Source organism: Corynebacterium aurimucosum ATCC 700975, assembly GCF_000022905.1.
Classification (GTDB): domain Bacteria; phylum Actinomycetota; class Actinomycetes; order Mycobacteriales; family Mycobacteriaceae; genus Corynebacterium; species Corynebacterium aurimucosum_F.
In genome coordinates this window covers 1-57,671 of the sequence record NC_012590.1, presented here as the reverse complement: position 1 = coordinate 57,671, position 57,671 = coordinate 1, and the positions used below count along the sequence as shown (strand labels likewise).

Annotated in this window: 49 protein-coding genes, 4 tRNA genes and 6 pseudogenes (1 of these 59 running past the window's edge); 32 read left to right on the top strand and 27 right to left on the bottom strand. The window is 58.5% G+C overall.

Annotated elements, in window-relative coordinates; translation table 11 throughout:
- Positions 1-262, top strand: partial view of a hypothetical protein gene (locus CAURI_RS00430; protein WP_029158892.1) — the 3' end only. It extends 308 nt beyond the left edge of the window; only the last 262 of its 570 coding nucleotides appear in the window; its start codon lies off the left edge, out of view; its stop codon occupies positions 260-262.
- 28 nt (positions 263-290) lie between these two features.
- Positions 291-908 carry an AbiTii domain-containing protein gene (locus CAURI_RS00425; protein WP_157860599.1) on the top strand — a complete coding sequence of 206 codons (618 nt, stop codon included), beginning with the start codon at positions 291-293 and terminating at the stop codon, positions 906-908.
- A 16-nt stretch (positions 909-924) separates the two neighbouring features.
- On the opposite strand, the gene CAURI_RS00420 is transcribed toward CAURI_RS00425, so the two are convergent.
- Positions 925-2,141, bottom strand: a protein-coding gene (locus CAURI_RS00420) for an IS3 family transposase (protein WP_157860598.1) whose coding sequence is annotated in 2 segments (ribosomal slippage) — positions 925-1,880 and positions 1,880-2,141 — 1,218 coding nt in all. Because the reading frame shifts where the segments join, the coding sequence is not laid out codon by codon here.
- Positions 2,142-2,910: 769 nt separating this feature from the next.
- Between CAURI_RS00420 and CAURI_RS00405 the strand changes: the two are divergent.
- Positions 2,911-4,104 (top strand): annotated as a pseudogene (locus tag CAURI_RS00405) (IS3 family transposase).
- 42 nt (positions 4,105-4,146) lie between these two features.
- Here CAURI_RS00405 and CAURI_RS13470 read toward each other — a convergent pair.
- The 3 genes and pseudogenes from CAURI_RS13470 to CAURI_RS00395 form a co-directional block, all read right to left on the bottom strand.
- Positions 4,147-4,425, bottom strand: a pseudogene (locus CAURI_RS13470) (transposase family protein); the annotation flags it as partial.
- A gap of 214 nt (positions 4,426-4,639) precedes the next feature.
- Positions 4,640-5,998: a heparan-alpha-glucosaminide N-acetyltransferase domain-containing protein gene (locus CAURI_RS00400; RefSeq protein ID WP_012714727.1), complete on the bottom strand. Its 1,359-nt coding sequence runs from the start codon at positions 5,996-5,998 to the stop codon at positions 4,640-4,642.
- Between the two features lie 59 nt (positions 5,999-6,057).
- Positions 6,058-6,609: pseudogene (locus CAURI_RS00395) on the bottom strand (amino acid adenylation protein); the annotation flags it as partial.
- 73 nt (positions 6,610-6,682) lie between these two features.
- Here CAURI_RS00395 and CAURI_RS00385 point away from each other — a divergent pair.
- A protein-coding gene (locus CAURI_RS00385) for an IS3 family transposase (RefSeq protein ID WP_420805220.1) occupies positions 6,683-7,875 on the top strand; the annotation gives its coding sequence in 2 pieces (ribosomal slippage) (positions 6,683-6,965 and positions 6,965-7,875; 1,194 coding nt in all).
- A gap of 16 nt (positions 7,876-7,891) precedes the next feature.
- On the opposite strand, the gene CAURI_RS00380 is transcribed toward CAURI_RS00385, so the two are convergent.
- From CAURI_RS00380 to CAURI_RS13465, 3 genes and pseudogenes are all read right to left on the bottom strand, one after another.
- Complete coding sequence (locus tag CAURI_RS00380; protein ID WP_012714723.1) at positions 7,892-11,347, bottom strand: non-ribosomal peptide synthetase; 3,456 nt, start codon at positions 11,345-11,347, stop codon at positions 7,892-7,894.
- A gap of 134 nt (positions 11,348-11,481) precedes the next feature.
- Positions 11,482-12,709, bottom strand: a pseudogene (locus CAURI_RS13720) (IS3 family transposase).
- Between the two features lie 49 nt (positions 12,710-12,758).
- A pseudogene (locus tag CAURI_RS13465) lies at positions 12,759-13,082 on the bottom strand (transposase); the annotation flags it as partial.
- An 86-nt stretch (positions 13,083-13,168) separates the two neighbouring features.
- Between CAURI_RS13465 and CAURI_RS00365 the strand changes: the two are divergent.
- From CAURI_RS00365 to CAURI_RS00350, 3 genes are all read left to right on the top strand, one after another.
- Positions 13,169-13,477 carry an IS3 family transposase gene (locus CAURI_RS00365; RefSeq protein WP_010188437.1) on the top strand — a complete coding sequence of 103 codons (309 nt, stop codon included), beginning with the start codon at positions 13,169-13,171 and terminating at the stop codon, positions 13,475-13,477.
- On the top strand, positions 13,477-13,797 hold the full coding sequence (locus tag CAURI_RS00360) for an IS3 family transposase (RefSeq protein WP_012714719.1): 321 nt from the start codon (positions 13,477-13,479) through the stop codon (positions 13,795-13,797). The genes CAURI_RS00365 and CAURI_RS00360 overlap by 1 nt, the downstream gene beginning before the upstream one ends.
- A 64-nt stretch (positions 13,798-13,861) precedes the next feature.
- Positions 13,862-15,054 (top strand): IS3 family transposase gene (locus CAURI_RS00350; RefSeq protein ID WP_420805224.1). Its coding sequence is split into 2 segments (ribosomal slippage): positions 13,862-14,144 and positions 14,144-15,054, totalling 1,194 coding nucleotides; the frame shifts between segments, so codons are not numbered across the junction.
- 16 nt (positions 15,055-15,070) lie between these two features.
- On the opposite strand, the gene CAURI_RS14045 is transcribed toward CAURI_RS00350, so the two are convergent.
- The 5 genes and pseudogenes from CAURI_RS14045 to CAURI_RS00335 form a co-directional block, all read right to left on the bottom strand.
- Complete coding sequence (locus CAURI_RS14045) at positions 15,071-15,640, bottom strand: hypothetical protein (protein WP_236660881.1); 570 nt, start codon at positions 15,638-15,640, stop codon at positions 15,071-15,073.
- Between the two features lie 61 nt (positions 15,641-15,701).
- Positions 15,702-15,830 (bottom strand): annotated as a pseudogene (locus tag CAURI_RS14040) (alpha/beta hydrolase); the annotation flags it as partial.
- A gap of 810 nt (positions 15,831-16,640) precedes the next feature.
- On the bottom strand, positions 16,641-17,951 hold the full coding sequence (locus tag CAURI_RS00340) for an alpha/beta hydrolase (protein WP_010188194.1): 1,311 nt from the start codon (positions 17,949-17,951) through the stop codon (positions 16,641-16,643).
- Between the two features lie 113 nt (positions 17,952-18,064).
- Complete coding sequence (locus tag CAURI_RS14035; protein ID WP_239274673.1) at positions 18,065-18,208, bottom strand: hypothetical protein; 144 nt, start codon at positions 18,206-18,208, stop codon at positions 18,065-18,067.
- Positions 18,209-18,875: 667 nt separating this feature from the next.
- Positions 18,876-18,960: transfer RNA gene (locus tag CAURI_RS00335), tRNA-Leu, on the bottom strand.
- 190 nt (positions 18,961-19,150) lie between these two features.
- On the opposite strand from CAURI_RS00335, the gene CAURI_RS00330 reads away from it, so the two are divergent.
- From CAURI_RS00330 to CAURI_RS13450, 12 genes are all read left to right on the top strand, one after another.
- A complete protein-coding gene (locus CAURI_RS00330; RefSeq protein ID WP_010188192.1) occupies positions 19,151-19,975 on the top strand; it encodes a DUF3662 and FHA domain-containing protein in 825 nt (274 codons plus the stop codon).
- Positions 19,976-20,019: 44 nt separating this feature from the next.
- Complete coding sequence (locus CAURI_RS00325; RefSeq protein WP_010188187.1) at positions 20,020-20,472, top strand: FHA domain-containing protein FhaB/FipA; 453 nt, start codon at positions 20,020-20,022, stop codon at positions 20,470-20,472.
- Positions 20,469-21,794, top strand: coding sequence for a protein phosphatase 2C domain-containing protein (locus CAURI_RS00320; RefSeq protein ID WP_010188181.1), 1,326 nt, complete (start codon positions 20,469-20,471; stop codon positions 21,792-21,794). The genes CAURI_RS00325 and CAURI_RS00320 overlap by 4 nt, the downstream gene beginning before the upstream one ends.
- On the top strand, positions 21,795-23,147 hold the full coding sequence (locus CAURI_RS00315; RefSeq protein ID WP_010188179.1) for an FtsW/RodA/SpoVE family cell cycle protein: 1,353 nt from the start codon (positions 21,795-21,797) through the stop codon (positions 23,145-23,147).
- A complete protein-coding gene (locus CAURI_RS00310; protein ID WP_010188177.1) occupies positions 23,144-24,574 on the top strand; it encodes a penicillin-binding transpeptidase domain-containing protein in 1,431 nt (476 codons plus the stop codon). The genes CAURI_RS00315 and CAURI_RS00310 overlap by 4 nt, the downstream gene beginning before the upstream one ends.
- Positions 24,574-25,986: a serine/threonine-protein kinase gene (locus CAURI_RS00305; protein ID WP_010188175.1), complete on the top strand. Its 1,413-nt coding sequence runs from the start codon at positions 24,574-24,576 to the stop codon at positions 25,984-25,986. The genes CAURI_RS00310 and CAURI_RS00305 overlap by 1 nt, the downstream gene beginning before the upstream one ends.
- Positions 25,987-25,992: 6 nt before the next feature.
- Entirely contained in the window at positions 25,993-27,933 is a 1,941-nt protein-coding gene (gene pknB, locus CAURI_RS00300) for a Stk1 family PASTA domain-containing Ser/Thr kinase (RefSeq protein ID WP_010188173.1), read from the top strand.
- A gap of 68 nt (positions 27,934-28,001) precedes the next feature.
- Positions 28,002-28,277, top strand: coding sequence for a cell division protein CrgA (gene crgA / locus CAURI_RS00295; RefSeq protein WP_010188168.1), 276 nt, complete (start codon positions 28,002-28,004; stop codon positions 28,275-28,277).
- Between the two features lie 15 nt (positions 28,278-28,292).
- Positions 28,293-29,369, top strand: a complete 1,077-nt coding sequence (locus tag CAURI_RS00290; RefSeq protein ID WP_010188160.1) for a sensor histidine kinase — start codon at positions 28,293-28,295, stop codon at positions 29,367-29,369.
- Positions 29,370-29,420: 51 nt separating this feature from the next.
- Positions 29,421-29,633, top strand: coding sequence for a hypothetical protein (locus CAURI_RS00285; RefSeq protein WP_010188158.1), 213 nt, complete (start codon positions 29,421-29,423; stop codon positions 29,631-29,633).
- Between the two features lie 9 nt (positions 29,634-29,642).
- Complete coding sequence (locus CAURI_RS00280; RefSeq protein WP_010188156.1) at positions 29,643-30,296, top strand: response regulator transcription factor; 654 nt, start codon at positions 29,643-29,645, stop codon at positions 30,294-30,296.
- A gap of 51 nt (positions 30,297-30,347) precedes the next feature.
- A complete protein-coding gene (locus tag CAURI_RS13450; RefSeq protein WP_010188154.1) occupies positions 30,348-30,593 on the top strand; it encodes a ribbon-helix-helix domain-containing protein in 246 nt (81 codons plus the stop codon).
- Between the two features lie 920 nt (positions 30,594-31,513).
- Here the strand turns inward: CAURI_RS13450 and CAURI_RS00270 are convergent.
- Together CAURI_RS00270 and CAURI_RS00265 are read right to left on the bottom strand one after the other, a co-directional pair.
- Positions 31,514-32,158 carry a rhomboid family intramembrane serine protease gene (locus CAURI_RS00270; RefSeq protein ID WP_010188152.1) on the bottom strand — a complete coding sequence of 215 codons (645 nt, stop codon included), beginning with the start codon at positions 32,156-32,158 and terminating at the stop codon, positions 31,514-31,516.
- Between the two features lie 71 nt (positions 32,159-32,229).
- A complete protein-coding gene (locus CAURI_RS00265) occupies positions 32,230-32,760 on the bottom strand; it encodes a peptidylprolyl isomerase (RefSeq protein WP_010188146.1) in 531 nt (176 codons plus the stop codon).
- 69 nt (positions 32,761-32,829) lie between these two features.
- Between CAURI_RS00265 and CAURI_RS00260 the strand changes: the two genes are divergently transcribed.
- Positions 32,830-33,498, top strand: coding sequence for an HAD family hydrolase (locus CAURI_RS00260; RefSeq protein ID WP_010188145.1), 669 nt, complete (start codon positions 32,830-32,832; stop codon positions 33,496-33,498).
- Here CAURI_RS00260 and metE read toward each other — a convergent pair.
- Positions 33,495-35,759, bottom strand: coding sequence for a 5-methyltetrahydropteroyltriglutamate--homocysteine S-methyltransferase (gene metE, locus CAURI_RS00255; protein ID WP_010188144.1), 2,265 nt, complete (start codon positions 35,757-35,759; stop codon positions 33,495-33,497). The two genes, CAURI_RS00260 and metE, sit on opposite strands and share 4 nt — an antisense overlap.
- Entirely contained in the window at positions 35,756-36,679 is a 924-nt protein-coding gene (locus tag CAURI_RS00250; protein WP_010188142.1) for a methylenetetrahydrofolate reductase, read from the bottom strand. The genes metE and CAURI_RS00250 overlap by 4 nt, the downstream gene beginning before the upstream one ends.
- A gap of 339 nt (positions 36,680-37,018) precedes the next feature.
- Between CAURI_RS00250 and CAURI_RS00245 the strand changes: the two genes are divergently transcribed.
- The 5 genes from CAURI_RS00245 to CAURI_RS00225 all read left to right on the top strand — a co-directional run bounded on the left by CAURI_RS00245 (position 37,019) and on the right by CAURI_RS00225 (position 42,216).
- Positions 37,019-37,894: a hypothetical protein gene (locus CAURI_RS00245; RefSeq protein WP_010188141.1), complete on the top strand. Its 876-nt coding sequence runs from the start codon at positions 37,019-37,021 to the stop codon at positions 37,892-37,894.
- A 166-nt stretch (positions 37,895-38,060) separates the two neighbouring features.
- A complete protein-coding gene (locus tag CAURI_RS00240; RefSeq protein WP_010188140.1) occupies positions 38,061-38,264 on the top strand; it encodes a hypothetical protein in 204 nt (67 codons plus the stop codon).
- A 72-nt stretch (positions 38,265-38,336) separates the two neighbouring features.
- Positions 38,337-39,911, top strand: a complete 1,575-nt coding sequence (locus CAURI_RS00235) for an ABC transporter transmembrane domain-containing protein (RefSeq protein WP_010188139.1) — start codon at positions 38,337-38,339, stop codon at positions 39,909-39,911.
- Positions 39,908-41,701 (top strand): ABC transporter ATP-binding protein, encoded by a 1,794-nt coding sequence (locus CAURI_RS00230; RefSeq protein ID WP_010188138.1) that lies wholly within the window; start codon positions 39,908-39,910, stop codon positions 41,699-41,701. The genes CAURI_RS00235 and CAURI_RS00230 overlap by 4 nt, the downstream gene beginning before the upstream one ends.
- Before the next feature lie 23 nt (positions 41,702-41,724).
- A complete protein-coding gene (locus tag CAURI_RS00225; RefSeq protein WP_010188137.1) occupies positions 41,725-42,216 on the top strand; it encodes a GNAT family N-acetyltransferase in 492 nt (163 codons plus the stop codon).
- A gap of 44 nt (positions 42,217-42,260) precedes the next feature.
- On the opposite strand, the gene CAURI_RS00220 is transcribed toward CAURI_RS00225, so the two are convergent.
- Positions 42,261-42,333 (bottom strand) — tRNA-Ala (locus CAURI_RS00220).
- A gap of 171 nt (positions 42,334-42,504) precedes the next feature.
- Here CAURI_RS00220 and CAURI_RS00215 point away from each other — a divergent pair.
- Positions 42,505-43,383, top strand: a complete 879-nt coding sequence (locus CAURI_RS00215; RefSeq protein ID WP_010188128.1) for a polysaccharide deacetylase family protein — start codon at positions 42,505-42,507, stop codon at positions 43,381-43,383.
- Between the two features lie 296 nt (positions 43,384-43,679).
- Positions 43,680-44,261, top strand: coding sequence for a hypothetical protein (locus tag CAURI_RS00210; protein WP_012715381.1), 582 nt, complete (start codon positions 43,680-43,682; stop codon positions 44,259-44,261).
- A gap of 676 nt (positions 44,262-44,937) precedes the next feature.
- Here CAURI_RS00210 and CAURI_RS00205 read toward each other — a convergent pair.
- Positions 44,938-45,165 (bottom strand): hypothetical protein, encoded by a 228-nt coding sequence (locus CAURI_RS00205; RefSeq protein WP_010188127.1) that lies wholly within the window; start codon positions 45,163-45,165, stop codon positions 44,938-44,940.
- Positions 45,166-45,250: 85 nt separating this feature from the next.
- On the opposite strand from CAURI_RS00205, the gene CAURI_RS13705 reads away from it, so the two are divergent.
- On the top strand, positions 45,251-45,517 hold the full coding sequence (locus CAURI_RS13705) for a hypothetical protein (RefSeq protein WP_012714713.1): 267 nt from the start codon (positions 45,251-45,253) through the stop codon (positions 45,515-45,517).
- Between the two features lie 90 nt (positions 45,518-45,607).
- Here CAURI_RS13705 and CAURI_RS00200 read toward each other — a convergent pair.
- The 4 genes from CAURI_RS00200 to gyrA all read right to left on the bottom strand — a co-directional run bounded on the left by CAURI_RS00200 (position 45,608) and on the right by gyrA (position 48,793).
- Positions 45,608-45,680: transfer RNA gene (locus tag CAURI_RS00200), tRNA-Ala, on the bottom strand.
- Positions 45,681-45,689: 9 nt separating this feature from the next.
- Positions 45,690-45,766: transfer RNA gene (locus CAURI_RS00195), tRNA-Ile, on the bottom strand.
- Between the two features lie 87 nt (positions 45,767-45,853).
- On the bottom strand, positions 45,854-46,201 hold the full coding sequence (locus CAURI_RS00190; protein ID WP_010188126.1) for a DUF3566 domain-containing protein: 348 nt from the start codon (positions 46,199-46,201) through the stop codon (positions 45,854-45,856).
- Between the two features lie 3 nt (positions 46,202-46,204).
- Positions 46,205-48,793, bottom strand: a complete 2,589-nt coding sequence (gene gyrA, locus CAURI_RS00185; RefSeq protein ID WP_010188125.1) for a DNA gyrase subunit A — start codon at positions 48,791-48,793, stop codon at positions 46,205-46,207.
- A 79-nt stretch (positions 48,794-48,872) separates the two neighbouring features.
- Between gyrA and CAURI_RS00180 the strand changes: the two genes are divergently transcribed.
- The 4 genes from CAURI_RS00180 to CAURI_RS00165 are packed head-to-tail and all read left to right on the top strand — an operon-like array spanning position 48,873 to position 50,305.
- A complete protein-coding gene (locus CAURI_RS00180) occupies positions 48,873-49,094 on the top strand; it encodes a hypothetical protein (RefSeq protein WP_029158890.1) in 222 nt (73 codons plus the stop codon).
- On the top strand, positions 49,091-49,351 hold the full coding sequence (locus tag CAURI_RS00175; protein ID WP_010188112.1) for a hypothetical protein: 261 nt from the start codon (positions 49,091-49,093) through the stop codon (positions 49,349-49,351). The genes CAURI_RS00180 and CAURI_RS00175 overlap by 4 nt, the downstream gene beginning before the upstream one ends.
- A 50-nt stretch (positions 49,352-49,401) precedes the next feature.
- Positions 49,402-49,848, top strand: coding sequence for a hypothetical protein (locus tag CAURI_RS00170; RefSeq protein WP_010188109.1), 447 nt, complete (start codon positions 49,402-49,404; stop codon positions 49,846-49,848).
- 10 nt (positions 49,849-49,858) lie between these two features.
- A complete protein-coding gene (locus CAURI_RS00165; RefSeq protein WP_010188107.1) occupies positions 49,859-50,305 on the top strand; it encodes a DUF6918 family protein in 447 nt (148 codons plus the stop codon).
- 72 nt (positions 50,306-50,377) lie between these two features.
- On the opposite strand, the gene gyrB is transcribed toward CAURI_RS00165, so the two are convergent.
- The 5 genes from gyrB to dnaA all read right to left on the bottom strand — a co-directional run bounded on the left by gyrB (position 50,378) and on the right by dnaA (position 57,671).
- Positions 50,378-52,423, bottom strand: a complete 2,046-nt coding sequence (gyrB, locus tag CAURI_RS00160; protein WP_010188105.1) for a DNA topoisomerase (ATP-hydrolyzing) subunit B — start codon at positions 52,421-52,423, stop codon at positions 50,378-50,380.
- Between the two features lie 130 nt (positions 52,424-52,553).
- Positions 52,554-53,102: a DciA family protein gene (locus CAURI_RS00155; RefSeq protein ID WP_010188103.1), complete on the bottom strand. Its 549-nt coding sequence runs from the start codon at positions 53,100-53,102 to the stop codon at positions 52,554-52,556.
- Entirely contained in the window at positions 53,089-54,267 is a 1,179-nt protein-coding gene (gene recF, locus CAURI_RS00150) for a DNA replication/repair protein RecF (RefSeq protein WP_010188101.1), read from the bottom strand. The genes CAURI_RS00155 and recF overlap by 14 nt, the downstream gene beginning before the upstream one ends.
- A 5-nt stretch (positions 54,268-54,272) precedes the next feature.
- Entirely contained in the window at positions 54,273-55,454 is a 1,182-nt protein-coding gene (dnaN, locus tag CAURI_RS00145; protein ID WP_010188099.1) for a DNA polymerase III subunit beta, read from the bottom strand.
- 576 nt (positions 55,455-56,030) lie between these two features.
- Positions 56,031-57,671 carry a chromosomal replication initiator protein DnaA gene (gene dnaA / locus CAURI_RS00140; RefSeq protein ID WP_010188097.1) on the bottom strand — a complete coding sequence of 547 codons (1,641 nt, stop codon included), beginning with the start codon at positions 57,669-57,671 and terminating at the stop codon, positions 56,031-56,033.

The following is a 57,671-nucleotide window of genomic DNA, read 5'->3' as shown; positions in this document are numbered from 1 at the left end:
TTTGGGCAGTGCAATCAACATTCAAGGAGATGGCAATAATGTCAACCAAAATAATGAGTCTGAGCTCCTTAGAGAGATAATCTTGGCCTTGTACGCGAATGGTGAAACTGGGCGAGTTGAAGAACTTCAAAGAGTAAGTGAAAAAGAAGGAAAGAAAGGGGCGTTGAAAACTGTGAGAGCTTGGATGGCTGACAATGTCCTTGCGCCGGCTGCTAGCGCCGCGATTGGCCCTTTAGTGACTCAAGCTCTATTTGGCTCCTAAACGGCTAGATTGATGGAGTGATGTCCGCATGGGCAGCTTACAACAGTTAATAGATGATCTCGCTGATGAATCGGTACCATTGTCGCAATCGCTAAGGCAATTACTGACGTTTAGTTATCGTGCCGGAGCGGACACATTGCGAGCTTGGGTTCTAAATGAATTAAACGGTTATTCAAAAGGTAGTGAAGTACCGAACTATCGACAAGATGTCTCGTACTGCATCAAGATGTTCTACGTAGGCATGGGTGGTTATCAGAAGCAGACAATTTTGTCTCCCTCCGATCTTCCGCAAAGTCTTAGGTTTGATAGCGATGAGATGACTGCTGTAGGAGCCTCGATTTCGGAACTTGAAACGATCGTCAATGCCGAAGCGGTGCCCTCAATTGAGCTTCCAAAGAAATGGGTAGCTATGTACGCTCAGCTTTTCGAGGAAGGTCAAGCGTCCGGTTTTTCGATGATGGTCTTAGAAAGAGCGATGGTTCAATATTCAAAGCTGCAGTTTAGCCAGGTGCTTTCTAGGACTCGTACCGAAGCTCTCAAGCTATCACTGGAGCTAGAAAAGATTTCTCCCGAGATGCTTTCTCCTGAAGAAACTTCGAACGATGATCTAAAACGATGGGGTTGCCCGCAAATCGTGGACACGTAGTGGAGCTACCTAGTGGTTAGGCAGCTATTTCTTTTCTGCTGTTGATTGCGCCGGCGTGGTTCTCGAAGTCGACGGGGCTGACCATTCCGAGTGCAGAGTGCCGGCGCCGACGGTTGTAGACGACTTCAATCCAGTAGGCAACAGCCTTGCGTGCAGCATCACGGCTCGCCCAGCGCTTACGGTCGTAGAATTCAGTCTTTAGCGTCGACCAGAACGACTCAGCCATCGCGTTATCGAAGCACACACCAGTACGCCCCACAGACTGAGCAATGCCCAGTCTGCTGCAGACCTCCCAGAGCTTCTCACTGGTAAATTGCGTTCCGCGGTCAGCGTGAAACACCAGCCCATCAGGAACATCACCGCGCAGTGTATGCGCCATCCGCAGGGCCCGTTCGACCAAACTTGTGTCTTGCACGCTATCCATAGCCCAGCCCAATACCCTGCGGGAATGACCATCGCGGACCGCGCACAAATACAGCCAGCCCTCACCGGTGCGAAGGTAGGTAATATCCGACATCCACACCCGGTTGAGCTCACCAGTATCAAACATGCGCTTGACCAGGTCAGGAAGACTCGACTTACGCTTGGCTTGGATTGTAGTCACCGGGACAAAGGCACGCGGTGAAATCCCTTCAATGCCCATCATGCGCATCCGCTTCGCCACAGTCTTACGGTTAAGCGAAATGCGGTAGCGCTCGGCGAGCTCTGCGGTGATCCGCGGAGCACCATAAACCTCATCAGAGTCTTTCCAAATCTGATGAATCTTACGGTCAACATCATCGTAAAATGCTGCCCGATCATCCTTTCCGGATAGTCGTTTCTGCTGCACATGGGCCCATTTGTAGTATCCAGACCGAGATACTTTTAATAGTCGTGCCATGCGCTTGATGCTGTAGTTCGCCTTCTCCTGCTGCATTAGTTCGAACTTTTCTGCTCGCGTTGCTTCGCGGCGAAGAAGGCTGTCGCTTTTGACAAAAACTCGTTATCCATCTTGGCTTCCGCCAACTCACGGCGCAGACGAGCATTCTCAGCACGAAGATCAGCCTCACTCATCCCATCCGAGGCTCCTCGGCGTTCACGCTCTAGTTTGACCCACCGGCCTAAAAGCCCGGCGGAAACACCAATCTCTTTAGCCACATGGGCAATCGGGCGCTCTGACTCGATTACCAGGTTCGCGGCTTCACGCCGGTACTCAGGCGTGTACTTCTTGCGCTGTTGACTCACAATGAACATCCTCTCTTACGGACACAAGATCCGTACAAATAGGGTGTCCACTAAACGAGGGTAACCTCAACGAGGGAGAATGAGGACGGAAGTGTTGGTCCAACAGTTCATGGGAGATGTAACCTTCATGCAAGGTGCTTCGAACACAAGAGTCTCCGGTGAGTTAAACGACCAAAGGCAAGAAAGAAAACAAGTCAATTTTAACCACATGGAATCTGCAAACATGCAGGAATAAATATTATTAAGTTGACACCTGTTCCGCAGCTTCAACAGGTCAAAAGTAGAAAAGTTGGATTCTGAATCAAGACGGCGTTGAAATTCTCTCTAGGTGGGGCCTGATGGGGTTGGTTCCGTTTTGGGATCAGGGCTTATCCACCATGAACTCGTGGATGAAAACTTTGTCCGTATCGTGGTGGGATATGCGGATATTCAGGGGGTAAGGCAATTGCTTCAGTTTGGGGGCCACATCTGGGTCACCGATCCCCCAGAAGCAGTAAAAATCACTGCTGATCTAGCTAGTGAACTTGCGAAACGACATAGTGGGACCACAATTCCTGAATCGTAGAGACCAAAGATGGGCATCGGGGTGCTGTCGTAACAGGCCTGCTGAAAGCGGTAAGAGGTGCGTTAACAATCTAGGAGCTTAACGATTCTTGGAAGATCTTTGTCTTACATGAGGCGGCTGTACACCGGAATCTAGGGACTGGGACCTGACCCCTGTTTGGTAGACACCTGATATCCAGCCCGGTTGGGTTGGGAAGAAAGGTAATCTACCACCATGCCTAGGTACTCCGAACAGTTCAAACGTGATGCTGTGGCACCTCTACGAAAACAATGAGGACCTCTCACTTCACGCGGCTTCAGCAGAGCTTGGAGTCAATCGTTCCTCACTTTATTCCTGGATCAAGCAGTACGGCACCGGCAAACGCGCCCGCACGAAGACCTTGCGTGACAACGCCCAGGCGACCACTGATTCTGAACGGATCCGCCAGCTAGAAAAAGAAGTCTCTAAGCTGCGTGAAGAACGTGACATCCTGCGCAAGGCCGCGAAGTATTTTGCCGAAGAGACACGCTGGTAATCCGCTTCCAGTTTGTCTACGACTACCGAACCGAGTACTCGGTCAAGCGGATGTGCCACGTGTTAAAGCTCAATCGCTCCTCGTTCTACAAATGGGTCAACACCCGCGCAAAACGCAGGTTAAAGACGTGTTCCGATGCTCTTATTGGCGCAAGAATCAAGACTATCTTCGATGATGAGCACGGGCTTTATGGTGCTAAACGCATCGCTGCAAGCCTCAACGACGATACGGACTTCGGCCCGATCAACCATAAGAAGGTCGCACGCATTATGAAATCCATGGGGCTGAAAGGCTTTAGTAAACGGCGTCGATGTATCACCACCAGGCGCAAGCCTGGCCACCGAGTCATGCCCGATTTAATAGGCCGCAGATTCACAGCTGACAGGCCAAACCACGTCTACGTAGGCGATATCACCTACCTGCCGTGTAAGGGCGGCAAGAACATGTACCTGGCCACGGTCATCGACGTCTACTCGCGCAAACTCGTCGGCCATGCACTAGCCGATCACATGCGGGTATCGCTGGTTATCGAAGCTTTATCTAATGCCAGAAAAGTCCGCGGAAGCCTTAAAGGGGCAATTTTCCATTCCGATCACGGCAGTGTGTACACCTCACAAGCATTTAGAGAGCACTGCGCCCAACTTGGTGTGCGCCAATCCATGGGAGCCGTGGGAACGAGTGCCGATAATGCCCTGGCAGAATCGTTTAACGCCACCCTAAAGCGTGAAGTTCTGCGTGATCGGAAAGTCTTTGACAATCCCATCAGCTGCCGCCAAGAAGTCTTCCGATGGTGCATGCGCTACAACACGCGCAGACGACACTCCTGGTGCAACCTTCAAGCCCCCGATGACTTCGAAGCACTCACATCAACTACACTGACCCAAGCAGCATAGCTAACCCCCGACGTGTCTACTTTCCGGGGGCCAGGCCCCTGTTACGTGCAGCCTGGTGGGGAATCCAACGACGGGAAGATCAACGAATCGACGGGTGGTGTGGTCGCGTAGCTTGCCTGGCTGTCCGCAGTCCGGGCACACGCCGGTAACGGCTACTGGTGTGGCCTCAATGATGGTCAGTGGTCCGGCGTCAGCAGCACCGGTGATGGCAAGTCCGATTTCCGCAGTACGGCAGATGGTGTCGGCGACGAGGTTTCCAGTAGGCTTCGCTTCACAGCACGGGTCCCTGGTGGGTTTAGATGGTTGTGTAGGAACTTTCATCTTCACACCAGGGACCCCTATATGTTGTGGTGACCCGCTGAACCCGTCGTGTTCTATTTCACCCCACTACGCACCCCAAAACCGGAAGAGCCAGATTACCTTTCTTCCCAACCCAACCGGGCTGGATATCAGGTGTCTACCTAACGGGGGTCAGGTCCCCGTGCTGAGCGACGCTTATCTACTACGACCACCGTACCAGTGCTAGAAATTCCCCCTATTTATCTTGCAATGGAACGTTAACGGGTTCCGGCGAAGGGGGAACCACCATTTTCCCAATTCGGCGACAAATCATTGCCATCAGTGATTCAAGGGGGCCTTTCCCTACCGTGAAATACCACGCCGAAGAAAGAAGCATCATGGATACAATTTGGGCGAAAAACCATATAACGGCATGTTCATGAATGGACTCCAGGAAAGGAACGAACAACAACAAGTGGGAGACATACAAAGTCATCGCCATTGAGCCAGCGGTAATAAGAGGGAAAAGTAATCCCGATAGCGTTCGCGAGATCACAAGCAGTACCCCAATTACGAACAAGGCGACGCCTGCAGAAAGCATGATCGAGGGAGTTGTTTCTGTATGCGGACCACTAATCGCCAGCCACCATGCGGTGTCAGTGGGAAGGTGCCCATCGGGGCCGAATTTAAATATCTCTAGAATATCGTGTGCACCGTAACCATCGGTTTGCCCATATAGTTTCGCAAAACCGCCGCCGTAATCAAGCGCAAAAGTAGTGAATATGGCGCTAGAAGCAGCAATAAGTCCACCGCATACGGTGAGACGGACCTGAGTCGTTAACCATTTTAAGTTCATGCGGCACACTGCCATGCCTAAGCACAAGTACGCCATCCAAGTAACCACAGGATATGTCCCGCCGACCAGCAAGGTGATAACAACGTCGAGCGGAGTTTCAATTACGTCGTAGAATCCCGGATTAAGCGTGGTTAGATAAACCACCCTCGAATTAGTAGCGAAAATTACTAATGGACCAATAAAAGCAAACAGTAGGGAAAGCGACAAAAGGTGCCATATTCGCAGTCGAGTTAATGGGACTGCAAGAAGAAACATCAAGCCATAATAGGGCAAAATATTGTAGACATCTATGTCAAACTGGTCCAGTACTAGGCCAATTCCCAAAATAAGCAGAGCGCGGGTTATTAATGAAACACAGCTGCGACGCCACTTTATGCCCACATGCGGGTTATTAGCACCTGTCATTAAAGCTACGGATATTCCTGCGAGCACCGCGAAAAGTGCAGCAGAATTGCCAGCGCACATCTTCCAAATCGCGGTAGGTTCTCCGGTGTATTCATTAGCAGGGGGAAGAATATGTACGGCAATCATTCCGATAATGGCGACACCACGAGCAGCGTCAAGCCCGACGATTCGATTCGGGCTAAAACGTGGGCCGAAAGCGCGGTCTGTGCTCCATGTAGGGGGACCCGGATCGATTAATTCGGAAATGCTGGCTGGCAGCTTCTCTTTCTCTCCATCCCAGATGGGACGGACATCCGTGGGGCCAGGCGCGGGTCGTTTCTGTGTGGTTTCTGGAGGCGTGTTTTGTCCGGTCATAATGAACCTTTCTCTGCACGAAATGGAATTAGTCTGTTGAGGGGAACTACTTAAAAGTTTCAGTTTGGCTTCGAGATCAATTGCTCGACCGGTTCGTCCAAGGCAGAAATGGGGTTGCCTTGCCAGATCGTGTCCCGTGGAACTTCATCTTGGCGCAGCACCAAGGAACCTGGATGTACAGTGACACGCTCACCAAGTGCGGAGCCGGGAAGCATGAAACTATTAGCACCTAGCGTTGCGCCGCATTTGATGTGCACTTTTTCGAGTGCCATCACACGGTCATGAAACAGATGGGTCTGCAGGACGGTGCCTCGATTTACGGTGGCCCTATCTTCGATGGTGATGAGGTCAAATTCGGGCAACCACCACGTTTCACACCACACATGCTTGCCAATACGCGTCCCCATGAGGCGCGCCCACCAATTGAACAAAGGCGAGCCGAGCGACATACGGACAAGTGAAGGAACTGCAAGCATTTCAGTAAAGTTGTCAACAAGTTCACCGCGCCATACGAACGTGGAGAATAAGGTGTGATTTCCAGCTCGGAATTTTCCTACAAGAGCCCACTTTACAAGGATTGGCAGCAAGCTTGCAATAACGCCGGCAGCCAGAGGACCTGACCCCTGTTAGGTAGACACCTGATATCCAGCCCGGTTGGGTTGGGAAGAAAGGTAATCTACCACCATGCCTAGGTACTCCGAACAGTTCAAACGTGATGCTGTGGCCCTCTACGAAAACAATGAGGACCTCTCACTTCACACGGCTGCAGCAGAGCTAGGAATCAATCGCTCCTCACTTTATTCCTGGCTTAAGCAGTACGGCACTGGCAAACGTGCCCGCACGAAGACCTTGCGTGACAACGCCCAGGCGACCACTGATTCTGAACGGATCCGCCAGCTAGAAAAAGAAGTCTCTAAGCTGCGTGAAGAACGTGACATCCTGCGCAAGGCCGCGAAGTATTTTGCCGAAGAGACACGCTGGTGATCCGCTTCCAGTTTGTCTATGACCACCGAACCGAATACTCGGTCAAGCGGATGTGCCACGTGTTAAAGCTCAATCGTTCCTCGTTTTATAAATGGGTGCAAACCCGTGAAAAGCGCAGGTTAAAGATGTGTTCCGATGCCCTTATTGGCGCAAAAATCAAGACCACCTTCGATGATGAGCACGGGCTTTATGGTGCTAAACGCATCGCTGCAAGCCTCAACAGTGATACGGATTTCGGCCCGATCAATCACAAGAAGGTCGCACGCATCATGAAATCCATGGGGCTGAAAGGCTTTACCAAGCGCCGCCGATGCGTCACTACCAGGCGTAAACCTGGTCACCGCGTCATGCCAGATTTAGTAGGCCGCAGATTCACAGCTGATAAGCCGAACCAGGTCTATGTAGGCGACATCACCTACCTGCCGTGTAAGGGCGGCAAAAACATGTACCTGGCCACGGTCGTCGACGTCTACTCGCGCAAACTTGTCGGACATGCACTCGCAGATCACATGCGGGTATCGCTGGTTATCGAAGCTTTATCTCATGCCAGAAAAGTCCGCGGAAGCCTCAACGGGGCAATTTTCCATTCCGATCATGGCAGTGTGTACACCTCACAGGCATTTAGGGACCACTGCGCCCAACTTGGTGTGCGCCAATCCATGGGAGCCGTGGGAACGAGTGCCGATAATGCCCTGGCAGAATCATTTAACGCCACCTTAAAGCGTGAAGTCCTGCGTGATAGGAAACTCTTTGACAATCCCATCGTCTGCCGCCAAGAAGTCTTCCGATGGTGCATGCGCTACAACACCCGCAGACGGCACTACTGGTGCAATCTTCTAGCCCCCGATGACTTCGAAGCACTCACATCAGCTACACTGACCCAAGCAGCATAGCTAACCCCCGACGTGTCTACTTTCCGGGGGTCAGGCCCAGAACAATCGGCGTGGATAGCAGCACAACAGCACGCATTCCGGCAGCATCCATACCCCAATGCATATACACAATGGTCCCGACCCACACGATAAACAGATCTAAGTAAGCGGCGATAATCGCTGGGACGAATCGAAACAGCTCCACGAAAGCACGGGCAAACTTAAGATAATGCGGGGGATTAAAAGTTTGTTCCTTATCCGCGCTCACCTGTGAACGTGGAATCTGTCGAACGGATCGACCTAGCCAAGAGGAGCCACGCGCTGGACGTTCTGGGGTGGAGGATAAAACAGCAATGAGCGAATCTGTCGGGAGATCGTGGTCAGCACCGACAATTCCAGAGTTTCCGACAAAGGAACCATCACCGATTACTGTCGTCCCAACATGCACCCAGCCTCCTCGGTAGCGCGCAGATGTACATAGGGAGTGATCGGCAAGGAAGCAATGATTCCCTATAGACGTTAGATGCGGGATGGTTTCTACCGTGGAAATTTCGGTGTTTTCACCCACACGGGCCCCAAGCATCCGCATGAATGCTGGGGTAATCCACCCTGCATAGAGAAAGTAGGTAGAGGTCAAAGTCTTTTGCAACAAACTGTGCGTGAGCCAAAGAGCCCAGCCAGTAGAAGATTGCTGGAGGAAATACCCCGGCTTAATGAACACAGAGCAAAGACGTACCGAAAAAATCACAAGCGTGACCCATGACAATACTGTCAACAAGGTAAATACTGGCACCCATAGTGCTAATAGGGGGAATACCTCTTCGTAACGCTCGTGTTTCACCACCTGTGGCAGAATCACCAGCAAGCCCGGAAGAATAGCCAGCACTGGGAGCAGCGACATCCACCCTAGGCTCAAGAAGTACAGGATCCGCATCCCAAAGGTACTTACCTTTGCTACTGTGCCTTCAGCAGCCGCCCTTTCCGGATGAATCCCCGGCCAGGTTAATCCAGCCTCACCGTGGTGGGATAGCGGTGACCCACCATATAGCTGTCCACTTGGAACATCAGTACTTACTGAAGATCCGGGCAAGACTTCTGCATAATCTCCAATGCGGACTTCTGGGTTAACGAACGTGCGCAATCCTAGGCGTGCCCCGTTGCCAACAGCGATTCTCCCAATATGAACTTCATCGCCATCAATCCAATACCCATTTATGTCTACTTCCTGCTCCAGTGTTGCGTAGTCACCAATCTCGGCGAGACCCGTTACAGGCGGAAAAGTAGCCAGCTGTGCACCCCGTCCTACGGTGCACCCAAATAGGCGGAACAGCAAGGGTGCTAGAGGAGTACCCAAAATTGGTTCTAGCTTAAGAAATGTGAGGAACCGCTCTGCTGCCCATACGCGCAAATGAGTCCAGCCTCCACGGCTATAAACTCCGGGTTTTATTCCAGCGGTGGCTAGCCTGGCGACGATGGTAATTTGCGCTATTTTTCCAGGAACCGAAAAGAGCAAGAACCACCCGACGGCGAGCGGCCAAAAAGAAATTCCCGGCACCCAAGCAGCATTAAAGAAGAACTTCAAAGCCCAAATAACAAGTAGGGACCCCACAATATAGCGTGCCGCATTTAGCACATAAATCAGACAAACGACTGCCGTTTGGAAAAGTCCCGACCACCATGGCATCTTGTCTGGCATGCGCCGTTCACCGGAGGATTGCTTGAGCCCTGAAACGTATTCCGCCATGCCAGAAAGGGTGGGGTTTTCGTACAACGCACCAATATCTAAGGTGGGATAGTCACTGCGTAGTTCTACTGCGAGTTTCGCAATAGCCACGGAGGAACCACCCAGATCGAAGAAATTCGATTCCTCTTCCATTGGAATCTTGCCTAGCTGATCCGACCACTTTTCGGCTAGCCACTGCAGATTGGCGGGCAACTCAGAGCCAAAGTCGTCGGAATCCGGTAAAGGCCATGGAAGGGCCTTACGATCCACTTTGCCGGAGGTTTTGGTTGGCAGGGAGTCGACAAAGCATAATGTCGGTGCAATGCCACCCGGCAGCACAGTCGCAAGATGGCGTCTAGTGTCAGCCATCGAAATATCCCCATCAGGGACAATGTAGCCGACAATGACATCAGAACCGGCTGGGGTCTTTTGCTTGGCTGCTGCAGCGGCTAGAACACCGGGAGCGCCAGCAAGCGCACGATCAATTTCTCCCAGCTCCATACGACGGCCGCCGAACTTGATTTGATCGTCATTGCGGCCGGCAAAAATGAGTCCTTCTGTCTCTGCAACAACGAGGTCTCCAGTGCGATAGGCACGTTGCCACTCTAGAGCCGGAATTGGTGCATACGTTTTTGCATCCTTTTCTTTATCCAGATAACGCCCGAGGCCTACACCGGTGACCACAAGTTCTCCAGTTTCTCCCCAACGGACTGGTTCTTCTGTCTCTGGGTCAATCACGGCTAATTGCCAACCTGGAGTGGGGCGACCAATACGAACAGGCGTGTCACTGTCCATCGGAACCATCCGGTGCCCGGAGCAAATAACAGTAGCTTCGGTGGGGCCGTAGGTATTCCAGAGCTCCCTGCCTGGAGTTGCTAGTCGATTAATCAGTTCCTGTGGCAGAGCCTCACCGCCAAAGATGAGAAGACGAACTTTCTCAAGTGATTTGGTAGACCAGAAAGAAGCCAGCGTTGGCACCGTAGATATAGCTGTGATGTCATGGTCAGTGATCCACTTTCCCAAAGCATCAGCAGAGCGCACGATATCGCGTGGTGCGGCTACCAATGCGGCTCCATACCGCCATGCCAACCACATTTCTTCACAGGAAGCATCGAACGCCACGGAAAGGCCAGCCATAACCCGATCTCCGGGGCCGAGAGGTTCATCGGTGAGGTACATACGCGACTCTGCGTCTACTAATGCCGCAGCAGAACGATGCGTAATTGCTACGCCCTTGGGCTTTCCAGTGGAACCAGACGTAAAAATAATCCAGGCATCGTCACCCAACGTCGGCGCCTTTTGTTCCACTCCTTCTTGAGATTCTTTCTGCAATTCCAGCGAGAGCTCAGCCCCGTAGACAGCAGTAACGTCCGCTTCTTCCCACACAGTATCGGCACGCGAGTCAGGATCGTCCCAATCCACGGGCACGTAGGCGGCGCCCGCACACAGAGTGGCCAGAATAGCAATGTATAGATCTAGCGTCCCTGACGGCACTCTGATGCCCACGCGAGCGCCAGGCCCAACACCGATATTGTTGAGACGCTGCACCTGCGCCTCTACCCGTTGGGCAAGTTCGCGGTACGTAAGCTGCTGAGATGCCTCGAGCGCAATTTCATTGGGATAGGCTTCCACCGTAGCTTCAAAAATATCTACTAAAGTGCGAGGCTCTGGCACGTCCTCAGTCCCAAAAATGGCGTACTCAGAGTGATCCACGGGAGACATACGCGGGGAGCTTTCGTAAGTCAAAATTCTGCCTTCCTTAACGGGCATCAATTTTCCTTAGGCACAGTGAAGTGCCCCGAGTTTTGTTCCTAGGCATTTGCCTTGATTTCTATTTTTACTTGCGGCGGGTTCTGCTTCCAAAATTCGGTTTCTGAAGCGTCCTGGGTTTAGTTCCGCTTCTTTTACGGCCCTGTGTTGATGGGCTGGGTGAGATAGTACTCGGTTTCTACTTCCTGTGGGGTGGCGTAGTCCAAAGCTTCATGAAGCCGCTTGGTGTTCCACCAATGCACCTACCGTAAGGTGGCCAATTCGACTTCTCCGACCGATGTCCACGGGCCCTTGGGCATGAATCAGTTCCGCCTTGTAGAGACCGTTGACGGTTTCAGCTAGAGCATTGTCATAAGAATCGCCGACTGTTCCCACACTCGGCCGGATTCCGGATTCCGCTAGGGCGGTGGAATACTTCAGTGACACGTACTAGCTGCCCCGATCGCTATGGTGAATCAGCTGGTTTCCATGGATTCGCCCAGCAGTCGTTAACGCATGCTCCAAGGCCTCCATGGGCAGCGCATCGGTGCGCATCGTCGAGCGTGTAGCAACACCAACAATCTTTCGGCTGAAGACATCCACGACAAACGCGGTGTAGGCGAATCCTGACAGGGTGCGAACGTAAGTAATGTCGGCAACCCACAGCCTGCCTGGTGCTTGTGCACGAAAGTTTCGCTGCACCAGGTCCGGGCGATGATCCGGTGTCTTCGGGCTAATCGTTGTCACGGGGGTTCGTCCACGTCTGCGGCCAGAAACACCTGCTAGCTTCATCAAACGTGCAGTCTTGTCACGGCCGATATGAAAGCCTTCACGGTTCATCGCGTGCCACATTTTGCGGATGCCGTAGACCGAGAAGTTCTCCGCATGCACACGCTGTATCTCTGGGATGAGAAGGCTGTCGTTTAAGGTCCTTGCACTGGGAACGCGGGTGGTGGCTTTGCGGTAGCCGCGTGAAGTAATGAATCCACGATCTGCTTGTTTAAGGACTCGGCAGATGGCCCCGGGCCCCAAACTGATCCTTATACGCGTCGATGTAAGAGATCATTTGGTCGTGGGTCGGTCGAGTTCCGCTGCGAAAAAAGCCGAAGCAGTTTTAAGAATCCCATTTGCTCGTTTCAGCTCACGGTTTTCGCGGCGCAAACGCTTGAGCTCTTCTTCCATCGTTTCGCCGCCAGACGCATCAGAGTCATCACGTACTGAAGCGCTGTCACGGTACCAAGCCCGCAACGTGTGGTGAGATACCCCAAGCAGCTCACCGACCTCCGTGTAGGCACGTTGCAGTGAGCAGGACTCCAAGCGGACCATTTCGATGATCTGATGGACCGCCTTCTCCTTAAACTCGACGGAATACTTTCTAGGCATAGTTCAATCCTTCCTTAGCTGAGGTAGGAACTAAACCCAGGACGCTTCATCTTGAGCCTTTAGGGACCATAGTCGGCAAGAATGTTCCCGCCCGAGCGCGTGGGACATCAACAGTTACCGGCCCATAGTTAGAATCCACGGTCTTCGAGTAGGTTCCGTTGCGGTGATTGTCTGTCCCAGCTGCAGCTTTAGCACTCCTGTCGCCAGACTCGTAGCCAAGGTGGGCATCCATCTCAGCGTTGAGTCCCCTGGTAATCGAGGCTTGCAACATGCCCCGAACCAGGTCATTGGCATCCGTTGTAGACGTGCCTAGGTCATCAATTAGTTTCGCGATTTCTGGGTTAGCAAGCAGCTTCCTTTCAATCGCATCAATCTTGGCCTTATCAGCTTTGAGGTTACCCTCGTTTAGTGGACACCCTATTTGTACGGATCTTGTGTCCGTAAGAGAGGATGTTCATTGTGAGTCAACAGCGCAAGAAGTACACGCCTGAGTACCGGCGTGAAGCCGCGAACCTGGTAATCGAGTCAGAGCGCCCGATTGCCCATGTGGCTAAAGAGATTGGTGTTTCCGCCGGGCTTTTAGGCCGGTGGGTCAAACTAGAGCGTGAACGCCGAGGAGCCTCGGATGGGATGAGTGAGGCTGATCTTCGTGCTGAGAATGCTCGTCTGCGCCGTGAGTTGGCGGAAGCCAAGATGGATAACGAGTTTTTGTCAAAAGCGACAGCCTTCTTCGCCGCGAAGCAACGCGAGCAGAAAAGTTCGAACTAATGCAGCAGGAGAAGGCGAACTACAGCATCAAGCGCATGGCACGACTATTAAAAGTATCTCGGTCTGGATACTACAAATGGGCCCATGTGCAGCAGAAACAACTATCCGGAAAGGATGATCGGGCAGCATTTTACGATGATGTTGACCGTAAGATTCATCAGATTTGGAAAGACTCTGATGAGGTTTATGGTGCTCCGCGGATCACCGCAGAGCTCGCCGAGCGCTACCGCATTTCGCTTAACCGTAAGACTGTGGCGAAGCGGATGCGCATGATGGGCATTGAAGGGATTTCACCGCGTGCCTTTGTCCCGGGGACCTGACCCCTGTTAGGTAGACACCTGATATCCAGCCCGGTTGGGTTGGGAAGAAAGGTAATCTACCACCATGCCTAGGTACTCCGAACAGTTCAAACGTGATGCTGTGGCCCTCTACGAAAACAATGAGGACCTCTCACTTCACACGGCTGCAGCAGAGCTAGGAATCAATCGCTCCTCACTTTATTCCTGGCTTAAGCAGTACGGCACTGGCAAACGTGCCCGCACGAAGACCATGCGTGACAAGACTCAGGCGACAACCGATTCTGAGCGGATCCGCCAGCTAGAAAAAGAAAACGCAAAGCTGCGCGAAGAACGCGACATCCTGCGCAAGGCCGCGAAATATTTTGCCGAAGAGACACGCTGGTGATCCGCTTCCAGTTTGTCTATGACCACCGAACCGAATACTCGGTCAAGCGGATGTGCCACGTGTTAAAGCTCAATCGCTCCTCGTTCTACAAATGGGTCAACACCCGCGAAAAACGCAGGTTAAAGACGTGTTCCGATGCCCTTATTGGCGCAAAAATCAAGACCATCTTCGATAATGAGCACGGGCTTTATGGTGCTAAACGCATCGCTGCAAGCCTCAACGACGATACGGACTTTCCTCCGATCAATCACAAGAAGGTCGCACGCATCATGAAATCCATGGGGCTGAAAGGCTTTAGTAAACGGCGTCGATGTATCACCACCAGGCGCAAGCCTGGCCACCGAGTCATGCCCGATTTAATAGGCCGCAGATTCACAGCTGATAAGCCGAACCAGGTCTATGTAGGCGATATCACCTACCTGCCGTGTAAGGGCGGCAAGAACATGTACCTGGCCACGGTCGTCGACGTCTACTCGCGCAAACTTGTCGGACATGCACTCGCAGATCACATGCGGGTATCGCTGGTTATCGAAGCTTTATCTCATGCCAGAAAAGTCCGCGGAAGCCTCAACGGGGCAATTTTCCATTCCGATCATGGCAGTGTGTACACCTCACAGGCATTTAGGGACCACTGCGCCCAACTTGGTGTGCGCCAATCCATGGGAGCCGTGGGAACGAGTGCCGATAATGCCCTGGCAGAATCATTTAACGCCACCTTAAAGCGTGAAGTCCTGCGTGATAGGAAACTCTTTGACAATCCCATCGTCTGCCGCCAAGAAGTCTTCCGATGGTGCATGCGCTACAACACCCGCAGACGGCACTACTGGTGCAATCTTCTAGCCCCCGATGACTTCGAAGCACTCACATCAGCTACACTGACCCAAGCAGCATAGCTAACCCCCGACGTGTCTACTTTCCGGGGGTCAGGCCCCTGTGGTCAGTCGGGTACCAGTGGACTTCCACGCGATTGTTGCGCGGATTACCCACGAACTGGCGCACCCACATGCCGGAGTTGAGGACCAACCCGATCGGAGTGGGCACGTCCATGTCCTGGAGGCCGTGGCCGAGGAACACCGGTTTATCGTAGCCGGCGACCGGGGTGGCCATGAAGTCACGGATCGCTTGCTCTGCACCGGGGACGTCGCGAATCGGCTTCGTGAACGCCCGGGCCAAGTTGGTCCCGTCGACGGCGTCGCGCACCTCGTAAAAGCAGCTCTTTTTGGATTCGGCTATCATGCGGCGGCCTTCGTCGGAAAGCGCGGGATTGAAGTCGATGTGTGGGTTCGCTTCTTGCACCGCCGCCAGGATGTACAGGCCGTAGGTGCCCAGGGCGGGCGGCAGCGGAACCGGCGGGAACGTCGGACCCGCGGCGATGATGATCTCCTCCACGTACGCTGGCGCGCCCGTCGCAATGGCGCCACGGTAGTCCAGTCCCAGGTTTTGGCTCAGTGGTGTCGTCCGGTGCGCGACGTGGAGCACCACTCCCCCCTCCTTGTGACTGCCCGATCACCGCCCACTTTTTCGCCAGCTGCCCCTGCGTGCCCGCCATCTTGTGCGCAGCCGCCACCGAGTCGACCACGTTTTCCGCTGCCAACTTGCCGTTGAGGTAGCTGTGCAGGCCGGGCGAGTCCAACCCGACGTAATCCGTCGCCACGATGGCGTACCCCATGTCTAGCCAGCGGTTGAGGTACTCCGCGTCGCGCGGCATGCGCGCATCTATTGTCGGCGCACACTCATCCCCCATGCCCACCGCGCCGTGCGCCCATGCGAGCACCGGCCATCCGCCCTCCGGCGTCTGGCCATTCGGGAGATATACCGCCCCCGTGCTGGTTGCGGGGCGTCCGTGCTGGTCAGTGGTTGTGTAGGCGACGCGGAATCGCTTCGACGCGCTACCCAACCCCGCCCGCGGATCAAGCGGTACCTCCGCCAACACCGTACCGGGACCTCCCTGCGGCGACACAGCGGGGAGACCACTGCGGAAGATCGGTTCATTGCGCTTTGCGACGTCGCGCATCGGCACCCCCTGCTTCACCGCCCCCACTGGCGTGACATCCGCCATCGAGCCGAACGCCGTCTGCGCACGCGCTGCAGGCAGTGACGCTGCCGTGCCGGATAGCCCCGCCATCAGGGTCGCGGCGTCTACCGCAGCTGCGCAGGCCTTAGCCCATGCTTTCCCCGCCGTAGTCTGTGCAGCCCTATCTGGTCCCGTCGTGGCTTTAGTGCGTCCCATATCTGCCTCCTGCATGTCTCCCGCGGGCGCAGCGTTGAATCCGCGTTGAATCTAGGTATCTTTTTTACCCAGAATGACTGCCCGGCGGAGCGAAACCGCGACCGAGATGCAGGCCTGGCGGCTGTTCAACCGGCCTTGTCACTGCGGTGGCCGCGAGGGGTTCTGGGACGATGATGCCCTTCTGGATAGGGACATCCACCCCGAGCTACAGGTATAGCCCGGGCAAGGAGTTCAGCCTCCAACTGAGGCTTAGTTCATGATCCCGTCCAGGAACGGTACGGAGTCGGCGGTGGACTCGTTCATCGTGTCAACGTGGTCGGCCGGGTACCACCTGACCACCACTCGGTTATTGCGCGGGGAGCCGATAAACTGGCGCAGCCACATGCTGGAGTTGAGGATCACCCCGATCGGAGTGGGCACGTCCGAATCGAACAAACCGTGTCCCAAGAAGACCGGCTTGTCGTAGCCGGAAACCGGGGTGGCCAGGAATTCACGGATTGCGGCATCCGCCCCAGGCACCTCACGCAGCGGCTTCTTGAACGCCCGCGCCAGGTTCACACCTTCCATCGCCTCACCGACCTCGAAGAGGCAGCTCTGCTCGGACGCGGCGATCATGCGGCGGCCTTCGTCGGTAAGCGCTGAGTCGAAGTCGATGTCCGGGTTCGCCTCGTACACAGAAGCCAGGACGTAGAGCATGTACGTTCCCATGATCTCCGGAAGCGGCATGGGCGGGAAGGAGGGGCCAAAGGTGAGCAACAGATTCTCAACGTACGCCGGCGCGCCCGTGGCCACCCCGCCGCGGTAGTCGAACTCGAGGTCTTCGCTCAGCTCCGTTGCCCTGTGCGCGACGTGGAGAGCCACACCGCCGCCCTGGGACTGCCCGATCACTGCCCACTCGTCCGCCAACACGGGCTCAGTGTCCGTTGTCGCGTCCATCTGGTGCGCAGCCGCAACAGAGTCCACCACGTTTTCCGCCGCGACCTTGCCGTTGAGGTAGCTGTGGAACCCGGGCGAATCCAACCCCACGTAATCCGTGGCGACGATTGCGTAGCCCTCGTCCAAGAAGGTGTTGAGGTACTCTTCCTCGACCGGCCACAGGGGGTTGATTGACGGTGCGCATTCATCGCTCTGACCCACAGTGCCGTGCGCCCATGCCAGCACCGGCCAGCCGCCCTCCGGCTTCTCGCCCTCCGGCAGGTACACTGCTCCGGTGCTCACAGCAGGCTTTCCGTGCTGGTCAACGGTGGTGTAGGCGATGCGGTACTGCTCCGACGCACTCGAAAGTCCGACATTGACATCTAGCGGCACCTCAGCCAGCACAGTGCCCGGCTCGCCCTGCGGTTCCACGTCAGGCAAGCCGCTGCGGTAGACCGGCGCATCCCGCTCAGGGACTTCCCCCATCTCTGAGCCCAGGTTCACCGAACTGCCGGCCTCGTCGACAATGGAGCTCGACGAGCTTTGCGCCTGCGCCACCGGGGGTGTTGCCATCATGCCAACGCCCAGCGTCAGTGCGCTCAACGCGGCCAGTGCGCTCCCGGCAACTCGCTTGTTCTGCTCCATGCAATGCCTCCTGATCGAGAAATGAGGTTTCTTAAAACCTACACAAAACTAAACTTTTTCTACATGTATTGTTTATATAAAAGCTACATGTTTGTTACACAGGCAACGCGTTGTCAGTGCTCTTCGAAATGTAGCCCACTGGCGCTCTTTGAAAAGTAGCCCAGGATGATGTGGAAAAGGTGGTCACACAAATAGCGGTAAAACAACGTGCCTAACACATAGGCCTTGAAGTCCCAGCCATCAACCTTGCCGCGCAAATCATTGGTAATGCTGTCAAGGGTCTTGTGGAGGTTATCTCGCTGAGCTTTTTCGTTGAGGGTGACATTCGCCTTCGTGTCCTTCCAAAAATAACGTCTTTGTCATTCTATCTGCGAATATACACTCAAAGTGGGTATTTATCACCTATAACTCTGTGCCAAGCTCTTCTTCCTCTCTGCGTCTTGAGACATGCTTGCAGTACGGAAGTTTGAAGTATCCTTTTCTAGACTGAAGGTATCGTCTAGCTCCAGACCAAAAGTTGGTGGCGCAACTGGAAACAGACTAATCAGCGACAACGATATTCAAGATGGTTACAATCCTGATCTTTGTTGTCATTCATACGTCTGCATAAGGAAACATCCCACCAATGTTTGAAGCGTCCCACATGAGACAATCCACTTAAAAATGTTGGCAAATGGGGAACATCTGCGACGCAAAGAGATTCCGCAAAAGTCTATTCGACTTTGATGCGACGAAGTTGACGACTACCAAAGCCAACCCATAGGTTCCCGATACCCAATCAGTCTCCATGCCTGGGATTCTCCCACTCCATCCCCACAAGTACGATTCTCGGCATGACCCCACAGAAAAACAGAAGAAACCGGAGGTCACGAACCCTTTCGAGTTTGTTACCTCCGGTGTCACAGTTTGTTCAACTGCTCAGCGTGCCCGGGGCGGGACTTGAACCCGCACGTCCTATAAGGACACTGGCACCTGAAGCCAGCGCGTCTGCCAATTCCGCCACCCGGGCAGGGTATTGATGTCTTGGCGACTAGCTAACCTTAGCACGCAGTCCAGCAGATTCTACAAATCCGCTGGCAAACCCGAACTTTCCAGGGAACTTTGCCGCGCGCGTCTACGTTATGTGGAGGAAAGCATTCTATACTGATCGCTGCTATATCTCTCCCTGAAAACATCCCGAAAGGAGGACGGCTCTTCCTATGGCATTGCTAGATAAGCTCGCCAAGCTGGATTCTTCCCTGCAACGCGGACTGGACAACGGCATGGCCTTTGTCTTCGGCGGCAAAGTCGTCCCCGCTGAGATTGAGGAGCTTCTCAAGCAGGAGGCGCAGGACAATTTGTCCCGCGGTGATGACGGCAAGCTGTATAGCCCCAACGTCATGACCGTCGGCGTATCCTCCAAGGACATCGAGAACCTCTCCCAGGACCGGGGTGTTCCCAAGGATCTAGCTGATCAGCTCACCCGCTTCATCCGTAACAGTGGCTGGTCCCTCGCCGGGCCGGTCATCGTCCGCATCGCGGAGGAGTCGGGGCTGCGGACTGGGCAGTTGCGCGTGTCCTCTTTTTTGGATCACGAGCCCACCGAAGAAACCGGATTCGATGCGATTTTCCACCACGACCATGGTCAGGAGGACTCTATGACCCAGCCGCACAACGCCGATGAGGCCGCAACCACCGCCTTCATGGCCCCCACCCCGAACGAGCCTGCACCGCAGGGTCCTGCGGTGACGCTTATGCTGCAGGACGGCTCCTCCCGCGTCTACCACGTGCAGGAAGGCTCCAACATCCTGGGCCGCAGCAACGACGCGGACCTGCGCCTGCCCGATACCGGTGTCTCCCGCCAGCACGCGGAGATTACCTGGAACGGCCAGGACGCCGTGCTGGTGGACCTGCAGTCCACGAACGGCACCACCGTGAACGACACCCCTATTGAGAACTGGCTGCTTGCCGACGGCGACGTGATCACCCTCGGCCACTCCCACATCGAGGTACGCATCACCGGCCTCGAGGGCCAAGGCTATTAAGCCACCCCGGCAACGTTCCCACATTTTTAGCGTAAGGATTTTCCATGGATTCGATCGTGCTGCTCTCGCTGCGCATCGGCCTGCTGGTGTTGTTGTGGCTGTTTATCTTGGTCGCGCTCAACGCCATGCGCCGCGACGCCAATAAGGCTGCCGGCGTCTACCAGGCATCGTCCCCAGTGAAGGGATCCCAGAAGCGTCGCGAAGCGCCGCGTGAGATCGCCATCGTGGATGGGCCGCTGCGCGGTTCCCACATGGAACTGGGCACGCTCGAAGACTGTACGATGGGCCGCGCACAGGACTGTGACTTTGTCACTGGTGATGATTTCTCCTCCGGCCACCACGCTCGTCTGTTCCGCAGGGGCAGCGAGTGGTTCGTGGAGGACCTCGAATCCCGCAACGGCACCTTTGTTGGTGGCGTTCGCATTGACCAGCCAGAACGAGTCGGAGTCGGCTCCGATATCAAACTTGGCCGAACGACCGTGAGGTTGATGGCATGACTTTAAGCCTGACTTTTACTGCAGTGACGGACCGCGGATTGGTCCGCGAAAACAACGAGGATTCCGCCCACGCGGGCCCGCACCTGCTGGTGCTTGCCGACGGCATGGGTGGACACGCCGCCGGCGAGGTCGCCTCCACCACCATGGTGGAGCACATGGCCTCCCTCGAGCGGGATCCGGGTGATAATGACATGCTGGCCCTGCTCGGCGCGGCGGCAGAAGATGCCAATGCGGCAATCCGCGAGCACGTGGATGAGCACCCGGAGACCGAGGGCATGGGCACCACGCTGACCGCCCTGCTCTTTAACGGCTCGGAGTTCGGCGTGTGCCACGTGGGTGATTCCCGCGGCTACCGGCTGCGTGAGGGCAAGCTGACCCAGATCACCAAGGATGACACCTATGTGCAGTCCCTGGTGGACGAGGGCAAGCTCGACCCAGAAGATGTATCTTCCCACCCACAGAAGTCGTTGATCCTCAAGGCCTACACGGGCCGCCCAGTGGAGCCGACGCTCTTCATGCTCGATGCTAAACCCGGCGACCGCCTCCTGCTGTGCTCGGATGGCCTCTCGGATCCGGTGACGGCCTCTACCATCGAGCAAGCGCTGAAGCAGGGCACCGTCGAAGAAGCCGCTACCACCCTGCGGGATCTGGCGCTGCGCTCCGGCGGCCCGGACAACGTAACCATCGTGGTGGCAGAGGTCGTGGAGGGCGAGGGTGATGAGAACGCCCCAATGACCGTTGGCGCCATCCAGGGCGTCGTCCCGGAGCCGACGCACCCGGATTCCTCCGCCAGCCGCGCTGCCAAGCTGATCTCACCCCCAAAAGCGCAGGCCGCTGAGGAGAAACCCCAAGAGGAACCACAGCGGCGGCCACAGCGAAGCCGGATTGGGTGGAAGGTCATCGCGGGCCTTGCCATCATCATCGTGCTGGTCATCAGCGGCGGGCTCTGGATGAAGAGCTACCTCAGCAATAACTACTACGTCACCGCGAACGAGGACGGTGTCCTCACCATCCAAGAAGGCGCGGACTATGAGGTTTTCGGCCGCCCGCTGCACCACACGTATCAAAATGCCTGCTTGAGCAAGGAGAACGCGCTCAAGCTGGGGCACGGCGCCTGCGACGGCGATTTCGCGCCCTTCACGCTGAAGGATTTGCCCGAATCCGAACGTGCCGCCGTGGGCAACCTGCCCTCCGGTTCTTATGACGAGGTGCAGACGCAGCTTTCGCAGCTCTCGGACAAGGCGCTCAAGCCTTGTCCCACCTCGTCGAAGGACGGAAAAGATAAAGACGCGTCTAAAGGAAACTGCCGGGAGGTGAAGTAGATGAGTAAATTCTTCTCCCGCGGCACCGAATTCGGCCTGCTGGTACTCGCCACCGTGGTCTTCGCCATCACCCTGGTCAGTCTCGAGCTCTCCCAAGGCAACGTGCTGACCCTCGATGTGCTCTACCTGATCGGCGGCTTCATCGGCGTCTTCGCCATCGCTCACTTGGTGCTCTGCTTCCTAGCGCCCTACGCGGATCAGCTCATGCTGCCCATCGTCGCGGTGCTCAACGGCACCGGGCTCATTTTATTGCAGCGCCTCGACCTAGCGAATGGCGGCGGCCTGGCGGTGCGACAGGTGATGTGGACCATCGTGGGTCTCATCCTCTTCGCGCTGGTGCTGGTTCTCCTGCGTGATCACCGCTCGCTCACCCGCTACTCCTATATCCTGGGCGCGCTCGGCCTCATCCTCCTCGCGTTGCCCCTCGTGTGGCCGCAGCCCCCGGGCGTGGATGCCCGCATCTGGCTGTGGCTCGGGCCATTTTCCATCCAGCCGGGTGAGTTTTCCAAGATCCTGTTGATCCTGTTCTTCGCCATGCTGCTGACCCAGAAGCGTTCGCTGTTTACGGTGGCTGGCTACAAGTTCCTCGGCATTTCACTGCCGCGCCTGCGAGATCTCGCCCCCATCCTGGTGATTTGGGGCATCGCGATTGTCATCATGGGCATTTCCAATGACTTTGGCCCGGCCTTGCTGCTGTTTAGCACAGTGCTCGGCATGCTCTTCATGGCCACCAACCGCGTGAGCTGGCTGCTCATTGGCGTCATTCTCGTGGGCATCGGTGGCTTCGGCATCTACCAGGTCTCGGAGAAGATCCAGCAGCGCTTCTCCAACTTCCTGGATCCGCTGGCTAACTATGATTCCACCGGCTACCAGCTCTCCCAGGCGCTGTTTGGCATGTCCTCCGGCGGCATTACCGGCACCGGCCTAGGCCAGGGCCACCCGGACATGGTGCCGGTGGCACACTCGGACTTCATCCTGGCCGGAATCGGTGAAGAGTTCGGGTTGGTTGGCCTCGCCGCGGTACTTGTGCTGTTTGCCATGCTCGTCTCTCGCGGCTTCCGCACCGCGCTGACCTGCCGTGATACCTATGGCAAACTGGTCTCTTCAGGGCTGGCCCTGACGCTGGCCGTGCAGGTCTTCGTCGTCACTGGCGGCATCTCCGCGCTGCTGCCCATGACGGGCTTGACCACGCCGTTCATGTCTGCGGGTGGCTCCTCGCTCATGGCCAACTACATGCTGCTGGCCATCCTGCTGCGCATCTCCAACGCGGCACGCCGCCCGGCGCGCGAGCTGAGCTCAAACGCACCCACTGACACGTCCATGTTCCCCGCCGTCCAGGAGGCCACGCGATGAATAGATCGATCCGCCTCGTTTCCCTCTTTGCCCTGATCCTTACCGCCGTCCTCCTGGTGAACCTCACGGTGGTGCAGGCTTTTTCGACAGACAAGTACGCCCACAACCCTAAGAACGTTCGCGGCTACCTGGAGATGCGCACGACCCCGCGTGGCCAGATCTTCGCTGGCAACACGGTGCTGGCGCAGTCCACTGCCGACGCCGAGGGCAACTACTCCCGCTCCTACCCCGCCGACTCCCCGGCCTTTGCCAACATCACCGGCTACCTCTCGGAGCGCTTCGGCGCCTCCCAGCTGGAGGCCTCCCAGAATGACATCCTCAATGGCAAGGATGATTCGCTCCTGGCGCGCAATTGGCTCGATATACTCTCCGGCAAGCCGCAAAAGGGCGCGAACGTCGAAGTCACCGTCGATCCAGCCCTACAGCAAACCGCCTACGATCAGCTCGCTGGACCGGGCTATAACGGCGCGGCCGTAGCCATCCAGCCCTCGACGGGCAAGATTTTGGCCATGGCCTCCTCCCCCAGCTTCAACGTCTCCGACCTGCTCGGTGATAACGCTGGCGAGAAGTGGGAACAGCTGCAGAACCAGGAAGGCACCCCGCTGGTCAATCACGCCACGCAGGACACCCTTCCCCCTGGGTCCATCTTCAAGATCATCACCACTGCAGCAGGCCTGAACAACGGCTTCGAGCCGAACTCCACGCTGACCGGCGCAGCGTCCATTACGCTGCCCGATACCGTCACGGAGCTCACCAACTACGGCAACCAGTCCTGCGGCGGCGCGGACAGCGTCACCCTGCAGACGGCCTTCGCGCTGTCCTGCAACACGGCCTTTGTGCAGATGTCGGAGAGCATCGGCGCCGATGAGCTGCGCAAGTACGCCGAGGGCTTCGGCGTCGGTGAGAAGTACTCGTTGGGTGTTAATACTTCCGCTGGCGCGCTCGGTGAGCTTGGCGACGGCGCCCAAGTCGCCCAATCCGCCATCGGCCAGCGCGACGTGACCATGTCCGCCCTCCAGGCAGCCATCATGGCCGGCACCGTGGCTAATAAGGGCAAGCGCATGGAGCCCTACCTGGTCAACCGCATCACCGATGCCCAAATGAATGAGCTGCGCGCCACCACACCGCGCCAGGCCGCCGAAGCCATCAACGAGGAAACAGCCAACACCATCAAGGACCTCATGTTTGCGTCCGAACGCAGCACCTTCGGCTACGACGGAAACGGTTTTGCCTCGAAGACCGGCACCGCCGAGCACGGCGAGGGCCTTGCCCCGCACGCGTGGTACGTGGCTTTCGACCCGGACAAGGACATCGCAGTCGGCGTCGTGGTCAAAGATGGCGGACACCTTGGTGAAGGCGCAACCGGCGGCCAGGTTTCCGCCCCCATCGGTCGCGCCATCTTGCGCGCATACGGAGGTGAGCAGTAGTGAATAGCGCAGATAACAAGGAGCACCTCCAAGCGCTGATCGGCGAGGACTACCAGCTGCAGTGGATCGTCGGCCACGGCGGCATGTCCACTGTGTGGCTGGCGGATGACGTGCGCAACGACCGCGAGGTCGCACTCAAGGTCCTGCGCCCAGAGTTCTCCGATAACAATGAGTTCCTCTCTCGCTTCCGCAACGAAGCCAAGGCCGCGGAATCCATCGATTCCGAGAACGTCGTGGCTACCTACGACTACCGCGAGCTCGAGGACAACGGCCGCACCTTTTGCTACATGGCCCTGGAGTATGTTCGCGGCGAATCCCTGGCGGACCTGCTGGCGCGCGAGGGCGCACTCCCGGAGACACTGGCGCTCGACGTCATGGAGCAGGCCTCTCACGGCCTGTCCGTGATCCACCACATGGGCCTGGTGCACCGCGATATTAAGCCCGGCAACCTCATGATCACCCAGAATGGGCAGGTCAAGATCACCGACTTCGGCATCGCCAAAGCCGCCGCCGCTGTGCCTCTTACCCGCACCGGCATGGTCGTCGGCACCGCCCAGTACGTGTCCCCCGAGCAGGCCCAGGGCTATGAGGTTGGCCCGTCGTCTGACGTCTATTCGCTCGGTGTCGTGGGCTATGAAATGCTGGCCGGAAAACGCCCCTTTAGCGGCGATTCCTCGGTCTCGGTGGCGCTGGCGCACATTAGCCAGGCGCCGGAGCCCTTGTCGACGTCGATTAGCGCGCCCACCCGTGAATTGATCGGCATGGCCCTGCGCAAGGACCCGACTACCCGGTTCGCCGATGGCAACGAATTCACCAACGCGATCTCCGCCGTGCGCCAAGGCCAGCGTCCACCGCAGCCGAAGTCCGCGGCGCTCGCGCCCATCGCAGCCGAACCTTCGCCCTCCGCTTCCACGGAAATGCTGGCCAACATGGCTCACCCCACCACGGTGCGCCCGGCCGTTTCTGCACCCCAGACGGAGGAGCGCCCCGCCAAGCAGGGAGGTTTCGGCACTGGTTTGCTCATCGCGGTGGCTATCGCGGCCCTCGTGGCGATCGGGTTCATGGCTTATAGGCTGTGGGGGAACACGACACCGACCCCACAGCCCACGCCAACGGAGGTCATTGTGACCGAAACGGTGGAGCCGGAAACAACGGAAGAAGAGGAAACGGAAGCCCCTGAGACCGTTGAGATCACCACCGTGGAGGAGGAACCTACTCAAGTCACCGTCACCACGACGCACTCGGTCATCCCCTCCCCACCCACGACCGCGCAGCGGACCACCCAACACGATCTGCCGACGCTCCCTACCGAAGAGACGCAGCCGCAGGTCGATGACAGCCCACTGCCCGAACCCGAACTAGACTCACAGAACAACCCCACCGAAGAATCCGCACTACAGGGAGGCCAGTAACCCGCCATGGTCAGTGATCGGTACCACCTCCGCCAGTCCATCGGCTCCGGCGGCATGTCCGAGGTCTACGAGGCCGAAGACTCCGTCTTGGGGCGCACCGTCGCCATCAAGATGCTGCGCCCCGACATGGCGCGCGACGTTAACTTCCGTGAGCGCTTCCGCCGCGAGGCCCAGAACTCCGGCAAACTCAACCACCCGAACATCGTTGCTGTCTTCGATACCGGTGAAAAGGACGTCGACGGCCTGATGGTGCCGTATATCGTCATGGAATACGTGCAGGGCCGCACCTTGCGCGACATTGTGCGAGAAGATGGCCCCATGACGGTGGCGGAGGCCGCGCGCGTGCTCAAGCCGGTAGCGGAGGCCCTCCAATCCTCCCACGAGGCCGGGATCATCCACCGCGACATCAAGCCGGCCAACATCATGCTGACCAACACCGGCCAAGTGAAGGTCATGGACTTCGGCATCGCCCGCGCGCTGGATGATTCCACGTCGGCGATGACGCAGACCTCTGCTGTCATCGGTACAGCGCAGTATCTTTCCCCGGAACAGGCCCGTGGCAAGCCTGCCGACGCCCGCTCCGACGTCTACGCTCTGGGATGTGTCATGTATGAAACGGTCACTGGGCGCACCCCGTTTGAAGGTGAAACACCTTTTGCTGTGGCCTACCAGCACGTCCAGGAGGATCCAACGCCCCCCTCAGAGCTCATTGACGAAGAGCTCACGGAGCGAGAGCGCCTTGGCGTCGACGCCGTCGTGCTCACGGCAATGGCCAAGCACCCGGCGGATCGCTACCAATCCGCCTGGGAGATGGGCGATGATCTTGATCGTTTGGCACAGGGGCAACTCCCGGAAGCGGCACGCTCCCACGTCAACGATGAGGATCACCCCACCACAATGGTGGCACCCGTGGCCGCGCAACACCGTGCGCCGGTGGCCTCCACCCGCCCTTCGGAAGATGAGGAAGCCGGCTCCGGCTTGAAGTGGCTGGCGGCCTTGCTCGCCGCCTCCCTCGTCGCCATCATTGGCTACTTTGCCTGGGATTTCTGGGATAGCTCCCGCCAAGAGGCCCGCGAGCGCGAGCAGGAGCAGCATGAAGCAGCCCAGCGCGCGAACATGGTCACTGTCCCGAAGGTGGCCAACCGCCCGCGCAATGAAGCGGTCGAAGAGCTGGAAAAGCTTGGCCTGCTGGTGACCGTTAACGAAGAGCCCAGCCCCGATGTGCCCCGCGGCAAGGTGATCCGCGTCAACCCGGCGGAGGGCTCGGAGCTGCAGAAGAATTCTTCGGTCACCCTGACAGTATCTTCTGGCAAAGAGGTCACCGAGGTCCCGGATCTCACCGGCATGAAGCTGGATGAAGCTACCACTGCGCTGGAGGAAGCCGGCTTGGAGCTGAATACCGACGTGGAGCAGGTGAATGATGAGGCCCCCGCGGGCGAGATCATTTCCCAGAACCCAGCGGGCGGCGCGCAGCTATCCAAGGGCTCGAAAGTACGCGTCACGGTATCCAAGGGCCAGAAGGAAGTCAGCGTTCCAGACGTCAGCGGCATGGACCGTGATCGCGCGGTGGAGATGCTGTCCTCCATGGACTTTGACGTCACCGTGAATTCGGTGGATTCTGAGCTGCCGGAGAACCAGGTGCTCAGGGTTGTCGAGCAGGGCCAGAAGCTACCCAAGGGCAGCCAGGTCACCCTGGAAGTCTCCAACTCGATGCTCATCCAGGCACCGGATATTACGCATTCCACGCAGCAGGAAGCCGAATCCGCGCTGCGTGCCAAGGGCTGGTCCGGTTCCCTCGACGTGGGCGAACGCATCCCAACGTCTAACCCGATCGACAGCAACAAGATCGGATGGGCGTCGGCAAGCCGCGGCGATGTCATCCGCAAGGATGAGACCATCCAGGTCCGGTTCTGGGAGTTTGACCCGGCAGCACTGCTGCCGCAGTAGCTCTCATTGCCGCAGCTGCTAAGGTATCTCACAGATTAACCACCCCTATTCTTCGTGAAGGTGTAATAATGCCAAAGTCCAAGATCACGACGGAGGGCTCTGCACTCCCGCAGTCCTCCAGCTCTGCTACTAACCGCACCCCGGTCAAGATTAACTCTGAGGGCACCCCGAAGTGGTACATCGCCATCATGCTGGGCCTCATGCTCCTCGGCCTGCTCTGGCTGGTGGTGAACTACCTGGCCGGCGAGTCCATTCCGTTCATGCAGGAGCTGGGACCGTGGAATTACGGCATCGGCTTCGGCCTGGCCATCATCGGTCTGTTGATGACGATGGGCTGGCGTTAGTTTTCATCGCCGCCGATGAGCTCCTCGAGGTTCTATAGCATCGCTGGCGTTGGCTGCATCATTTTGGTGATGCTCACCGTCACGCTAGATAAAAACTTCCTCACCCCCGGCGCACTCGTACTTGCCGGCCTCGGCGTTTCCCTGACGCCACTGGCCATCCGCCGCCCACTTGCGGCGGCCTGCGGGTACGGTGCGCTTTTTGCGTTTGCTATGTGGTGCCCAGACTGGCGGTCTTTCCTCCTCTTGGCGTGGAGCCCCGTCATCGTGGGCATCGTGGCGTTTCGTACACGCTGGCTGTGGTCGGTTCCCCCAGCGGTGGTGTACACATACCTCGTCACGACGGATCCTTCGATTAATTATCTGCCTGATTTCGACCCGTTAAACCTGTCGATACCGTTCGTCTTGTATGCGGTTTCCATCGTCATTGGGGCCGCGCTGCGCAAAACCCGGGACCAGCGTCTCGCCGCTGAGCATCGCGCCGCCGAGCAGCGCGAGGCGCTGATGACCGCCCTCCATGATTCGGTAGCTGCGACGCTCACCTCCGTGGTCATGCGCTCCGAAACTTTGGCTCTGACCCAATCGGATCCCTCAGCGGCCGACTCCGCAGAGGCAATTGCCGACGACGCCCGCCGGGCCATGGGCGAGGTCCGCGACCTACTGCGAGTGATGAAGAATGAGAGCGTGACTCAGGGAGTTAAGTCTTTGGAAGAAGACCTCGACACCATGGTTAGCTTCCTGGGCAGTCATGGTTTTCAATGCGAGCCGCAGATAACAGTGGGCAAGAATGGCCAGCTTGCACTGCCGGAAAAGCTATCCCTCGTGTTCTCCGAACTCGCCGTGAACATCCTCAAGTACGCCCGCCCTGAATCCCGTGTAAGCATCGAGGCAACGAGCACCTCCAAGACCATCGACGTGGTGATCACTTCCGTGATTGCGGCTCAGCAATCACGCCAATACATGACGACGAATCTGGGCTTGGGTGAAATCGCCCGCCGCGTTCGCCGAATGCACGGCAGCTTCGGCAGCGGCAAAGAAGGTGATCACTGGATCACTCGCCTTACTCTTCCCACCGCCCACCTAAGAAAAATATAGTAAAATTGCCCGGTAGTTCACCGAATTCTAAATCTCACAAGGTAAATAGACATGCGTTCTTCCCTCGCCGTTGCCGCCGCAGCTCTCGTGCTGTTTTCCGCACCAATCGCCAGTGCTGCCGAGACTCCTGTTGAAGCTACCGCTGAAACCACCGCTACTGAGAGCACTGAGTCCACCGGATTCACCTTCTACAAGTCTTTCGCGGGCGAATTCGCCGACCACTTCCGTTGCTCCACCAGCCCCCAGCGTTGGTGGTGCGGCTAAACTGTTGCCATGAGCATTCGGGTTTTCCTCGTTGACGATGATGAGCTCGTTCGCTCGACGCTCCGCGTCTATTTCCAGACCACCGAAGACATCACGGTGGTCGGTGAGGCAACCAACGGCGCGGATTGCTTGGCCCAGCTTGAAGAAGCCAAGCCGGACCTCGTCCTCGCCGATATTCACATGCCGCACATGGACGGCATCACGCTGCTCAAGCACTTGAACTCCGCGCCGAATCCTCCGACGTTTTTGGCGGTAACCGCTTTCGACTCGGATGACACGATGCTGAAGATCCTGCGGGCGGGCGGCGCGGGCTATATCTTGAAGAACCAACGCCCGCGCTCAATCATCGAGGCGGTCCGCGCCGCCGTGGAGGGTGGCACCGTCGTGGCACCCGCCGCCATGCACCGTTTGGTCGACTACATCGGTGAGCCTGCCACCCCACGCGATCCCGTCGCCGCCGCTATTGAAAGCCACGAGCTTCACGACGCCGAAATAGCCGTCCTCAAACTCCTCCTCGCCGGCAACTCCAATTCAGAGATCGCCGCGGCCACCCACTATTCCGAATCCGCCGTGAAGAAGCACGTCTCACGCCTCATCACCATCTTCGGCGCCAGCACGCGCCTAAACCTGGTGACGAAGATTCTGGGCGGCGCTGGTTCCTAGTCCGAACTTCACTCTAGCGACGGAACCCCTTTTCGTAATACGATTACGGTTATGAAAACTATCAATGGACAACCGATCAGCGAAGAGCAAATTGATGAATGGGTAACGGAAGCCGAAAAGGGTTACGACGTGGAGACTCTTCGTACTCGGGGGCGGAAGCCCCGCGACAATAAAGCCGCAAAAATTGTCTCTATTCGCCTTTCACCCAATGAAATTGCGGCCCTGGATAAGTATGCCGCAATCCATGGATGGTCTAGGTCACAGGCAATCCGTGAAGCACTAAGAAAAGCCACCTAGAATAGCGAAACTTCGTCTCGGTTTCGATGGGACCGAGGCCATCATTCATTCCATGAAGGCCCACAAGCAGTACCGCGCTCTGCTCGACTAGCGCTCAAAGTCAGGCTCTACTACAAACTGCCTGATTTTTGGTCACCTCCCACCCCGCAGCCGGAGCACGGTTAACACCTTGGTTAGGTAGGGACCCGACCAAGGCCACGGGTGGGTGAGCAACGCCACTCTTGACGCTGCTACCTGGCGACTCTCGGTGGCGGAGTGGGGGTGTTCCGCACTAAATCAATCTAAGCCAGGAAGGCGTCCTACAGAAGGCATCTGGCAAAAGACATCTTTGGGTCTAAAAAACGCCATCTGCAATGAGTAAATGGCGTTTTCAGCCATGAAGACGCCTTATGACTGATGCCTTTTGCCAAACTCCTCCAGCATGTTGATGGAGATACACAGACGTTGCATGTTGCGAGGGGAACGAAGAAGGTAATCCGTTTCGCGAAGAGACGTGCAATGCTCTCAGGCCATGAGTTGTGACCCGACTTAGGCCGTGGGTAGATGAGCAACGCTACTCTTAGCGCTGCTACCTGGTGGTTTTCGGCGGTGGGGTCGGGTTTCCCGCACCAAATCGGCCTAAGACATGCCAAACACCCCGCAACCGGAGCGCTGTTAACACCTTGGGTACAAAGTTATCCACAGGGTGGGGATAACTCTGTGGAAAACGAATTCCACAGCTTTTCTCCACACCCTGTGGATAAGTGTTTTCACGCTTCCCACAGCCCGCACAAAAACTTCGAACACAACCGATTAAGCTGCTGATCTGCGGTTATCTTGGCGCACACGTTCGGTAAATTACAAAAATGTAGTTATCCACAATGTGGATAACTTATGTGGAATTCTTTCGCACAGAGGTTTTGGTGGATAACACGCCCGAGTTATCCCCAAAGCCCAGCTCGCAGCGCCGCTGCAACAGCAGCTATCACCCCGATAAGCCATATCCCCAGCCAACGCAGCCACGCACGTTGGCGAAAGAGGAATGGCGCCAACAGCAGTCCTGTGAGCAAACCGCCCAAGTGCCCCCACACGGAGACGTTCTCCGCCACAAAGCTGTAAATAACGTTTGCTACGACCAAGACGATGGGCGCGCGCAGGTCTAAACCGCGGCTGCGGTACACACCAATGAGTAGACCCATGAGCGCAAAGAGAGCACCGGAGGCGCCCACCGTGGGTGTGCCGAAATCCATCCACAGCACCGCGGCGGAAGAGCCCACAATGGAAATGAGATAGGCCACCACATACAACGCACTGCCCAGGGCGCGTTCTACTTCCCTGCCCACAAAGAACAGCATCACCATGTTGACCAAGAGGTGCCCAGCGTCGAGGTGCATAAAGCCCGCGGTAATGACAGTTGTGGGGTGCTCGGACACCTCGGGACCCCACAGCGTCCAGTCCTGGGCCAGCATGCTGCGATAGTAGGGCGCGGAAAGGGACGAGCCTTGAATGGCCGCGGCACACCAGGCACCGATGCACAGCACCATAAGCACCAGGGTGGCCGGTGCTGATTTCAGATAGTTCTTCACGCAGACTCCTAAAACAACGAGCCCGCCACCACATCACGTGGCAGCGGGCTCAGATGAAAAGCTAAGAACGCTTAGGCGATCTCGATGGACTCAATGACAACGTCCTCAGCCGGACGGTCCATGCGGTCGGTGGAGACCTTCGCAATCTTGGACACGACTTCCTGGGAAGCCGCATCGGTGACCTCACCGAAGATGGTGTGGTGGTTGTTCAGGTGCGGGGTCGGCGCCACGGTGATGAAGAACTGGGAGCCGTTGGTGCCCGGGCCGGCGTTCGCCATGGCCAGCAGGAACGGGCGGTCGAACTGCAGCTCCGGGTGGAACTCATCCTGGAACTGGTAGCCGGGGCCGCCACGGCCGGTGCCGGTGGGGTCACCGCCCTGGATCATGAACTGGTCGATAACGCGGTGGAAGATAGCGCCATCGTAGAACGGGCCGGACTGCTCACCCTTGGCGTTCTGGGTGGTGTAGTCCTTCTCGCCCTTGGCCAGGCCGATGAAGTTCTCAACGGTTACCGGTGCGTGGTTACCGTACAGGTCGATAACAATGTCACCGTAGTTGGTGTGCATCGTTGCAGTTGCGGTCTTCTGAGTCATGCCAGCCATTGTATGGAAATTTCTCCCGGTGCGTCGTTTCGGCACAACGCTGTGAGCGATCTGCGTACGGTTACAAGCATGATCCGCGCCATTCTCTTCGATCTCGATGACACTCTCATGGACCACACCGCTGCGATGCATGCGGCCGTCGAGGAGTGGCTGCCGGGCGGTCATCACGAGCGCTTCGCGGAGATCGAAAAGAAGTGGTTCGCCGCCTACGAGCGCGGCGAGGTCTCCCACCAGGGCCAGCGCGTGGAGCGCTGCCGCGAGTTCCTGGGCCGCCCGGAGATGACGGAGCAGGAGGCGCTAGCGGAATATGCCAAGTATTTAGCCGCGTATGAAAAGCATTGGCAGGCGCTTGGCGACGCCCTCCCCACCCTCCAGCATGTCCTGTCCCGCGGCCTTAAGGTGGGCGTTTTGACGAACGGGGCTCGTGAGATGCAGGAGGGCAAGCTCAAGGCGGGCGGACTCGACCTGCCAGGCATTGAGCTCTTTCCCACCGTGGAAATGGCAAAGCCAAAACCACACCGAGAGGCCTACCTCGAGGCTTGTCGGCGCCTAGAGGTAGAGCCTAGCTCCACACTCATGATTGGTGATTCGGTGACCAATGATGTCGAAGGCGCCCGGGCCGCGGGGCTCCAGGCGCTGCACTTCGATAGGGCCGGAAACGGAGACATCGCCGCGCTCAGTGAGCTCACGGCGATGGGCTACTTTAAAAGGTTTAAATCCAAAGATTTAAACCTCTAGAGGCTGGCGCGAACCTCGTCGCGGGCGAGGACCATATTGCGCAGGGAGGCCTCGGTCTCCTCGTAACCGCGGGTCTTCAGGCCGCAGTCCGGGTTGACCCACAGGCGCTCCACAGGCACGTTCTTCAGAGCGGCGCGGATGAGCTCGGCCATCTCCGCCACGGACGGGATGCGCGGGGAGTGGATGTCGTAGATGCCCGGGCCGATCTCGGAGTGGAACTTCTCATCGATGTCCTCGAGCAGCTCCATGCGGGAGCGGGCCGCCTCGATGGAGGTGACGTCGGCGTCGAGGCCGGCGACGGCGTCGATGATCTGGCCGAACTCCGAGTAGCAGAGGTGCGTGTGGATCTGGGTTTCAGGCTTCGCCTGCAACGAAACCACTCGGAAGGAGCGCACCGCCCAGTCGAGGTAGGCCTTGCGGTCCTTCTCGCGCAGCGGCAACAGCTCGCGCAGGGCGGGCTCGTCGATCTGGATGATGTCGATGCCGGCCTCCTCGAGGTCGCAGACTTCGTCGGCCAGCGCCACGCCGAGCTGATCAGCGGAGACGGACTGGTGAACATCATCGCGCACGAAGGACCAGGCCAAGATGGTCACCGGACCGGTGAGCATACCCTTGACGTGCTTCTCGGACAGAGACTGCGCGAACTTCGCCCACTCGGTGGTCATGGCCTTCGGGCGGGAGATGTCACCAACGACGATCGGCGGACGGGTGCAACGGGAGCCGTAGGACTGGACCCAGCCGTTCTCGGTGACGACGAAGCCGTCGAGAAGCTCGGCGAAGTACTGCACCATGTCGTTGCGCTCCGGCTCGCCGTGGACCAGGACGTCCAGGCCTAGGCGCTCCTGCAGTTCGATGACGGACTTCACCTCGTTGCGCAGCGCCTCGGTGTAGTCGGCATCGGAGAGCTCGCCCTTGCGGTGTGCGGCGCGGGCGGCGCGAATCTCAGCAGTCTGCGGGAAGGAGCCGATGGTGGTAGTCGGCAGCTGCGGCAGGCCGAGGGCCTCCTGTGCCTTGTTGCGCTCCGCGAACTCCGGCTGGCGCTGGACCTGGCCCTCCGGCAGCTGCGCGGTGCGATCCTGTACTGCCTGGTCGTGGGTGCGGGAGGACTCGGCACGGGTGCGCACGGCGCGGTCAGCTTGCGCATAAGCCTCTGGGGCATCCAGCGGGCCGGCGGAGAGTGCTACGACCTCGCGGATCTTCTCATCGGCAAAGGCGAACCAGGTGGCGACGTCCACCGGCAGGGAGGTCTCCGCCTCCACGGTGTGCGGCACGTGCTGCAGGGACACGGAGGTGGTTACGGAGACGTTATCGCCTAGGGTCTCGAACTTCTCGCGCAGGTCGCGCAGGTTGGCGGCCCAGACATTGCGGCCATCGACGAGGCCGGCGGAGAGGTGGGTGGCCTCGGCGAGCTTGGCCACGCGCTCGAGATAGGAGTTGTCCAAGGCCAGGGTCCCGACGGACAGATCCACCTGGACCGCTTCCGGCTGAAGCTCGGTGATGACGTCGAGGCCAGCGTTGAGGGAACCATAGGGCGTGGTCAGGTACACCTGCGGGCGCTTCTCCGCGCTCAGGATGCGGCCATAGGCGGTCTTGAGTGCGGCGGCGAGAGTGGCGTCGTCAGCGGCGGCGAGGTCGGCTACCAGGGCCGGCTCGGCGAGCTGGATCCATTCGACGCCGGCGTCGTGAAGCTCAGCCAATACGGTGAGGTAGGAGTCCACGAGCTCATTAAGGTGGTCGAGCGGCTGCTTGGTGGCGCCCTCGGCCTGCTTGGACAGGGCCAGCAAGGTCACCGGGCCAACGAGGACTGGGCGCACGGTGTAGCCGGCGGCACGGGCCTCCTCGACGATCTTCAGAACACGCTGCGGGCGGGCGCTAAAGGCCTGTTCATCCGTGATCTCGGGAACGATGTAGTGGTAGTTGGTGTCGAACCACTTGGTCATCTCCAGCGGCGCCGTGTCCTTGTTACCGCGGGCCAGGGTGAATTCATTATCGAGGCTCTCGCCCTGGGCAGCGCCCACGGTCAGCGCGGTCTCGAGGACGTGGTCGTAGTAGGCAACGTCGGCCGGGATGGCGTAATCCTCAGTGAGTCCCAGCTCCTTGAGGCGAGCGTAGGTGTCGAGGCGCAGGGAGTGCGCGGCGGATTCGAAGGTCTCGGCGTCGATCTTGCCGGACCAGTAGGACTCCAGCGCGCGCTTGAGCTCGCGGTGGGCGCCAACGCGCGGGTAGCCCTCAATCGTGGCCTTGGGGAATGGTGCGGTCATGGGGTGACTCCAATTCGATTAAGCAGGTCAGTCGTAATGTCTGGATTGTTGTGCGTGTAGATGTGCAGCCCATCGGCGCCGGCGTTCATCACCGATTTCGCCAGGGAGGCCGTAATCTGCATGCCGATTTCTTTCTCTTCCTCGGGGGAGGTCGCTGCCGCGAGTTGGTCGAGGACCTTGGTCGGCCCGGCCAGCCCGGACAGCTGGCACATTCGCTCCACCCGAGCGCGGCTAGTCATAGGCATGATCCCGGGGATCAGCGGAATGCGCACGCCCGCCAGCCGGGCGCGCTGGGCGAAGCGGACGTAATCCTCCGCGTCGAAGAAGAGCTGGGTGATGGCGAAGTCGGCGCCGAGGCGTTGCTTGGCCAGGAGAACGTCGATGTCCTCGTCCGGCGTGGCGGATTCGGCGTGGCCATTGGGATAGCAGGCCACGCCAACCGCCAGGCGGCCAGCTGCCAAGCGCGCCACGCGGTCTGATTCCCAGCGGCGGATGAGCCGGACGAGGGAGTCTGCGTGCGGCAGGTGGCCTTCGGGCATGCCGCCCTCCGGTAGATCGCCGCGGAGCGCGAGGAGGCCGCGCACGCCGGCGTCGACAAGCGTGTCGATCCAACCAACGAGCTCTTCCTCCGTGCCGGCAGTACAAGCCAGGTGCGCCAGGGGACGCATCGCGGTATCGCGCGAAATCTTCTCGATGAAGGCCGCGGTTCCCTCCAGCCACCCAGAGCGCTGGGAGCTGGTGACGGCGATGTAATCAGGGTTATACGCAGCAAGCGTGGCGAGCAAGCGGTCAATCTTTGCAGCGTCTGCATCATGACGCGGCGGGATCACCTCGAAGGAGAGAGCGGTGCGCTTAAGCTCCTTGGGCGTATCTTCGCTGATTTGGTCTAGTGGTGCGGATGCAGAAAGTCGCGGGGACATGCTCACCTCCTCTGCAGGTTATCGTTGTTTATCTTCGGTGTTGATGTCCCAAAACGTACCAAGCTGTCCATTTCGGACGAAAGCCGTTTTGCATTGGTAATACCTTTAGAACTCAGTCAGCTGCACCGTTAGCCCATAGCGCAAGTGAATAAAAACCCGGCCCATCCGTACAAAGCTGTCTATTTTCTTTGGACAGCTCGCGACCTGGCGCATCTGGTGGCGGGACCTGCGCGCCACCACTACGCTGAAAGGGAGTATCCAGCGCTAACGCGGGCGCGCAATTACAGTGCCCCGCCGAAAAAGTCACCTCAGTATTAACGTAAAGGAGCACCTAAACCCATGAACCCCGCCGCCCTGTCCACCGCCATCAGCGCCACCTCCGCCCTGGTGGAGCGCCTCAAGGAACGCCGCGATGAGAAGGCCCGTGAGGCCTACTCCGTCCTGGAGACTGCCGCCGCCCGCATGGAAGAGCGCGATGGCGAGTGGTTCCCGGAAGCCCGCCGCGAAGCGGGTGCCGTAACCAAGGCCGCGCATGCCCGCCTCGAGCGCACCCTCGAGCAGCTCAAGGAGCGCAGCGAGGAAGCCACCGAGAAGCTCTCTGCGGCTGCATCAGAGGCCCAGGATAAGGCCTCCAAGCAGTGGGAAAAGACCCAGAAGCAGGCGGAGAAGAAGGCCTCCAAGGCCCGCAAGCAGGCTAAGAAGAAGGCCTCTAAGGCGGAGAAGAAAGCGCAGAAGCAGAGCGCCCAGCTGCAGAAGAAGGCCCGCCGCATCAGCGGCAAGGACAAGAAGAAGGGCTCGAAGATCTGGCTGATCTCCGCGCTGGTTGCCGCCATTGCTGCTATCGGCGGTGGCATCTACTACTTCTTCACCCAGAAGAAGGAGAAGGAATCCACCGTCCCGCCGCGCGTTGAGGACTTCTCTTCCCCGTCCGCACCGCAGGGTTCCACCTTGGTCTACACCTCCACCACCGAGGATGACGCCAAGAAGGAGTCCGACCTGGCTGAGGAGGGCGTCGTCGAGCGCGATGAAGAGCTGCTGGGCTCGCTGGATGAGCAGCTGGCCAAGCACCGCGAGGAAGAAACAGCCATCCAGGACGCCGTCGAGACTGAGATCGAGGTCAGCAACGCCGACAAGAAGGATGCCGACACCTCCCGCATCACCGATGATCACGAGTCCGAGGGCAAGCACCGCCTCCAGACCGAGGACGAGAACTAACCCCCCATCCTTGGGGGTGCGCATTTCGTTGCCTTGATCTCACTGCGTTGCCCCCGCGCGCGCGACCTGCTTGAATCGAGGGTCAACTGGCATCGATCTTTAAAGATCGGTGCCCGCGCGCAGTTTTGCGCCGCCACCGTATCAGCAGCAGGCAAGGAGATCAGGAATGAGCTTCGAATCACTTATCGTCAAGCTCAAGAGTGGGGACACCTTTTATTTTCCGGCCGGTGCCGTGAGCGGCGATCCGTCCACCCGCGTGGATAACCTGCGCTTTGCCATCGAAAACGGCACGCAGTTCAGCTCGGTCGATGATTTTGGCGTCGACCGCGAGTTCAACGGCTACGACGTGGAGAACTACCACTTGGCTTAAGTTCCCTCAGTGATTCATTGATCGTAATCTGAATCACTCCCTTATGCGTTGTGCGCTATAGGATGAGTTCTTATGACTCACTACCCCCGCATGAGGACGTGGTCGTGGTACCTCCCCGATGAGCCCCCTTCTGGGGAGGTCTCCCTCACTGAGACCACCGATTTCTCCCGGCCCGGCGCCGCCACGTGGCGGCTGCTTGGTGCCCAGCGCACCGGCGTTATCGGCATCTTCGTTGCCACCCTCATCAACGCGCCGCTGGGGGCGTTGGTCTCCGTCATCATCGGCCAGACCACGCAGTATGCCTTTTCCGATCCCTCCTGGAGCACCGTAGCCCTGCCGCTTGCGGCCACGGCGATCCTCCTCTTCATCGCCTATATTTGCGAGGCCACGGCGGATGCCTTTACTGATCTGAGTCAGGCCCGCACCACGCATACGCTGCGGCTGAACCTGCTGGATAAGCTGCTGGGTGCCTCCACCGCAGGCATAAGCCCCGGTCGGCTGCTCAACACGATGGATGAGGATTCGCACTACATCGGCCAACTCAAGCAGATCCTCAACTTCCCCCTGGTCATGGTGGGCTACCTCTTGGGCGCGGTGGTCAGCCTCGCCCCAATTTCCTGGCAGGTCTCAGCTGTACTACTGGTTGGCGCCTTCGCCACCGCGCTCGCTTCCTGGGCCACCACGAAGCCGCTGACTAAGATTGCCGCGCGCCGCCGCCAGCTGGAGAACACCGCGTTATCACTCGCCACGGACTTTGCGCAGGGTTCTCGCGTGATCAAGGGCCTCGGCGCCAAGGAGATTTCCCGCCAACGCTTTTCCGACGCCGCCCAGGATTCCTTGGGCGCCATGCTCCGCGAGGCCAAGCTGTCCTCCCTCATGGCCTGGTTGCGCCAGATGGTCCCCGCGTCCTTTGCCGTGGGCATCCTAGCCTGGTCCTCCTGGGAGACCTTCGAGGGCCGCATCGCCCCCGGCGGAATGATGGCGATCACCATGCTCGTCCCGCCCGCGCTCACCGCGCTGGGCGTGTCCCTGGGCTTGCTCACGGAGAATTGGGCGCGAGCGCGGGCCTCCGTGGAGCGCGTCGGCAAGCTACTCGGCCAGCTTTCTACCAACACCACCGAGGCCGCCGGCACCCCCGTCGAGCTCTCCCCCGGATTGCACGTGTGGATGCCCACCACCACTGAGGGGCGCAACACCGTGGACTCCTGGGTGCGCTACCTCCATGAGCACGGCGCATTGTGCCCACCGCACCGCATCTCCGTTTTGGAGGGCACCCTGCAGGACAACGTCGATCCGCTGCGTAGTGCTAGCGCTACGCAGCTTCACGACGCCCTCCATGCCTCCGCCTGCGAGGATATTGTTATCCGCCTTGGTGGTTTTGGTCCTCACGGCGAGCTGCCCACCGCGCCCATCGGTGAGGCGGGCCTTAACCTCTCCGGCGGCCAGCGCCAGCGCGTCGCGCTTGCCCGCGCCCTCGCTGTGGACCCGGAAGTTCTCGTGCTGGACAACCCCACGACGGGACTGGATTCGTTGACCCTGGCAGACGTCGCCAAGCACGTGCGTGAACTGCGCGCCGGCAAGACCACCGTGATCATTACATCCGCCTCCACGTGGGCCGCCAACGCCGATGAGGTGGTGGAGCTATGAGCCAGCAGGATCGCGCGGATGCCCTTGCACCTGCCTCCCCGCGGGAGTGCCTGCGCTTTCTGAAAACCCTGCCCAGTGCCCCGAGCAGACTGGGCATCGCCCTCTTCTTTGGGCTTTTTAGCATCACAGTCATCATGATGAACCTGGTCTCCCAGGTGCTTGGCCGCGTCGTCGATATCATCCAGGGCGTGGAGATCCCCGTCCTTGGTACGGGCCGCAGCGCCATGCTGGGCGCGTTGGTTGTTATCGCCGTGGGCTACCTCGTGGAGGTCACCGGCCGCACCGTGGGCCGCTACCTGGTTACCTCAACTACCCGCCGGCTCTCTGTGGATCTGCGCACCTCAGCGCTGGATTCCACCCTCGGTGCTCCCGTACCAGCCGTCATGGAATTGGGTACCGGCAACATCATTACGCGCCTGTCCAAGGACATCGACACCGTGGTCATGACCATCTCTATGATGGGTGACCGCCTCGTGCTCACCCTCTTCATGCTGCCGCTGACCGCACTCATGATGGTCTTCATCCACCCGGCTTATGCACTGCTCTTCATCGCGGTGAGTTGTCTGCTCTACCCCTTCATCCGCGGCACCATGCGGGATATCCCCGCCATAGCCAACGAGGTCTCCTCGGTGGAGGCCTACCGCAACAACGTGCTGCTGGACACCATCCGCGCCCTGGAGACCCTCCGTCAGTTCTCCCTGAAAGACTGGGCGCATGCACGCATGGAGCGCTACTCCTGGGACACGGTGCAGGCCTGGGGCGACAAGGTTCCGCTGATCAACCGCATCCTGGGCCAAGGCGCCCTTGCCTTCGCGGTGTTGCTCTTGGGATCGGTCCTCATGTCCGTGCCCATGGTGATGTGGGAATGGTTGACCCCCGGTGAGGCCACCGCCGCGGTGCTGTTGGTGATGCGGCTGGAGATCCACGTCTTCAACATCCTCTTCTTCGCTGGCGAAATCCAGCATTCCGTGACCTCCCTCGGCCGCGCGGTGGCGCTGGCGACCCTAGAGAGCAGCGCTGGTACGAAGGAGCTCAAGGACACGCCCCGGCTAACCTCCGCGCCGGCCATCACCATTGATCACCTTTCCTACGCCTACCCCGGCGGGGCACGCGTGCTTGACGACGTCTCCCTAACCCTCTCCGCCGGCACCACCACCGCCCTAGTTGGTACCTCCGGCGCGGGTAAGTCCACGCTCGCCGCCCTCGTCGCGGGCTTGCAGTACCCTACGAAGGGAACAATCAGCCTCGATGGGATTGATACCGCCACCGTGCCAAATACCTGGATTACCGAGCACGTCGCGCTCATTACCCAAGAAGTGCACCTCTTCTCCGGCACCTTGCGCGAGGACCTGTTGCTGGCCAAACCCGACGCCAGCGATGAGGAGCTATGGCAGGCACTCAACACCGTGGGCTTGGATGAGCATTCGCGGTGGCTGCCTCAGGGCCTGGATACGAAGATTGGCGCCGGCAACGAGGAGATCGGTGCGGAGGCCGAGCAACAGCTTTCCCTGGCCCGCATGATCCTGCGCCAGCCGCCGGTGCTCATCATGGATGAGGCCACCTCTGAGGCCGGCTCCGAGCACGCGGAAGTGCTCGAACACGCGGCTAGAGCAGTCACGAGGGGCCGCACCGCGCTCGTCGTTGCCCACCGCCTGGACCAGGCCCGTGAGGCCGACCGCATCATCGTGATGGAACAGGGTCAGATCGTCGAGGATGGCACCCACTCCGAGCTGATGGACCTGGGCGGGCGCTATGCCTCGGCTTATGCCCAGTGGGAGCACGGGAAGTAGGTAGTTCGACGCCGCCTTCTACCATGGGAGCTATGCATCTTCTTTCCCTCACTGAAGCTGACCGCACCTACCTCGCCCGCATCAATTTCCTCGCCGATACCTTTGGCGACGAACACAAAGAGCTGCCTACGGGCTTCGAGGAAGGCTTTGACTACTACCTCGGCGGTTGGGAGCCTTCCCGCGGAGGTTTCATCGCTTGGGAGGGCCACGTCCCTGCTGGTGGCGTGTGGCTGAACTGGGGAACGGCGCAGCGCCATGGTTTCGGCCACGTGGCTGAAGGCATTCCGGAGCTCGCCCTAGCCGTGGAACCTCGTTTCCGCGGGCAGGGAGTGGGCACAATGCTGATCGACGCCGCCGCTAACCTCGCCCGCGAGATGGGCGCCCCAGGTATTTCGCTGTCGGTGGCTAAAGACAATGACCGCGCCCACCGCCTTTATTTGCACCTTGGCTTCGAGCCGGTGAGCGAGAGAGACGGGCACATCGTCCTGGTCAAGCGCTTTAAGGCTGCTGAATAAGTCAACCATCAAAGTTAAAGGGCGCTCACCGTGTGAGCGCCCTGTGGAGCATAGGGGAATCGAACCCCTGACCTTTGCATTGCGAACGCAACGCTCTACCAACTGAGCTAATGCCCCAATACCTGTAGAGCGTACTCCTCCCAGTAGAAGCAACGAAATCACCCCTAGGACGGGCCTAGCGAAACCTCAGGAGTTAACTTCTTTCACTCTAGTTGCGTGTCACTAGGGATAATCCACCTTCACCGGGCAGACAATAAAGCGTCTAAAGAAAGTCTATGGAAGGTTGCCATGCGCCGAAAAAGTGTTCTTGTCCGCTCCCTCATCGCCCTTGCGGCAGCCACGGCCCTGCCTGGAACGGCTGCGGCAGCAGAGCTTCCCCAGCCGGTGATTCAGCAGCCACAGCTACCACAGCTACCCGACGTCCAGAAGGACCTTAAGCAACTGGAGCAGGACGCTTACGACGCGCTGCCCAAGGAGCTTCAAAACAGCCCTGTCTTTGCCGGCTCCTCGCGGCCGACTGCGAAGCCCGCGCCGACCGGCAAACAGCAGTCGCAGTCGGTTGCTGATTCCACCTGCTCCAACTGCGTGGCCATCACCTATGACGATGGCCCCGGCGAGTTGACCGCTCAGCTCCTCGATACCCTGAAGGCCAAAGACGCCCACGCCAGCTTCATGGTCTTAGCCCCCAGTGCCTCCACACACCCGGAACTGCTGCGCCGCATGAAGGCTGAGGGCCACACCGTGGGAAACCACACTGCATCCCACCGTGAACTCAACAAGCTCTCCCCCAGCGACGTGGACGGCGAGATCAAGGCCGGGGCCGCGGCCATCAAGGCAGCGACGGGTGAGAACCCTCGGTGGATGCGTCCCCCATACGGTGCCACCAACGGCACTGTGGAGGCCGCTGCGAAGGCTAATGGCCAGGCACAAGCCCTCTGGTCCGTCGACACCGTGGATTGGAAGGACCGCAATTCCGAGCATGTCTGCGAGGCTGCAGTCAACGGCGCGCAGCCCGGCTCCATCGTCCTCATGCACGACATTCACGCCACAACCGTAGGCGCCGCAGACTGCGTCATCGACGGACTGCGCGCGAAGGGCCTCGAGCCAGTCAGCCTCGACCGCCTCATCCCCAATCCGCAGGCGGGAAAGCATTACCTCACCCGCTAGCTCACAGCGGCCGGTTCTGGGACCAAATTAAAGGCACCTTATGCAGATTTCGCGTGCAATCACCTGGGGTTTCCCACCGGAGGTCTCCACATGGTGTCTTTGAGGCTAAAGGTCACAATGTGTGTCTGGGATCGGGGATTTTTAGGCCCTCACCTCTGAGTTAACGTCAAATATGCGTTTCAGGTGTCAGATGCGAGTTTTTGGTACCGGTGTTCTGGGGACTCGGTACTGCCGTGTTCCGGGTAGTTGGTACCGGGCCGAGGGGTGGGTCGGCCCGGACGGGCTACAATTTCAGGGTGGAATCACAGCTAGTCGCCTACATCGATGAGTCCTCCGCCCTTAAACCCCCAGACCGGCAGGAGTACATGGTGTGTGCAGCCATCATCGACACTCAAGACTTGGAAAAAATACGCGAGGAGCTACGTCCACTACGACTTCCTGGCCAGGTCAAACTTCACCGGACCGACGAACGTAATAGCCGACGCCGAAAAATCGTGGACACCCTTTCTGAGATCGACTCCATGCAAGCGATCATCACCCACCAGAGTGAAGTGAGCAAGAAGACGGAGAGGCACCGCAGGAAATGCTTGGAGCAGATGTACTTCGAGCTCTCCGAGATGCACGTCCACAACGTCACTTTGGAAAGCCGGCAAGAAGCACAAAACAGGCGAGACGTCGCCCACATAGTTGCCCTGCAGGGCCAAGGACAAAGTGCTGGCATCCGACTGCGACACGTACGCGGTGGCGATGATCCCCTGCTCTGGATTCCAGATGCCGTTCTGGGAGCACTGAACACCGTCCATCTAGGGGAAGAGCAGTACTGGGAGAAGCTGCACGAGAAAGTGGTCCTCAACCGTCCCACCCCGGATTCCCTCTAGAGGCAGGCGAAGACCCTGAGTCCAGTCGTCCGGCTGGGGTCCCAGGGTCTTCTTCCGATCCTGTCGTAACAGGTGGCAATAACACTAGGGTAGCACCATTTGGCACCGATAGGCCCCGTCCGTTTCCTTAGCTGGATCGGCGGCCTCATCCTGGTTTCCTGACCAAATCCACATCGACCAAGCCGAACGCAGCGGGCTAAATATCACTCTGCTCAATACCCCTAGACGTTGACGCCGACATGCCCCGCCGAGATACAGCAGGTCATAGGACAAAGACCTCTTACTCCGACCATCACTGAATCGATCATCAAACCACCCCGGCGAGAGCTGACGGAAAATCTCTGAAGTCAAACCCTCATCAGAGATGACTTTCTTTGCACGAGATACTTCCCGTCGTGAACACCCCAATGCGTGTGTGATCTGCGCCTAGCTAGCACCATCAAGGCACATCGCAATGATCTGCTTGAAGTTGGCCACAAGGACCAGCTCCTTCCAAGTAGAAGTTGACGCAACACCAGCGGATTGTGGTGTCGCCAACATCAACTATGAAAGAAAACCCCTTACAGTACCGGATACACGGAACACCGGTACCAACTACGCGGACTCGCGGTACCAACTACCCCAAATCGACATTTCAGGAGCATTTATCTAGCCTTGGGCCACTATAGCGAAGCAGCTATATTTCCTTGCCGCGATATTCGCTTTCAAGGCGACCTATAACAGGCACTAAATTAAAGGCTAAACGCTTCACTGTTAACTGTTCGCCAGCTTTACTGAGATCCTCAACTTCGTGAATTAATGAAGACAGCCAGAAAAAAGTTACTGGAAATTGTTCGCGGTCCAGTTCCGAAAGGATAGAAGCTAGACCCTTAATGAAATCTTCGTCGCCTAGATCATTATCCATTGTTACTCCTAACCACTCTGTGACCCATAGTACTGTAGATTGAACTTATGACCAAAGTCTCAAAAATACTTTTCCCATAGGTGTTGTGCTCTACAGTGTAGCTGGCCCCATCCTCCCGTTCGCCTCAGCACAGACTGCCCCATCAACGGATAACGCCGACGTGATAACGCCATACAGCATCAACGATGATATTGATTGGGGAACAGCGCAGCCTTTTGAAGCCGAATGGCAATGCAGAGCTGAAGCAGTGAAAAGAAATCTTACTCCTGAATTCAAATTTGATTTTGAATTTGATACTGGCTACTGGCGCTGCACCAAGCACTTTTCCATCTGGATTCTTCACTACAAGTAGAAATTCATAGGCAATTGCAGGCTTAAAGCCACCAGTGGCCGAACGCGAAAGGCGCCCAGCGTTTCCGCCGGGCGCCTTCCACTTATGCTGTGGAGCATAGGAGAATCGAACTCCTGACCTTCTGCTTGCAAAGCAGATGCTCTACCAATTGAGCTAATGCCCCATTGTTCCGTGGTGGGCCTAGCTGGAATCGAACCAGCGACCTCATCGTTATCAGCGATGCGCTCTAACCGACTGAGCTATAGGCCCTTGACCGGAACGAATAGTTACTCTACATAGGACCGGCGATCTATTACAAATCGCCTGGTCATACGTAGTTTTTCTCGATGATATTCGCTAGTTATGCGGTTCGTCTTGAAGGCGAATCTTGAATCCGCCGAAAACGTCCACGATGGCGTTGTAAATCACCGCCATGATGGGCGCCAGAATGGTCATCAGCACAGCGATAATGGCACCAAACAGTGCGGCCGCAGAGACGACCAACCCGAAGGAGACCTCAAAGCCACCGCCGACACCGCCGACGAGGCTATTGAAGGAATCCCAGATGCCTGCCTGGTCAAGGCCGACGTACAACAAGCACACGGCAATGAGCCAGGCCACGAGGCCGACGAGGGACATGGCCAAGCCAACGCGGAACGCCGACATGGGCGAAATCCGGGCGAGGTGAAGCTCTCGTCCAATCATGGGTTACTCCTCGTCCTTATCGGCATCCTTGCTTCCAGCTTCGTCCTGCTGGGAGTCTTCCCCAAGCTTGAGGTGCTCAGGCTTGACGTCCTCCACGGACTTCTCGCCCTTGGCTACTGCCTGGGCGTCTTCCTCGCCATCATCCTCAACGTTGCGGTCGATGGCCAGCAGCTCGACGTCGTCAGCCAGGTTGACCAAGCGCACGCCCATGGTGGCGCGGGAGCTCGGGCGAATCTGGTTTACCTCGGTGCGGACAACACCGCCAGCGGAGGTGATGGCGAAGATCTCGTCGTCCTCGTCGACAGAGATTGCCGCAATGAGCTTGCCGCGCTTCGGGGTGTACTTGAAGGTCATCACACCGAGGCCACCGCGACCCTGCGGGGTGTACTCCTCGATAGCTGTGCGCTTGCCGTAGCCGCCAGAGGTCGCCACTAAGAGGAACTGACCATCGCTGACCACAGACATGGACAGCAGTTGGTCATCGCCACGGAAACGCATGCCCTTCACGCCGGCAGTAGCGCGGCCCATCGGACGCAGCTGGTCATCGTCCGCGGTGAAACGGATAGCCTGACCCTGTTCAGAGGTGAGCAAGATGTCATCGCCCTCGTTGACCAGCTGGGCACCGATTAGCGCATCGCCCTCGTTGAGGTTGATCGCGATGAGGCCAGCGGAACGTGCGGATTCGTAGTCGGTGAGGCGGGACTTCTTCACGCGGCCCTGCTGGGTAGCAAGGACGAGGTAAGGAGCGTCCTCATAGGACTGAATCTGGATGACCTGGGCGATCTTCTCCTCCGGCTGGAACTCCAGCAGGTTGGCCACGTGCTGGCCGCGGGCGGTGCGGCCAGCCTCCGGAAGCTCGTAGGCCTTGAGGCGGTAGACGCGGCCGAAGTTGGTGAAGAACAGGATCCAGTCGTGCGTGGAGCAGACGAAGAAGTTCTTGACAATATCGTCCTGCTTGAGCTCCGCGCCACGCACGCCCTTGCCACCGCGCTTCTGCGCCTTGTAGGCATCCACCTTGGTGCGCTTGGCGTAGCCCGTTGCGGTGATGGTGACAACGACGTTCTCGCGGGCAATGAGGTCCTCATCGGACACGTCACCGGAGGCGGCGACGATCTGGGTACGGCGCTCATCGCCGTACTTCTCGACGATCTCTTCCAGCTCATCGTGGACAATTTCGCGCTGGCGCTCCTCGCGGGCCAAGATGTCCTTGAGGTCCGCGATGATCTCCTCGATCTCCGCCAACTCATCAATGATCTTCTGGCGCTCCAGGGCGGCCAGACGGCGCAGACGCATCGCCAGGATGGCATCTGCTTGGATTTCGTCGACGCCGAGAAGCTGCATCAGGCCTTCACGCGCCTCCTCCACCGTCGGGGAACGGCGGATGAGCGCGATGACCTCATCGAGCATGTCGAGCGCCTTGACCAAGCCGCGCAGGATGTGAGCGCGCTTCTCAGCCTCATCGAGACGGAACTGAGTACGGCGGACGATGACCTCAATCTGGTGAGCCACGTAGTAGCTCAGCATCTGATCGAGGCGCAGGGTGCGCGGCACGCCATCGACGATGGAGAGCATGTTGGCACCGAAGGAGGTCTGCAGCTGGGAGTGCTTGTACAGGTTGTTGAGGACAACGCGGGCCACAGCATCACGCTTGAGGGTGACCACGATGCGCATGCCCACACGGTCAGAGGACTCGTCTTCGATCTTGGCAATACCGGCGATCTTGCCGTTGACCACGGACTCCGCGATGTTGGAGATCATGTTGTCCGGGTTGACCTGGTAAGGCAGCTCAGTGATAACGATGGTCTGGCGGTTGCCCACCTCCTCAATGGAGGTCACGCCGCGCATGCGGATAGAGCCGCGGCCGGTGGTGTAGGCATCCTTGATGCCTTGGTCGCCCACAATGAGGCCCGCAGTGGGGAAATCCGGTCCCTTAACGCGCTCCATACACGCAGCCAAGGCTTCTTCCTCAGAAGCATTCGGGTTATCAAGCAGCCAGTAAATGGCTTCCGCCAATTCGTTGAGGTTGTGCGGCGGGATGTTGGTGGCCATACCAACGGCGATACCGCCGGAGCCATTCATCAGCAGGTTCGGAACGCGGGAGGGCAGGATAGTCGGTTCCTGCGTCTTGCCGTCGTAGTTAGGTGCAAAGTCGACGGTATTTTCGCGGATATCACGCACCATCTCCATGGCCAGCGGCGTCATGCGGCACTCGGTATAACGCATGGCGGCGGGGCCGTCATTACCGCGGGAACCGAAGTTACCCTGGCCGTCCACCAGCGGGTAGCGCATGTTCCACGGCTGGGCTAGGCGCACAAGGGTGTCGTAGATAGCGGAGTCACCGTGCGGGTGGAACTGGCCCATCGTGTCCGAGACCGGGCGGGCGGACTTTACGTAGCCGCGATCCGGGCGGTAGCCGGAGTCATACATGGCGTAGAGGATGCGGCGGTGAACAGGCTTAAGACCGTCACGCACCTCTGGCAGGGCGCGGCCGACAATGACGGACATAGCGTAGTCGATATAACTCGACTCCATTTCCTCATTGATGTCAATTGGTTGAATGCGATCGAAAAGATCACCGTTATTGTCACTCATAACGTCCCATCCTACCGTTGAGGGCCATATAAAGCCGTGTGTGGCACAGCAGTGGTATCACAGTGATACCATTCGCGCTATGGCTATGACACTGCGCCTGACCCCGGAACAAGACCACGCACTGACTCTGCTAGCCTCCGCGCAAGGAACCTCCAAGCACGAGGCGGTGGTCCGCGCCATTGTCGCGGCGGCTGCGCGAGCCCTCTCGGATGCTGCCGTGCAGGACACCGCGCGCCGGCTGCTGCCTGGGCGTGCGGAATTAGAGGCGGAGATCCGCCAAGCCCGGGGTGGGCGCCAATGAACGCAGAACAGCTGCTCCTCATCGCGCGCGATTTCTGCCAGGCCTATCGGGTGCGGGTTATAAACTTTGCCGCCTTGACCGCCGCGGCGGCGGCGAGCACGGCAACCGTCGAGGGAATTGCTGTTCATGGCAACCGCTCTGCGGCGGCAGAATCACTAGAAACAGTCTTGCGCGCGGTCCCCGCACTGAGTGGAAAAAACGAAGAATTCGCGCGATTTTGCGCCGAGGTCTATCTTTCTGTTGCAGAAGTTATGTAAGTTGAACATGATAAAGAAGTCTCTATTCCCTTGTGAGAAAGGAATTCCCTATGCCCTCGAAATCCCTGAAGAAGTTCCTCGCCGCCGGTCTCGTGGCCACCACCCTTGCCACCGCCGCAACGCCGGCTGCGAGCGCTAAGACCGCCGACAATAATTGGCAGAACAACCTCAACCCCGACTTCGAGCAGGGCGAAGCCGGCTCCTCCCTCACCGGTTCCACGCCGATCGACATGACGCTCATCATCGGCGGTAGCATCGCCGCCGCAGCAGCACTGCTCAAACTGGTAGTGGATAACGTCCCGGCACTGCGCGCCCAGGTAGACGAGTTCGCCGCCCAGATCGGAATGGCAGGCTCCTCTGGTTCTTCCGAGAACAACCGCCTTTACGAAGGTGGTCCTGACTTCGACCTCGAGCGCCTCGCCCGCACCAATGGCTTCCCGGAGATTGCTGACCAGATCGCCGCGCTCAAGGCAGGCTCCAGCGCACCGGCACAGTAAGCTCGCCTGTATGACAAACCTCACCCAGCTTCTCCAATCCCCTACCCGCAACGCCGTGGTGGCAGACTTGGCCACGGACGCCGATGACACCGTCTCTTCGCTCTCCGGCATTTCCGGAATGGCCTTCAAGGGCGCTCTAGCCGCCGCAAAGAAGGCAGATTCTAAGGTCTTATCCAAAGGAATCAACCAGATGCTTCCGGAGCTGCTCAACAGCCTGGATGCCTACTGGAAGGAATTCGAGGGCTCTGAGCAGTCTGACTTCGGCACTTATCTGGACGGACGCAGCGCTGAGGTCACAGAGGTCATCATGAATACTGCGGACAAAGCCGCTGAGGACGTTAAGGCGCCTGGCATCGCTCGCACCTACAAGTCACTTCGCGGCAAGGCCTCCTCCATCTTGGAGCCCAATGTTGCGACCATCGGCCGTGTTCTGCAGCGCCATATGGGCACTGTTTAAGCGCCTGCTTGACGACGAAAAAAGACCAGCACCTCATATGAGGTGCTGGTCTTTGCGGGTTTTGTGTAGCGCTTAGACGTCGAGGAAGCGGACGTCCTTCGCGCGGCGGGTAATGAAGGAGCGGCGAGCGGCCACGTCATCACCCATGAGGATGGAGAAGAGCTCGTCGGCGCGCTGCGCATCCTCCAAGTCCACGCGACGGAGCACGCGGGTGGTCGGATCCAGGGTGGTCTCCCACAGCTCGGCGGCGTTCATCTCACCCAGACCCTTGTAGCGCTGGATGCCGTCATCCTTATTGATCTTGCGCCCCTGCTCCAAGCCCTCGGCGAGCTGCTCGTCACGCTCCGCATCAGAGAAGGCGTAGCCCGGCTGGCCCTTGCCCCACTTCAGCTTGTACAGCGGCGGGTTAGCCAGGAAGACGTGGCCATCCTCCACCAACTGCGGCATGAAACGGAAGAGCAGGGTCAACAGAAGCGTGGCGATGTGTTGGCCGTCCACGTCGGCATCGGCCATAAGCACGATCTTGTCGTAGCGCAGCTTGGAAATATCGAATTCTTCGTGGATACCGGTGCCCAGGGCGGTAATGATGGCCTGGACCTCAGCGTTCTTCAGAACCTTGTCCATGCGGGCCTTTTCCACGTTGAGGATCTTGCCGCGCAGCGGCAGGATGGCCTGGAACATGGAATCGCGGCCGCCCTTGGCGGAACCGCCTGCGGAGTCACCCTCCACGATATAAAGCTCAGTGCGCTTCGAGTCCTTAGAGCGGCAATCCGCTAGCTTGCCCGGCAGGCCACCGAGGTCACCGGCAGACTTACGGCGCACGAGCTCACGAGCCTTGCGTGCTGCCACACGGGCGTGCGCGGAGGACACGGCCTTATTGATGATGACCTTGGCCTCAGCGGGGTTAGCATCGAACCAATCGTTGAGGTGCTCGTTGACGGAACGCTGGACGAAGCCACGGATTTCCGAGTTACCCAGCTTGGTTTTGGTCTGGCCCTCAAACTGTGGGTCCGCTACCTTGACGGAAATGACGGCGGCCAGGCCTTCGCGGCAGTCATCGCCGGAAAGGTTGCCATCCTTTTCCTTGAGGAGCTTGTGCTCCTTGGCGTAGCGGTTCATCAGGGAGGTCAGCGCAGCGCGGAAACCTTCCTCGTGCGTGCCGCCTTCGTGAGTGTTAATGGTGTTGGCGAAGGTGTGGACGGACTGCTTGTAGCCCTGGTTCCACTGCAGCGCGATTTCCACCTCATGGTCCTCACCCTTAACGTCGAAGGCAACGATGGTGGGATGGATGGCGGTCTTGTTCTTGTTGAGGTGCTCAACATAGTCCTGCAGACCGTTTGGGTAGTGGTAGGTGACTTCCTTCTTCTTGGAAGTCTTCTCCTCGCTACCGTCGCCGGCCTCTTCAGACTTTTCCTTCTCATCGAGGGAGGTCAGGCTGACGGCGGAGTCGCCGGCCTCGGCGATCTCCTCCAGTTCGGCCTGCTCCTTGGAGATGGCGCGCTCGTCACGCAGCACGATGGTCAGGCCCTTGTTCAGGAAGGCCATCTCCTGCAGGCGGCGAGCGATCGTGTCGTAATTAAATTCGACGGTTTCAAAGATCTCCGGGTCCGGCCAGAAGCGGATGGTAGTTCCGGTACCGCGAGCATTATCGCCTTCAACGAGTTCATCCGGGATGGCATTGTTGAAGTTCTGGTACCAGTGCTTGCCGTCGCGCTTGATATCCGCCTCCACACGGGTGGACAAAGCGTTGACCACGGAGATACCCACGCCGTGGAGGCCGCCGGAAACGGCATAAGATTCAGAGTCGAACTTACCGCCAGCGTGCAGCTGGGTCATGACCACCTGGACGGTGGGAACACCGGAGGCGTGCATTTCCACCGGGATACCACGACCGTTATCGATGACCTCAATGCCGCCATCCTCGCGGAGGGTGACGATGACCTTGTCGGCATAACCTGCCATCGCCTCATCGACGGAGTTATCAACGATCTCCCAAATCAGGTGGTGCAGGCCACGGGCACCGGTGGAGCCGATGTACATACCGGGGCGCTTACGGACAGCCTCGAGGCCCTCCAGAATTGTGATTGACCCCGCATCATATGCGTGTTGTTCAGCCACGGATTCGTGTTCTCCTTTTGGCTAGAGCTAAATCTAAGACTTTAGCCATTCTACACTGTGTCCCCCCACGCAAGGGCACTGCACGCCCGTGAGAGACCCAAATTTGCATGAATTTCACGGTCGCCCAAAATCAGCCGTACGTATCTTGCGAACCTTGCGGCTTGACCCATTGGCGGCCCTCATAGTTGCGGTGCTGCTTGGGGCCCTGAATGTGCAGCTTAACCACCACGTCCGGGCCGAGGCGATCAGCAATCTTCTGCAAAATGGGCCGCTGCAAGTAACGCAGCTCGGTGGCCCAGCTAGAAGAATCACACGCCACGTAGACAACCTGCTCCTTGATGGTGAGCGGTTGCGTGTGCGCGGCGATGCGCTCGCCGACGAGGTTTTCCCAATTGCCCATGACCCAACCATGAGCTAATTCGTGTTCCCAGCCGCGTTTGCCAATCTCTCGTTGGATCTGTGCGCCGAGGCTAGGGATCTCAAGGCTGCGGCGTCTGCGACGGCCATCAGGACCGCTCGGCCTACCACGCTGATAGGGCTTTGGCTGCTTCTCGGAAGATGTCGGGGCCACGTTCATTTTGGGCGCCGGTTTATTGAGCTTCGGCGGATTCTTGGAGTTGCTTCGTGTGCGCTCGAAGAGCGCCTTGACCGGATCGAAGTCCTGCTCAGTCATCTTCATCACCGCCCGCTGTATACGGAGCGATCTCAGAAATCCGGCCTTCGTCGGTATCCCGGACCGTGACCGTAAAACGTTCGATGGGCTGCAAGTTTCCGGGCAAATCCTCATCCACCGCCGCAGTGATCAGCACCTGTTCCGCGCCCGCCGCGAGGCGGACGAGTTTCTCGCGGCGCTTGGCATCCAGCTCAGCGAAAACATCATCGAGGATGAGGATCGGATCAGTGCCGTCTTGGCGCAGCAGGTTGAACTCCGCCAGCCGCAGAGAGATGGCATACGACCAGGTCTCGCCGTGGCTAGCAAAGCCCTTGGCGGGGCTCGTGCCAAGGTTAAGCACCAGATCGTCGCGGTGCGGTCCGACGAGTGAGATGCCGCGTTCGATCTCTCGTTGGCGCTTCGTGGCCAGCTCGGTGAGCATCATGGCCTCGATGACCTCGCGGTCTGAGATGTCCACGGTGGACTTGTAGTCAATGGCGGCCGGACGCGATTCCGGGGCGAGCCCGGCATAGGCGGCGGGGATGAGCTCGCGGAGTTCGTCGACAAGCGCAAGGCGTGCCTGAATCACCTGCGCGCCGAGGGAAGATAGCTGCGTATCCCACACGTCGAGAGTCGCCAGCGCCGAGGCACCATCACTGTCGCTGTAGCCGCGGCGCAAGCTTGGCGACGCCGACTTCAACAACGCATTGCGCTGCTTGAGCACCTTGTCATAATCAGCCTTCACACCAGCCAAACGCGGCGTGCGTGAGGCAATGATGTCATCCAGATACTGGCGGCGCGCTGCCGGTTCGCCGCGCACGAGGGACAAATCCTCCGGGGAAAATAACACGGTTTTCACCACGCCCAGGAGCTCACGCGGGGATTTCAGGCGCGTGCGGTTGATCTGAGCCTGATTGGCCGCGTGGGGTTTGATCAAAAGGTGCGCAGTGAGCTCTCTGCCCTGGTTCACCGCCGTGGCGGAGATACGAGCATTGTGCGCACCCTGGCGCACGAGGGGGGCATCGTGGGCCACGCGGTGTGAGGATAGATGCGCGGTATACCCGATGGCCTCGACGATGTTGGTTTTGCCGAAACCGTTGCGGCCGACAAACAGGGTAATTCCCGGTTTCAGCCTGAGGGTGAGCTCGGGCCAGGAGCGGAAGTCCCTGACATCGAGATCGCGAATATACATATGGCCTAGCCTGGCAAGCGCACCGGCATCAAGAGGTAGGTGAAATCAGTTTCCGGGGTGGGGAAAGAGCCGTCTTCGTTGGCTGCTGGCAGCTCTTCCGGTTCCGGAATCATGATTGCCGGGCGCGAAGGTTCGGTAAAGCCGAAGACCACGCGATTCGTGTGAACCACAGCCAAACCATCCTTGAGGTAGGACGGGTTGAAGGCAATGACAAAATCCTCACGGCCGTTGAAGGCGCACGGCAAAGTCTCGCTCGCGCGACCGGAATCCGCACCGGCCGCCAAGGTCACCTCACCTTCGCTGAACTCCATGCGGATCTGAGCGTTGCGATCCGTCAACAGCGAGACGCGGCGAATGGCTTCCTGGAGCGGAGCAACCTCAATGCTGGCCATGGCGCTGTGGGTCTTGGGTAGCAGCGGTGCCACGTTGGGGAAATCCGCATCCAGCATGCGGGTGGTGGTCTCGCGGTTATCCGCATGCAGGCCAAATAGGCCTTCCGCAGCGATGTTCTCACCCGTGCCCACGGCAATTTCTACCGGGATGTTGAGGTGCGTGTCCAAGGAGCGGCCGGTCTCCTGCAGGGTCTTGGCCGGGACAAGAAGCTTGGCCTGGACATCAGAAGATACTGGCTCCCACTCGAAGGTGCGCATGGCCAAGCGGAAACGGTCCGTAGCCGTCATTTCCACGTGGGAACCATTGATGTCGATGTGCACACCGGTGAGCATCGGCAGGGTGTCATCCTTGCCGGCAGCCGCAACAACCTGGCTGATGGCCTCCACGAAGAGCTGCGGGTTAATGGTGCCGGTGACCTCCGGCAGGACGGGAAGCTGAGGGTAATCATCTAGCGGAATGAGCGGTAGCTCGAAACGGGAGGAACCACAGATCAACAAAACCTTGTTGTCTTCCTGCGTCATCTCGATTTCCTTGTTGGGCAAGGAAGCAACGATGTCAGAGAGCAACTTACCGGCCACGGCGATGCGTCCCGGCTCATCCACCATGCCAGCGATACGCACGCGGGTGGAGACTTCGTAGTCGAAGCCGGTGAATTCCAAACCATTGTCATCCGCGGTGATCAGCATGGCGCGCAGTACCGGTTGGGTGACCTTCGAGGGAAGGCTGCGCGCGACCCACGCTACGGCGTTGGCGAGGTCATCTTTGGCAACGCGAAATGACACGGACTGCTCCATGGTGGTGAGACGCTCCTCTAGTTGCGGATGGAAGATTCTTGCAAGCTCACTCCAACTTACAGGATCAGCGTCGAAGCACAGGATTTTGTCATTTACCTTCTGTGCTTCCCGATAAGGGCGTGCGGTGAGGCCAGGCGCCAACGAATCACACACATCCTTTTTCTTCTTAGTTAGGGAGAAAACAAAATAGGAGTAGTAATAAGCGCTGTGGGATCTGTGGACAACCCAGTAAAAGCCAAGCTCTGAGCGGCGAACCGATCTGTGAGTCAGGGTGTGGGATCACTGTGATCAAATGACAAGAAATGTGAGTAACTGGGTCGGGGTCAAAGTTATCCACAATCCATCCCCAGATCTATCCCTGCTGATCACAGGGTTAACCACAAGGGCAATGTGCCCTCTGATCTGCTGTGGAAGAAGAAAACGTGACAAGGATCTACAAATTACAACAATGAAATTACACAGCTGTGAATAACGGTGTGGATAACTTTTTGGTGGATCGCAAAGACGCCCCTGCCCACACCCGCGGGGGAGGTTGCTGCGGGAAATGGGAGGGGCGTCGCCAAGCGTTGCGTGCTGCTAACGCTGGTTGTGATTCTTCACGCGCTGAGTCAGCGCCTGGATCTCGTCGTAGGTATTCCGGTTCTCAGTCATCTCCTTACGGATCTTGCGGTCCGCATAGATGACGGTGGTGTGGTCCTTGCCGCCGAACTGGTCACCAATCTTTGGCAGGGAGAGCTCAGTGAGCTCGCGACACAGATACATCGCCAGCTGGCGGGCATGGGCCACGGCGCGCTTCTTACCAGAACCGCGCAGGGTATCCACGTCGATGTTGAAGTAGTCCGCCGTCACTTCGATGATGGCTGCCGCGGTGATCTGGCGATCTGCAGAATCCGGGGCCAGATCATGCAGAGCAATCTCCGCCATCTCCAAACTGATCGGCTCATTGACCAGAGAGGAATAGGCAGAAACGCGGATGAGCGCACCTTCGAGCTCGCGGATCGAAGATTCGAAGCGAGAGGCGATGAGCTCGAGAACCGAGCGATCGACGTCTGTGCCGTCCGCGGAGGCCTTCTTCATGAGAATGGCGATGCGTGTCTCTAGGTCTGGCGGCTGAATGTCTGTAATCAGCCCGCCTTCGAAGCGTGTGCGGAGGCGATCTTCCAGCGTGGTCAGCTGCTTCGGTGGGCGGTCGGAGGACAAAATGATCTGTTTATTGGCCTGGTGCAGCGCATTGAAGGTGTGGAAGAACTCTTCCTGCGTGGACTCCTTGCCTTCTAGGAACTGGATGTCATCAACCATGAGGATGTCCAGGTTGCGGTAGCGGCGCTTGAAGGATTCCTGGCGGTCATCACGCAGGGAGTTGATGTAGTCGTTGGTGAATTCCTCCGAGGAAACGTACTTCACGCGCAGTCCCGGGTGCAGGACCTGGGCGTAGTTGCCGGCCGCGTGCAGCAGGTGCGTTTTGCCGAGGCCGGAACCGCCCCAAATAAAGAGTGGGTTATAGGCGCGCGCGGGGTTCTCCGCGACGGCTACGGCAGCGCCGTTAGCAAAGCGGTTGGAGGAACCGATGACGAAGTTCTCAAAGGTGTGCTTCGGGTTGAGAGACTTTTCTCGGTTCGGGTTGTGTGCTGGCTCCTCCCGCGGGATCCGTGCCCCGGTTGCTTCGGGGTAGCCACTGGGAGCGGTGCTCTGTTGCTCGCTGTAGTGTTGCGCCAATTCATCGAGGCTGGCCGGGGAATGCGCGGCCTCCCATGAGCGCGGCTGATGGTGGTTTGGTGTCTCTGGCTGGGAAGCTGGAGCGGGCTGAGTGGACTGGGTGGGCTGCTGGAAAGCCTGAGTCTGGTGCCCCATGCCGTGCTCGGGAGCCTCGGTTTGAATAGGGCGTTGAGGCGCGGGTGCTGGGGGCTCTTCCTGTGGTGCCGGCTGCGGTGGCGCCGCAATGGTCACAGCCAAAGAACAGGGGCGACCCATGTGCTGCGATAAAGCGCGGGTGATGTACTCCCCTAGTTCAGTTTCGATGACAGTTTTGGCGTTCTCGTGCGGCGCGGCGATCAACGCGTAGCCATCACCGATCATGATGGGTTCGACGAGTTGAAGGTTGAGGCGCTGGCTATGGGAGAAGTTGGGGACATCCGAGTTCGGTTGCTCGGACTGAGCCAGCAAATCACTGACCACAGCTTTCCAGCTGGCCCGGAGGGCTGCTTGCGGATCGGACAC

Excerpts from the sequence above, each read along its gene's own strand:
- CAURI_RS00425 (WP_157860599.1), top strand. The coding sequence starts at position 291 with ATGGGCAGCTTACAACAGTTAATAGATGATCTCGCTGATGAATCGGTA.
- CAURI_RS00400 (WP_012714727.1), bottom strand. The coding sequence starts at position 5,998 with ATGACCGGACAAAACACGCCTCCAGAAACCACACAGAAACGACCCGCG.
- CAURI_RS00380 (WP_012714723.1), bottom strand. The coding sequence starts at position 11,347 with ATGCCCGTTAAGGAAGGCAGAATTTTGACTTACGAAAGCTCCCCGCGT.
- CAURI_RS00360 (WP_012714719.1), top strand. The coding sequence starts at position 13,477 with ATGCAGCAGGAGAAGGCGAACTACAGCATCAAGCGCATGGCACGACTA.
- CAURI_RS00340 (WP_010188194.1), bottom strand. The coding sequence starts at position 17,951 with ATGGAGCAGAACAAGCGAGTTGCCGGGAGCGCACTGGCCGCGTTGAGC.
- CAURI_RS00330 (WP_010188192.1), top strand. The coding sequence starts at position 19,151 with ATGGCATTGCTAGATAAGCTCGCCAAGCTGGATTCTTCCCTGCAACGC.
- CAURI_RS00325 (WP_010188187.1), top strand. The coding sequence starts at position 20,020 with ATGGATTCGATCGTGCTGCTCTCGCTGCGCATCGGCCTGCTGGTGTTG.
- CAURI_RS00320 (WP_010188181.1), top strand. The coding sequence starts at position 20,469 with ATGACTTTAAGCCTGACTTTTACTGCAGTGACGGACCGCGGATTGGTC.
- CAURI_RS00315 (WP_010188179.1), top strand. The coding sequence starts at position 21,795 with ATGAGTAAATTCTTCTCCCGCGGCACCGAATTCGGCCTGCTGGTACTC.
- CAURI_RS00310 (WP_010188177.1), top strand. The coding sequence starts at position 23,144 with ATGAATAGATCGATCCGCCTCGTTTCCCTCTTTGCCCTGATCCTTACC.
- pknB (WP_010188173.1), top strand. The coding sequence starts at position 25,993 with ATGGTCAGTGATCGGTACCACCTCCGCCAGTCCATCGGCTCCGGCGGC.
- crgA (WP_010188168.1), top strand. The coding sequence starts at position 28,002 with ATGCCAAAGTCCAAGATCACGACGGAGGGCTCTGCACTCCCGCAGTCC.
- CAURI_RS00290 (WP_010188160.1), top strand. The coding sequence starts at position 28,293 with ATGAGCTCCTCGAGGTTCTATAGCATCGCTGGCGTTGGCTGCATCATT.
- CAURI_RS00285 (WP_010188158.1), top strand. The coding sequence starts at position 29,421 with ATGCGTTCTTCCCTCGCCGTTGCCGCCGCAGCTCTCGTGCTGTTTTCC.
- CAURI_RS00280 (WP_010188156.1), top strand. The coding sequence starts at position 29,643 with ATGAGCATTCGGGTTTTCCTCGTTGACGATGATGAGCTCGTTCGCTCG.
- CAURI_RS13450 (WP_010188154.1), top strand. The coding sequence starts at position 30,348 with ATGAAAACTATCAATGGACAACCGATCAGCGAAGAGCAAATTGATGAA.
- CAURI_RS00265 (WP_010188146.1), bottom strand. The coding sequence starts at position 32,760 with ATGGCTGGCATGACTCAGAAGACCGCAACTGCAACGATGCACACCAAC.
- CAURI_RS00260 (WP_010188145.1), top strand. The coding sequence starts at position 32,830 with ATGATCCGCGCCATTCTCTTCGATCTCGATGACACTCTCATGGACCAC.
- metE (WP_010188144.1), bottom strand. The coding sequence starts at position 35,759 with ATGACCGCACCATTCCCCAAGGCCACGATTGAGGGCTACCCGCGCGTT.
- CAURI_RS00250 (WP_010188142.1), bottom strand. The coding sequence starts at position 36,679 with ATGTCCCCGCGACTTTCTGCATCCGCACCACTAGACCAAATCAGCGAA.
- CAURI_RS00245 (WP_010188141.1), top strand. The coding sequence starts at position 37,019 with ATGAACCCCGCCGCCCTGTCCACCGCCATCAGCGCCACCTCCGCCCTG.
- CAURI_RS00240 (WP_010188140.1), top strand. The coding sequence starts at position 38,061 with ATGAGCTTCGAATCACTTATCGTCAAGCTCAAGAGTGGGGACACCTTT.
- CAURI_RS00235 (WP_010188139.1), top strand. The coding sequence starts at position 38,337 with ATGACTCACTACCCCCGCATGAGGACGTGGTCGTGGTACCTCCCCGAT.
- CAURI_RS00230 (WP_010188138.1), top strand. The coding sequence starts at position 39,908 with ATGAGCCAGCAGGATCGCGCGGATGCCCTTGCACCTGCCTCCCCGCGG.
- CAURI_RS00225 (WP_010188137.1), top strand. The coding sequence starts at position 41,725 with ATGGGAGCTATGCATCTTCTTTCCCTCACTGAAGCTGACCGCACCTAC.
- CAURI_RS00215 (WP_010188128.1), top strand. The coding sequence starts at position 42,505 with ATGCGCCGAAAAAGTGTTCTTGTCCGCTCCCTCATCGCCCTTGCGGCA.
- CAURI_RS00205 (WP_010188127.1), bottom strand. The coding sequence starts at position 45,165 with ATGGATAATGATCTAGGCGACGAAGATTTCATTAAGGGTCTAGCTTCT.
- CAURI_RS00190 (WP_010188126.1), bottom strand. The coding sequence starts at position 46,201 with ATGATTGGACGAGAGCTTCACCTCGCCCGGATTTCGCCCATGTCGGCG.
- gyrA (WP_010188125.1), bottom strand. The coding sequence starts at position 48,793 with ATGAGTGACAATAACGGTGATCTTTTCGATCGCATTCAACCAATTGAC.
- CAURI_RS00180 (WP_029158890.1), top strand. The coding sequence starts at position 48,873 with ATGGCTATGACACTGCGCCTGACCCCGGAACAAGACCACGCACTGACT.
- CAURI_RS00175 (WP_010188112.1), top strand. The coding sequence starts at position 49,091 with ATGAACGCAGAACAGCTGCTCCTCATCGCGCGCGATTTCTGCCAGGCC.
- CAURI_RS00170 (WP_010188109.1), top strand. The coding sequence starts at position 49,402 with ATGCCCTCGAAATCCCTGAAGAAGTTCCTCGCCGCCGGTCTCGTGGCC.
- CAURI_RS00165 (WP_010188107.1), top strand. The coding sequence starts at position 49,859 with ATGACAAACCTCACCCAGCTTCTCCAATCCCCTACCCGCAACGCCGTG.
- CAURI_RS00155 (WP_010188103.1), bottom strand. The coding sequence starts at position 53,102 with ATGAAGATGACTGAGCAGGACTTCGATCCGGTCAAGGCGCTCTTCGAG.
- recF (WP_010188101.1), bottom strand. The coding sequence starts at position 54,267 with ATGTATATTCGCGATCTCGATGTCAGGGACTTCCGCTCCTGGCCCGAG.
- dnaN (WP_010188099.1), bottom strand. The coding sequence starts at position 55,454 with ATGGAGCAGTCCGTGTCATTTCGCGTTGCCAAAGATGACCTCGCCAAC.